Consider the following 57671-nt stretch of genomic DNA (forward strand, 5'->3'; position numbering starts at 1 on the left):
TCTCCGAATCTCGTCGGAGCCAATGAATCATGGTCGCCGGTCGGCGGCGAGCGCCTTTTTCAACAGCCTGCTAGAGCCTTACGCTTCTGGCGAATCAATGCACCGTACTCTTGGGATGTCTTCCGCAGAAGCCCTTCCTCGTCGGCGAGCACGGGGTCTCGATGTCCTTAGCCGGCGTGCAGGACAAGCTTCCGTTAAGCCTTATCGACCGAAAGCTCGCCATCCCTCGCTCGGAACGCCTCTTTGTCGGTCGCCGCCGGATTCGTCATCGTCAGCAAGCACCAGCAACAGCAGCAGTCGTAGCCGTTCGGTGCGACAATCATCGCCCTCGATCTCTCCATTCGTGGCCAGCAACCAGACCGCAAAAGTTGCAACCGCTGCATGCATTCACAAGAGGGGGCGCTGCGTACCGGTCGGATTAGGGCCGACGGCAGTAATTTGATCTGGTCGCACGAGCGCGACCGCGAAGTTGCGCCATTGCGGCCTAAGACGGTGGTCTGATGACTTCCGTTTGCAGGCCAACACCGTCGCGCTGCGGGCTATGGATCAGCTTGTAGCATGACGGGACGGCTGGCGGACGACTTCACGGATCAGGCTGCCATTGACGCCAAAAGCACACCCGAATCGAGGTGCTTGTCGCCTACGACGAACACGTGCGTCACCAATTGCTGGTGGAGGGGAAATCCATGCGCCGACGGCAAGGGATGGCGTCCTGCCCCAGCTCTTTCCCGCCGGGCCGCATGCGGGGGGTCGGAAAGAGCGCGGGCTTTGATCGATTAGAAGAGGTACAAATGATCATCGGCGTCGGTACGGAGCCGGGGACACATCACGAGATCGCAGGTCCGCCCAGTTGCTGCGTCTATAGCCGTGATCGTGGAGCTGCCAGACATCAACCACGGCATCTGCCAGCGGCGGACACCAAGCCGGTAACGAGCACCGGGTCCCGGGTCCCCCTTCCATGTCGACGCCAAATCTCAAGTAAGCCCGGCAGCACAACGCATTAACCTGCAGGCATCTCGATGAGCACCCAAATGCCAGGCTGGACCCCTTATTCGTCTCAGCAGCTCTCCGGCGCACAACCGGACCAGAATGCTTCAATTCGAAGCCTCTGCTGTGCCCTCCCGCCCGCGAAGGGCGATGAGCGAGTAGGCGACCGGCACCACGAACAGGGTGAAGAGCGTTCCGATCGATAGGCCCGTGGCGATCACAAGGCCCATGTTGTAGCGGGAAACCGCGCCGGCGCCGCTTGCCGTGACAAGCGGCAGCACGCCCAGCACCATGGCCGCTGTCGTCATGAGAATGGGCCGCAGCCTGATCGTCGCCGCCTCGATGATGGCCTCCGTGCGGCTCCTGCCCTCGGCGCGCAACTCGTTCGCCACCTCCACCATCAAGATCCCGTGCTTGCTGACGAGACCCATCAGGGTGACGAGCCCGACTTGAGTGTAGATGTTGATACTTGCGCCGCCGATGCCAACGCTGATGAAGATCAGTGCGCCGGCGAGCGACATCGGTACCGATATCAGGATGATGAGGGGATCCAGGAAGCTATTGAACAGCGCGGAAAGCGAAAGATAGATGATGATCAGCGCGAACAGGAACATGGTGACGAAGCCGCCCGATTCCTGCTCGAGCTGGCGGGAGGCGCCTGCAAAGTCGGTCGAGTAGCCCGCTGGAAGGGATTTGGCGAGAGCCTTCAGGGTCGCGAGCGCATCCCCCATGGAAACGCCCGGCATCGCCACGCCGGAAATGGTCGCGGCGTTGATCTGCTGGAAATGGTTGAGCGCCTGCGGAGCGGCTTTATTCTCGAGGTGGGCGACCGTCGCCAGCGGCACCATTGTGTTGTTGCTGGTGCGGATCTGGTAGCTCAGTAGTTGCTCGGCGGTGAGGCGGTCGTTCTGCCGGACCTGCGCGATCACCTTGTAGGAGCGGCCATCCAGGCTGAAATACTCGACGTAATTGCCACCCAGCATGGTCGCGAGCGCGCCACCAAGGTCGCTCATCTTCAGCCCGAGATCGCCGGCCTTGTCGCGGTCGAACACGACGGTGCTCTTCGGCTTGTCGATCTTGAGGTCGTCGTCGAGGAAGATGAACTGCCCGGTCTTGACCACCTCCGCCATGAAGTTCCGAGCAACCTCGTCGAGCTCGCTGAACGAGCCCGTCGTGCCAATGACGAACTGGATCGGCAGGCCGTTGCTGCCCGGCAGCGGCGGCGGCTGGAACGCCACCGAACGCGTGCCCGCGATGCCGTTCAGCAGCTCCTGGAATTCGAACTGAAGTGTACCGGTGGACACAGTACGCTTGTCCCACGGCTTGAGCACCCAGCCGGCGATAGCCTGCGCGGGCGTGTCGATCTGGAAGACAACCCCCGTTTCAGGACGCTTTGCAACGAGGTCGTAGAGCTGTTGCTCGTAGAACTGGCGTTGCTCATGAGTGGCCGAGGGCGCCGAATTGGTCATTGTAAGGATCACCCCTTGATCCTCCTCGGGCGCCAGTTCGCTCTTCGAATTCGCATAGAGCCAGGGAATGCTGGCGAGCAGCAGCAGCGCGAAGACCACCACGACGGCCTTGGTGGCAAAAATGGATTCGAGGCGGCGGCGATAAGCAGCAGTCAGCCACTCCAGCGCGTGATCGATCCTGCGTACCAGGCGCGCCTCCCAATTCGTAGCATCCCGCTCGGTCCGGCGCAGCAGCCAGGCACAGTTCATGGGCGACAGGGTTAGCGCGATGACCGCCGAGACGGTGACCGCCCCGGCCAACGTGAAGGCGAATTCTGTGAACAGAGCGCCCGTGAGACCACCCTGGAAGCCGACCGGAACGTACACCGCGATCAGGACCACCGTCATTGCGATGATAGGGCTACCGAGCGCGCGGGCCGATTGGATCGCCGCCTCGACGGGCGGCGTACCCTGATCGATCAGGCGGTGGACGCTCTCGACGACGATGATGGCGTCATCGACGACGAGCCCGATCGCGAGTACCAGGGCCAGCAGCGTCAGGAGATTGATCGAGAATCCCATCAACAACATGAGTGTGAAGGTGCCGATCAGCGACAGAGGGATCGCGATCACCGGGATCAGTACCGACCGCCACGAGCCGAGGAAGAGGAAGACGACAAGAGTCACGATGACAACCGCCTCGACCAGCGAACGGACGACCTCATCGATCGAGCTGTTCACGAACTCCGTCGAATCATAGAGAATCTCGCTGGTGATGCCGTTCGGCAGGTTCGCGCTGATGTCGGGAAGGACCCTCTTCACCCCCTTAATGACCTCGAGCAGGTTCGCGGTCGGCGCCACCTGGATGCCGAGGTAGACCGCCGTCTTGCCGTTGAACTTGGCCGAGCTGTCATAGTCGTCGTTGCCGAGCGTCACGTTGGCAACGTCCTTCAGTCGGACAATCGCGCCGTTCACATGCTTGATGACGAGGTTGCGGTACTGCTCGAGCGAATGGAGGTTGGTCGTGGCCGAGAGATCAACCTGAACGAGCCGTCCCCGCGTCGAACCGAGGCCGGCGATATAATCGTTCCCGGACATCGCGGTGGAGACGTCGCTCGCCGTCAGGCCATAGGCGCCAAGCTTATCGGCGTCGAGCCAGGCACGCAGGGCAAACTTTTTGCCGCCGATCAACTCTGCCGTCTGGACGCCCGGCACGGCCTGCAGCTTGGGCTGCACGACCCGGGTCAGGTAGTCGGTGATCTGGTTGGGAGCGAGCACATCGCTCGCAAACCCGATGTACATCGCATCGATGGTCTGGCCCACCTTCAGCGTCAGCGTGGGCTGCTGGGTGCCGGCCGGAAGCTGGTTGAGGACGGAATTGACCTTGGCATTGATCTCCGTCATCGCCCTGCCGGAATCGTAGTTCAACCGCAGGTTCACCGTGATGGTGCTGGAGCCGGTGGTGCTGCTGGAATTCATGTAGTCGATGCCGTTGGCCTGGGCGATCGCGTTCTCCAGCGGCGTGGTGATGAAGCCGGTGATGATGTCGGAATCCGCGCCGGCATAGGCTGTTGTCACGGTAACGATCGCGTTCTGGGTACGCGGATACTGCAGGATCGACAACGAGGTCATCGACCGCAGTCCGAGGAACAGGATCAGCGCGCTGACCACAAGGGCCAGCACCGGGCGACGGATGAAGATGTCCGTGAAGCGCATCGTATCGGCTCTTACTGCTCGTGCCGCGTTCACTGGTCGACGATTGTCGGCGCCGCCTCGGTCAGCGGAACGTGGGAATTGTCGATCCTCACCGGGCTGCCATTGCGAAGCTTGATCTGGCCCGCGATCACGACGGTCTCGCCGGGCTTGATGCCGTCGGTCACGGCGATGCGGTCGCCCTTCGCCGGCTTGGTTTTGACGAACATCTGCCGCGCGGCGCCCTGCCCGTCGTGCACATTGTCCACGAGATAGACCAGGTCGCCGTAGGCGTTGTTGACGATCGACGTGAGCGGAACGGTGACGATCTCCTCTGGCTTGCCGACTTCGATCTCCACCTTGGCGAACATGCCGGGGAGGAGCCGCGCCGGGTTGTTTGCAATGGTCGCCCGGACCTGAATGTTGCGGCTGGCGCTATCGACCTTGGCGTTGATCGCCGAGATCTGGCCCCAGAAGCGTTCGCCGGGGAAGGCATCCACGGTCGCGGTGACATCCTGGCCGATGACGATCGAGGCCAGCGCCTGCTGCGGCAGAAAGAAATCGACGTAGATCGGATCGAGGCTCTGCAAGGTTACGATGGTCGTCCCGGCGCTTAAAAACTGGCCGATATCGACGGCTCGAATCCCGAGCCGCCCGGCAAATGGCGCCTTGAGCGTCTTCTGCTCGACGATGGCCTTCTGCTGTTCGACCAGGGCTCTGGCGTTCTTCAGATTGGCCTTGTCACTGTCGAGCGTGGCCTGACTGACGGCGTTGAACTTGATCTGCTCCTCGTCGCGCTTGACCACAATCGCGTAGTTCTCGGCGGTCGCCTGCAGCGATTGCAACTTGGCGACGTCGTCGGTCGCGACCAGCTGCAGCAGCGGCTGGCCTTCCGCCACCTCGTTTCCGGAACTGAACTGGATACTCTGCACGATTCCGGAAGCCTGCAGCGCCAGATCGGCGCCGTTTACGGCGCGGAGGGAACCGACAGAAGAAAGGGCGGATCGCCATGGCTTGGTCGTAGCAACCACCGTAGAGACGGTCTGCAGCGGGTTCGTCATGGCCCCAATCGCCTTCCGGATCATGGTGTCCTTGAAGATCTGGAATCCGTAGAGGCCGCCGAACAGGACGGCCATAACGGCCAGCATGATCGTCATGCGCTTGGTCATCGCACTGCTTCCTGGGTTGAGCGGTTGGGGCCGGCGAAATAACCGGGATTAGCGCGAGGCAAGGCATAGGCGGCCTGGTCGGCCCTGTTCCACCAACCGCCGCCAAGCGACTGGAACAGGGCCGCGGTGTCGGCGAAGCGCGCCGCCTGCGCCTTGATGCGCGATATCCGCGCGTTTAGATAGGATTGCTGAGCCGTGATGATGTTGGCGTAGGGGACTGCGCCGGTCTTGAATTGCTCAATCGACATCGAAAGGCTGTCGGATGCAGCCCTCTCCGCTTCGGCCTGCGCCTTCAGCGTCGCGGCGTCGTACTGGATCGCGCGCAGCGAGTCCGCAACGTTCTGGAACGCGGTGATCACAGTGCTCTTATAGGCCGCCATATCCTGTTCGAAGAGCGCCACGTCGGCCTCCTTGCTATGATAGAGCGTGCCGCCGTCGATCACCTTCTGCGTGATGGTGGAGGTCGCATCCCAGACGATCGTCCCCGGCGAAAACAGCTTGCCCGCTCCGCTTGCACCGTAGCTGCCGGACAGCGTGATCTGCGGCAAAAGGTTCGCGACACCGACACCGACGGTCGCGGTCGCCTGATGCAGCGTCGCCTCGGCCTGACGGATGTCCGGACGCTGGCGGACGAGCTCCGAAGGCAAGGATATTGGAAGCCGTCCAGGCAAACGCAGTTCGGCAAGCATGACATGCTCGCCGCGATCTTCGCTCGGCAGCCGCCCAAGATAGGCCATCAACTGATTGCGCTGCTGCGCGAGCTGCTTCTGAAGCGGGGGCAGCGTCGCCTTGGCCTGCGCAAGCGTCGATTCCTGGGACAGCACATCGGACTTGGAGACCGCGCCGATCTCGAACTGATGCTGGATACGCGCCAGCTGATCCGTCTCTGCCTTGACGATCTCTTCAGTCGCTGAGATCTGGTCCCGCAGCGAGGCGTCGGTGATCGCTGCCGTGATCACGTTTGAGGTGAGCGCCAGGTAGGTCGCCTCCAGCTTGAACGCCTGGTAGTCGGCCTGCGCCTCGAGCGCCTCGACCTGCCGGCGTGTGCCGCCCCAGATATCGAGCGCATAGGAGACGCCGACCGACGTATTGAAGAGCTTGTAGAGCGGCCCCTGCTCGCGTGCTGCCGACCCGGTCCCAGTTACTTGCGGAAACAAGGCCCCCTGTTCGGCAAGCACAGTCTCGCGGGCGACGCGGAGGGCAAATTCGGCAGACTGAATATCGGGATGGTTCCGAACAGCCTCTTCAACGAATGCCGTGAGCTTGCGCGAACGAAAGAGTGTCCACCAGAGGCCTGAGATGTCCTCCCCTGGCGAGAAGGACTGCGAATTGCCGCCGAGCGTTTTGGTGCTGTCCGTCGCGGCCACGTGAGGCTCCCGCGTGTAGCGCTCGACAGCCGGGGCTTCGGGCGCAACGAAGTTCGGTCCGACCGCGCAAGAGGCGAGCAATAAGGCAGGCGCGACGACGCCCGCCAAATAGCGCAAGCATCCGAGCCGAAATGTGACGGGATGCCTGGCAATCACGCTCCTTTCGCCGCGCCGTGCTGCCACCAAAGGTACGTGATTAGCGAAAAACGACATTCTCTCCTGACCAACAATAGAACCGTACGGTTCGGTACCGATATTGCGCCAACCTGTCAACTAACCGTACCGCGAGGTACTATTCTTTGATCGCCGCATCATTCCTCCCACAAGTCCAAATCCGGCTTTGCTCGGAGTGTCACATCCGGCGCCTTGACTGCCGGGCGGCGTCAGCCCCCGCAAACCACAAAGATTGGGAATCAAGAGCAAGACTGGCGCCAAGCCGCCGACTCGCGCACGCTAGCGTTCGGGCTCCGCCGCTTGGTGCGTGCGGGCGTATGGCCTCGCGAGAGCCAAGAGTGCGACAGAATAGAAGTGGACTCGAACCCGGGGCGAATTCCCGCAAAAGCCGGACGGCGTGGATTGCTATTGACCGGGCTCATTGGCGCGGCAGGCCGCGAGGAAGAACGAAACCCTCTCCGCCACATGGCCACGAATCTGCGCCCTAAGCCGTTTGGGATCTTCGCCGAACACCGCCCGCATCACGAGCGGTGCGACGACGAGATCCAGGAAGAACTGGGCCGTCTTGGTCAGGCGTTCCGGAGCGAAGGCGGCGTACGCCTTGCCATGCTTCGAGCCAGTCACGTCCTCCAAGACGCCAGCCGTGTGATGAATGCCGCGTTCGCGCATCATTCGCTCTACCTTGGCCAGATCGGGGAAACGGCGCGCTTCGGTCGCCGCAAGACGAAGGAAATCGACACTATCTGCGGCCAGGACATGCTTGAGTATCTCGCTCCCGAGAACCATCAATCGCTCCTCGGGCGTGTCGCCCGATGGCACCGCGCTTTCGTATCCTTCCCGCACCTTCTGCGCGTTGCGCATCGCGATTGCAGCGAACAGCGCCTCTTTTGTTGAAAAACGTGCATAGATCGTTCCCTTGCTGGCACGAGCAAGGCGCGCAATCTCCCCGACGCTGACCCCGGCCAGTCCACGTGCCAGGAACAGCTCACGCGCGGCATTGAGGATGCGCTCGTCCACCTCGGCAGCCAACTCCTTCGGAGGGCGACCAGCGCGGACCGCCTTCTGCGGAGTCTTGCCCTTCTGTCCCATCTGCATTCATTCGCCTCAGCAGTTCGAAAAAGGGCCTCCTGGAAAATATTACGTTGCCCATAATGCGATTTAGCGTGCGCCATGACGGAAGTAAATAGAACTAGTCGGTACACATATTTTGGACGCCCCTGCGCATCTCCCCTCAACAGTCGAAAGCAATCAGCTTATCCAGCGATTCCCTTGCTGGAAAAGGCTGTCTGTGGTGGATCGGTGCAAATCGGCCAAGTGCGGGATTTCGGCGGCAACACCGCCTCGCCGTCAATCGGAGCGGCCGGCGCTCGACGCGCCTAGTGTTCCTCAAACGTCGCATCAACGATTTGATAGAACGCCATTGGGCTGTTGGCGATTTCCCAGACCGCCAAAATAACATGATAGCCGGTGCGCTTTGGCAGGTCGCACGTATGCACAGTGGGCCCCTTGGGCATCAGGTTGGCGTTCGGATCCCAAAACGGCTGGCCGTGATTCTGGATTGTGCAGAATGGCTTCACTTCGAATTGGCTACGAGCAAGTGGAGAGGACGAATCCCAGCCCACCCGTGTGATGAAGTAGTTCCAACGCCGTGTCAGGTGAGCCGCGCTGTATTCCCACCTGAACTTCTGTTTTGCGCCGGGGCGTAACCGAACTTTTTCCCAGCGCGTCGGGGTCTGCTCATCGAGCAAAGGCACATCGCCGCGTACGCTGCTGCCTGCGATAACGCCGTCCCTTGGCGGCGCCGCGTTCTGCACATCAGTCGGCGCGATCGGGTCTAGCAGTCCTCCCTCCAAGGCGGGGAAGAACTTGCCGTTCTCCATCACGTTTGCCCTCCACAAATTAATTGGACAGTCCTTATTTCTGTGTTCGGCGCAGAGCACGACGCGCGAGGCTGGCTCGATGAGGCGCCCCTGCGCGTGCACGCTTGCAACAGCGAACAACGACACCGCAGCGCACAAGAGCACTCCGGACCAGTGTCGAAATATATACCTCATGGTTATCCTCGAGAATTGTCGGATTGGCCGTTAAAGGAAGACCGTGAAACCTGGGTTGCTATCCGCCGTCAGGCAACAACCTGCCGCGCAGCTGGTTACGGAATAGCGCCTCGCCGAGGCGGCGCTCGTAGCTCCTGCAGCTTCTTCGGCACGCACCTCATGATCGCGGCGACGTCTGGTGGGCCGCGCCTAGCTGTCCTGGCATCCAAAGGTGGCCCGCGATGTCAAGGTATTGTGCAATTGGCGTGCCGTTAGAGAAGTGCTTTGCGCCTTCGAAAATAGCGACAAACCGATACGCTTCGTTCGAGGCCGAGCGCCCTGTGTCGGGCTGCTGCCAACATGTCGCGAAGCCGACGTCGAGCAGGAGAGCACCTATCCATTCGCTCGTGAGGCTTGGCTCAGTTTCTGCATGATAACCGGCGAACTTATTGGATGCCCTTCCGAAGACGTGTTGCTCGGTAGCGGCCTCGAAGAAACCGGAAGTCTCATGCGCAAGGTGTCTATTGCTATCGTTCTAGCGCTCGTCTCATCTCATGCTATTGCGAACGACGATTTAATGACGGCGGCGAGACGAATTTTCAAACCCATCCCCTCGGCTATCCCCGCGGTCAAGGACAATCCTGTCACAGTCGCGAAAGCAGCGCTCGGCAAAATGCTATTTTTCGACCCTCGCCTTTCGGCCAGCGGGATCATTAGCTGCAACACCTGCCACAATCTTGGCACCGGTGGGGTCGATGCCGGCCCAACCTCGGTCGGTCACGCCTGGCAAAAGGGAGTGCGTCGGGCGCCAACCGTGTACAATGCCGTGTTTAATGTCGCTCAATTCTGGGACGGACGCGCGCCGGATCTCAAGGCACAGGCCAAAGGGCCCGTTCAGGCAAGCGTCGAAATGAATGCGACGGCGGATCACGTGTTGAACACGTTGAACTCGATGAAGGACTATGTCGATCTGTTCAGACTGGCGTTCCCGGATGATACACCGCCGGTTACTTTCGACAATTTCGCCAAAGCGCTTGAGGCCTTTGAAGCGACCCTCACGACACCGGCGGCTCCGTTCGATCGGTACTTAAACGGCGATGCCAAGGCTCTGGATGATCAGCAAAAGAACGGATTGAAGCTGTTCATGGACAAAGGATGCGCCTCCTGTCATAACGGAATCAATATTGGGGGACAGGATTTTTTCCCATTTGGTGTCATCGAAAAGCCCGATAACAAACTGCTTCCCGCCGCCGACAAGGGACGGTTCGCAGTCACTAAGGCGCCCAGTGACGAATACGTATTTCGTGTCGCCCCCTTGCGCAACGTTGCCTTGCGGGCGCCCTATTTCCATTCGGGTCAGGTTTGGACTCTCAAGGAAGCCGTAGAAGTTATGAGTGAAGTCCAGCTCGGCGCCAAGCTCAGCGAGAAGGAGCAGAACGATATTGTCGCGTTTCTCAATTCACTGAACGGGCGTCTACCCAAGATCGAGTATCCGACATTGCCAACGCGCACAAAGGAGACGCCTCCACCCTCTTTAAGCAAATAGTGTCGTTCTTATCTGTACACTATGGTCAGGTCGCCCTCTCTACGGTTTGCTTGCGGCGCAGCTGCCGGCTTTAGCAGCGACCATGAGCCCTGAACGCCGCCCAACCTGTCGAAGTGGTCTCTCAGCATCGCGACGGTTCCTACCGCGGCCGGCGGACGCGCTGGATCAAAGGTGAGGAAAAAGAGGCATCGCCGATGGATCGCGAGCTGTAACGGAGATCAGATGACGACGGTCATTAAAAATCTGCTGGTCCGAAAGCAGAAGCTTATTGAGCAACTTGATTCCACCCAAGACGAAGAGCAGCGCGAGAACATTGAGCGTCAGCTCGAGCAGATAGGTACTGCGCTTGATCTTCTCGATCGGCCTCAGCAAACGAACGAATGAGAAACCGAGGCGAAAATCCCCACCACGATCTTGAATGTGTGCTCCTGGCTTTTTAGCAATGTTGGCCCCGGATCGTGGCCGCCTTTCCTTAGCGCTTCGTAATCAATTTTCTCGGTATTACCCAGCGGCCGCCGCCCGGTACTTCTTCAGTCTCTGGTCTGCAGTGAGGCGCTGCAGATCCTGAGCCTCTCTGACGGGGATGATCCCGATTCCGGGCTGCGTCAGGGATTGGGTCGGAACACGCCATACCGACATGCGCCGCGATATGCAAAGCATGATGTGCACGGGCAGGACAGCTTGAAACGCGATCCTCGCGCTACCGGTTTTACATCCTCCCAGACCGCTGCGGCGATCTGTCCAAGAGCCTTGGCATGACAGGATCGGACTGTCGCTTTACGTTGACCGTGCGGCCCCAGGCATCGGCCGAAGCGATACCGATTCGAGCGGCGCGGATCGCCCTATGTCCCGGAAGGAAAACGACTGGCGGGATCCGCAACTGCGCTGCCGACCACGTAGAATTGCTGAGCGAAGAACTTCGGTTTGCCAATTTTTAGAGGAACCCGATTGTGGGGTTGGAGACAACATGTCTGCAAGTTGACAATACGTACGACCAAACGACCCGCGCAGAATATTCTAGGCCGGCACGCCGCTTGCTTTGTTTACGACGTCATCGCTTGTAAGGGCAGCAGGGATGGGTAGGCAACATTAGGAAAAGGCGCGCGGAGATTAGCTGTGTCGCAAACTGACGTAGAGAGATTCGTCGACGATCTAGGGCAAAACGGTCGTCTGCTTGAAAACCTCAAACCGTGCGCCACGGGACTTGCACCGATTGTGGCGATGGGAAACCGCCTCGGCTACAACATCACGCTTGATGAGGTGAAAAGTTGCATCCCATTGCCTAGCCGAGAGGAGTACACAACTCAGAAGTTCGACGCGCTTGCAGGACGAAAGCATGGTTCGAGCGTTGCGACGTCGACGAGCCTTGTACAGAGCACTGCGTTGGCTAGCTCCACGGTCGTACCGATGAACACCGTGCAAGTCCCGGAAATGGCCCCGAGCTTCGCCGCGGTCGTTCTCGTCGTTGTCGTTGTTATTGTGGTCGTAGAGTGACGTAAGTTTTAGCTCTCGCCGCGTTGGCTCGGTTGAAGCCGAGCGCGCAGAGAACATGAAAGCAAACTTCGTCATGGGGAGAACATGCCATCAGTCCTCCAAAATGCGGCGACGGCTCACCAGCACCGTCAGGGCGAACACTGCCGACAGTTTTTCGACCGCCGCACCCCCGAGCAATGGCGCACGTTGTCACACGCCAAGCGCTTCATGGAGCGGCTTGCCGGCGATATGGAGTTCCGCAGCGCGCTTTCGGAGAACGTCGATGCGCCTCGAACGGTAACAGAACGCTACGGCATCGAAGTTGACCCGATGGAAATACTGCCGCTCTGGCGCGCTGACCACCTGAAATACCGCTTCAAGACGGATTCTGCCCCGTGGCCGCTGGCTATGATGTGGGACGAGTATACCCGCGAGATGTTGCGCCATCGGGACTTTCTGCGCAACAGAGGCGAGATGTCGACAATCAACCCGCGCTTTCATGCCTGGCGCGAACGCCAAATCCGGCGCTGCGATGACGAATTGGGCAGATCGGCGCCGTCGTTTACGCACCCCATTATCGCTTTCGAGCTGAGCGAAGGCTGCAGCGTCGGCTGCTGGTTCTGTGGCCTCTCGGCCGACCGCTTCAAAGGCTATTACGAGTATAGCAAAGAACAAGCAGAGCTTTGGCGTGGCGTGGTTGGCGCTACGAGCGAGATGTTTGGTTCGGCAGCCCGTACTGGCTTCTGCTACTGGGCCACAGATCCTATGGATAACCCACACTACGACCGCTTTCTGTTCGACTACTATCAGATCACGGGCGCATTACCGCAAACAACGACGGCCGCGCCGCTCAAAGATGAGACACTCACGAGGCGCGTGCTCGAGCTTTTCAACCTGCACGGTACTACGACGAATCGTTTTTCCGTGTTGAGCACAAGACATCTCAATCAGATTCACACAGCGTTTTCGTCTGAGGAGCTGATGGGTGTCGAACTTATCCTGCAAGGCAAGGAGGCGCCGATCGCAAAGGCTCTCACCGGGCGGGCGCGCGAGCGAAAGGAGAAGCTCAGGGGCGCCAACAGGGATGATGCAATCGCCTTGCTGGAGCGCGACCACACGACGATCGCCTGTGCTTCTGGCTTCCTGGTAAATATGCCCCAGGGACGTTTACGACTGGTGACGCCGGTGCCGGGTAGCGAACGCTGGCCTCTCGGGTACCGAATCGTCGGTGAACGCTTCTTCAGGACGCCTGACGAGTTCCGGGAGGGACTGCAGAGAATGATCGACCAGCATATGCTCGAGAGCCCAGCCCCCGACTTACCGATCCGATTCCGCAGGGACCTGCAATACAAAGCAGGAAACCGCTCCTTCCATCTGCGCTCGCGCAACATGGAACACCACGTGCTCGACGATGTCGCGCCAACTTCCGTTGGCCATCAAATCGCGTACGGCAATTGCACCGCGTCGGAGCTGGTTATGCGGGTCACGACTGACGGAACGAGCGTCCTTGCAGTCGCCGACCTGCTCGATCAGTTATACGCAGCCGGGGTGATCGAAGAGGACCTCGATGACCGCTTGGTGTGGCAGACCAGCGACGACGTGACGAACCGCATCGAAGGGACCAAACACGCGGCCTCCCGCACGGGCGTGGATCGTTTCGCTTCCTATTGAGTACCGCACATCGCCCTGAACGAGCTGCACCATCTTGCCATCTCGCAAGTCGCGGAGCGCGGGTGACAAGCCAACGCAGGTCAGTCAAGCGCAAGGCCGAGGATGTCCAACGATCGGGGGTGATGATCGTGGCCTGGCGTTTCTCCATCAAGAAAACGAACTGACTACCCGCCGGGCTTGATGCTGGTGCTTGTATCCAACCCGTTGGCGAACGCCCAGCTACAAGCCTATTTCGAATGCTTCTCGGCTGGATATTGTACGGACGGGTGTTGGGTGCCGTTTGACATTCGAAGAGACGTTGCGGATCGTTGCCGAGAATCCCGCTCGGGAGGCCTTCGCGCGCGAGCCGGCACCACATGAGCAATTGGCTCGCAGACGAAGTCATTGCGGCGCACCGTTACCGATACTACTCGTGATCCGCCGTAGCTCGTGCCTCTGGATCACCCGGCTCGCGCCAGCCCCCCGGATCAGCCTGCATGGCGGGAAAGCCATGGCGACAGAGCCGACACCAATTTGCTCGTCTATGCTGAGCGGCCGCCTGCGCGTCACTCTGGCGCGATCGTCGCAAGTCCCGCTTCAATGACTGCGATTTCTTGGCTTACTTGCGCGACGACTTGTCTTGGATCGATGCCGCTGACGCTCTTTAGTTGCTTCAGCAACCCCTGCCGATGCGCAAGAAGGCTCTCCAGCGCGCCACGGTCGTTCAGCTTGACATAGCCGTTGACGATCAACTCAACTGAATGCGACATCTATCTCTCAAATAAACGAATACCCTGAATTTGCTAATATATCGGATCCCGCAGCACCACGCAGCATCGCATTGCGGAAACCTTGATTAGTAAGACTAACGAGCAAAGCTCCTTGTCGCCCTACATGAACCGCGCCCATTTTGGTGGCGGTCGCGGACGTGCCGATGTCTCGCGTAACCGGCGCCTTCGCGGCAAGGGGCCGCCGCCTCCAGAAGCGGCGGCCCCGCTCAACGCGAGCGGCCAATGCTGCTAAATAATAGGAAGGCGGCGATTTTTCGTTCGCGCCTTCTATTCTCCCGAAGGCGCTGGCATGAATCTCAATGGAAGCACACTGCGTCTTGGCATGCCTGTTCTCACGCGAAGCGATACGGCGAGCTGCTGTGAACTCGAAAAACGTCTAGCCGTGATGCTCGCCCATCGAACCTTTACTGTTGGGATGCTTGGCCGTCGTGTGCAACAACTTAAGATGAGCACCCAGACGGACGCTCATTTGAATGCGTCGTTGAGGATCGCCGCGATCCTAGCGCCGGCGAGCGCAATCCGCTGGTTCGCGATCCTGTGGGCCCTCGACTGATAAGCCTGCGTGAGCTTGTACGGGCCATCGCCGCCACGGATCGGCGGCGCGTACACCGACTGCTTGGCGATCTCGAAGCTCTCCTGGATCCAATCGTTTTCATCCGTCGAACCGCTATCGACCGTACGAAGAGCCGCCGCGGCGTCGATCGCATCCTGTGGTGGCGCGCTGGTCGGTCCCAAGAGCCCGTCCCAGAACGCGTGGAGCTCTCTGGCGCTTCCACACTTGGTGCACTTGATCTTTACGTCGTTCCCTCCAGCGTCGCCGTCTTGCTCGGCGTGCGTAAAGCGGGAGGTCGCATGCAACGGTTGATGCAGGTCACCGACCAGATGCAGCAGCCAGGAAAGATCGTATGAGCGCACGTCGTCCGGTGCCGTCTTATCCGCAAGCGTGCTCTTGAAGATGGCAACCTCAGTTTGTGCGTTGGGCGATTGCGGGTGCTGCAAGGGGGTACCATCCGTCGAAAACGGCTCGTCAATGAAGTGCCAGTACTTGTGTCGGAAGTGATCTGCATAGCCGATGTTCTGCGAAGCTTCGGGCGTCTGCGGCGCAACATCGCCGTTTCTGTCGCCGTCGTTGTGGTAGTCACTGAGCGATTTGATCTGGTCCGGCCACGTCGCCGCCTTGACGAACGCGATTTGGTCACGCTGGCTTGCCGGCACGCCCTGGATCCAGCCATCGTATTGAGGATTGAGTTTGAGTAGGCGCGTGGCTTCCTGCTTGGCGGCGGGCGTCAGCTGACTCCAGGCCAGCGCAGCTGCCTCCATGTGTCCGAAGTTATTCCAGGCGTTGGCGGGCCCGCCCAAGAGCACTGCACAGCCCAAAGCGATCCAGAAACGTCTCTTCATGGAAATCCTCATTGAAATGGAAATGCAAAAGAACCCGCTGACGTTGCGGATACAAATTCATACACGTCATTTATGTCGTCGAAAAGAAGGAAAGACGGCGCTTGCCACGTAAGAGCCGCTTCGGGGCAACGCGTGGTTCAAACCAAGTGAGGATCGCAATGCCGTGGACGTCTTGCCAGAGCGACGCCTGGTCGCCGTCCTCGTCATCACGCAAGCTCCCATCAGCTCAATCCGCACACACCATCGCAAGTCCCGCGCGGTCCACACCACTGCGAGGTTAAGCCAATGGAGATCTTTCAGACTTGGAGGGCTCGCCGGGACGCGCCACCGTATTAATCCATGACATTGTGGTGAGGCCGACCTTAAGCCAGCATGAAGCTGCACTCAGCAAGGCCTCGAATCCAACAGGAACGAGAGCTTGCGTATCGTGCCTAAAGAAGTCCCGGGCTGTCAGGTAAGGGAAGGCGATGGCTGTCAGGTGACGACGTCGATAGCAGTCGTACCCGCAATATCCTCCTCCCGTTATCACGTCTCGCACATAACCTGGACCTAAGGACCGAGCACATCCGCTGCAGGTTCTGTTGCCGTGCGGGGTCCTGTGATTCACGAGGATGAATTTCATAGCATGGCCCGTAAGTGTGTTCATCCAGCCCGGACTTGTCAGCGATCCCTGTATTCGAAGTCCCGCCGATCTCGGGGCAACCGCAGACCACATGGCATGTCCTGCCGATCTCGATGGGGCTAGGCCGCTCGCAGCCAGGACAGCCATCTATGATCGCCCTCCCGCCGCACCCTGAAACGGTCGACGCACTTCTTGGAACACAGAGCCGTTCGCCAACAGTAGTAGCGGATCAGACCGAACCTTCCACCGCAGATCGCACAGCACCTTGCTGTGCCATGCCCCGAATTATGGGAGCAGTCTTGCATTCTTGCCTCCTATCGGCGTTACGTGGATAGCCTCGCGCCCGGCATTTCCTTCGGCGCAGCACTACGCGCGCAAACCACGCGCGATTTCGGCCGGCGCCAACCTTCCTGCGTGTACGGGACACCGTGCGCCATCGCTTGATTGCGCACCGATTTGACGCAGTAACCGCTCTATTGGAGGGCTTCGCCGATGTTGCTAACTATAAGCGTCGTTCGATCTTGATTAGTGCAATCAGTAGCGGACTTGAGCCTAAATCCTGCACCCCATCGGCAATTTTCGACGAAATTTAGCGAGATCGATCGACAACTTGCATCTGGCCCGCCTTCGCACTCTCAAAGCGCAGCAATCCGACGCCCGGTGGTCTCGAACTGTTCAAATCAGCATGGACACCCGGACCGGCCGATGTGTTGCACTCTGTGGCTGGCTTAGCCTGAGGCCCTCAGCGTTCCTTGCGAAGGCGGACGACACGGCAGATCAAACTTGGTCTTATCTGCGTTTCGTTAAATCAAGGTACAGCAACTGCGCAGTTGCGGGCCAATCACCGCAAAACTACTACACGACACGAATCGGAAGGCGTGACGCGAGGGATATTCACACCCTTCATATCTTCTTGCAGCCGCTGGCCCGCGCCATCGGGCGAGAGAGAGAAAGTATGCCACCCACTTCGCCTGTTTCGTTATGTGCTTGATATCGTGAGGCTCGCACTCATGCTCAGCAGTGAGCATCGCGCGCCGCGAGCGCGCCTTACCGCCCAGAATCGTGGAGCCGCGATATCGTCGCCAAGCCCGATCGCCCGTACTACGTGCTCTCGTCCGCCTTGAGGATTACGTTATCGATCAGCCGCGTCGAGCCGACGTAGGCCGCAGCGCACAGAGCCGCAGGATTAATCAAGGGACTGGAGGCCGGCTCAAGCGTGTCGGCATCGACCAGCTCAAGGTACTGTAGCCGATCGACCTCATCCAAATGCCGCCTGGCGATCGTGATAAGCTTCTCGCATTCGCGCTCACCTGCATGGAATTCGGCCTCCGCCGCGAATAGTCCGCGACTGATCGCAAGAGCCCGCCGGCGCTCGTCTTTATTGAGATAGCGATTGCGGCTACTCATGGCGAGCCTGTCCGGCTCGCGAACGGTTGGCACTGTGACAATCTCGACGGGGAGATTGAGATCAACTGCCATGCGACGGACGACCGAGCATTGCTGGAAATCCTTCTGCCCAAAAAATGCGATATCCGGCCGCACCATGTTGAACAGCTTGCAGACGACTGTCGCGACACCGCGAAAGTGCCCAGGCCTGAAAGATCCGCACAAGGGTTTTGATAGTTCGCCGGGATCGATGAAGGTCTCAAACTGGGCCGGATAGACCTCCCCTGCATCCGGAGCAAAAAGAATGGTCACGCCGGCATCACGGCACAGCTTCTCATCCCGCAGAAAAGCACGCGGATAGGTGCCGAGATCTTCGTTCGGCCCGAACTGGGTGGGATTAACGAAGATGCTTACGACCGTGATGGCGCATTGCGCACGGCTCGCCTCGACCAATGCCAGGTGGCCGTCGTGCAGATAACCCATTGTCGGCACGAAGCCGACCCGTTTGTCACGAGCTTTTGCGAGGGCGGTACGAAGCTCAGCGACCGTCGTAATTGTTTGCATGTTTGAGCTTTACATCAGGTTGGATTGGGGGGGCGTCCAGCTTGAGATCGCCGCGCTCAAGCCGTCGGGAAGCCGATAGGATTCTTGGGGCGTCGGGAACACGCCGTTGCGGACGTCTGCGGCCCAGTGTGACAGCGGCTCCTGCAACAGCCAAAAACCCTCGACATAGGTACGAACGAATTTTGGCCGACGGCCTTCGGTTAGGCCTAGCACGTCATGAAACACAAGTACCTGACCCGAACAACTGGGACCAGCCCCGATTCCAATCGTCGGTATCGCCAGGACCTCGGTCGTTCGGGCGGCGAGCTCCGCCGGGATCCCTTCCAGGACCAGAGCGAAGCATCCGGCCTCCTGCAGACGGTAAGCGTCGTCGAGCAGACGTAAGGCATCATCGGCCTTCCGACCCTGCACCTTGAAACCACCCATAACATTGACGCTCTGCGGCGTCAGGCCGAGATGGCCCATCACCGGAATCTCACAATCCACCAAAGCACGTACGATTTCGGCACGCTTGGCCCCACCCTCAAGCTTCACCGCGTCGGCCCCACGTTGCAGGAAACCTCCAGCGTTGCGGATGGCCTCCTCAGGACCGAGGTGAAAGCTAAGAAAGGGCATGTCGGCTATAAGCAAGGCGTGAGGCCTTGTCCGCGCCACGGCCTCCAGATGATGATTCATCATCGCCATGCTGACCGGCAGTGTGTTGTCGAATCCGAGGCAGACGTTGCCAACGCTGTCCCCGACAAGGATGACATCGACGACGGGGTCGGCAATGCGTGCCGTCACCGCATCGTAAGCGGTGGTCATTACGATACGCCGCCCCTCCGCCTTCCACCGCTGCAGCGCTGGAATAGCGACACGCTCGACGAGTGGTTCCGAAGTATGGCTCATCTTAACTCCGATCCGTCGACTGCCCCACATCCGGCGTCGTCGCTTCCTATGGAAGGCGAAAGAAAGTTGTCAATGGTGGCAAGAAAAAAGGAAAGACATTCCTCTGAATGAGCAGCAGACACACCAAAAATCCAGTGATCGCTCGATCATCGTGCAAAACCTTCCAGGTCGCCACCGACCTACGGACCGATTGCGCGGCACGCGCTTGTCGGTGTACCGGACGGCAGTTCCACTTTCTCGCCTCGACGTCACCAGGGAAATCTCGGCAATACGGCGGCCGTCGATCCCAGGGTATCGGGCACCATGTATTCTGGACCGTCGAGCTTAGCCGACAAGTCACGCGCAGACGCATCATCCGCGCACTTCTTGCGCCCGCGCGTCGCCTCGAGGTGGCGACCGAGCTGACCCATTCGTTGGAGAAATAACGATAGGCGGCCTTCGTGTTAGTCCAATCTTGACAAACCAGCGGGATGCTTTGACCCATGTCGCTCCCGATTTGTTCGAGCAATTGTAGGACCGGCGCCCAAGCCGCTGATCCTTAAACTCGCATCCCGCAACTTCTCAAAGAGCGCAAGTCCCCTTTCAGGATTCCTTCACGTGATTGAAAGCATGGCGCCGCCGCTTTTTGATTTTGGCCCAATCTTTCGACGGTCCGCCTCGATAAGGCCGAACTGCAGACCGCGCAAGATACGGGCTCGCACGCATTTTGCATGTTTGCAGCGCCTCGATATTGGATTTCGAAGGAAATCTGCTCATCCGATCGTGTATATGGCGCGCGGTTGAAATGCGGGTCGACTCGCATGCTAAGGTTGATCAAGTGTAGGTTGCGAAAGTCCATGATGAGCATAGTCAATATTATTGCGATCGTTTGTGTCTTCCCGGTGCCAGCGGCCACGTTGGTATCGTCGGCGCGCGTCTGGTGTTTGGTGGGCGAGGCGCGATAACTTCCGGAATAACGGATGATAGGCAATATCTCGCGCCGCTTGCGCTCGTCCTGTTCCTTTCGGCCAACGTCCTCATAATCTTGTCGTTTGGTCTATCGGGCTCGGATCGCACCTCACCGGCGCTTCTCTCCTCGTATTGGTGGCGGTGCTTACGCTGCAAGGCTATGCGCGGCCCGTTGTAACAAAAATGAAGCTGCACTCTGAAACCGATACGGTAGTAAAACGGATTCTGCCCTATCTTCGTCGTCGCGGTTACGACATCGAAACCGATGTCGATTTTGAAGCCGCAACGACGCATCCCGAGAGATACACGAAGGGATATATCGACCTGCTGGTTACCTGCGGAAAGCCCCGGCCGCTTTTCTTGATCGAAGCGAAGCGATCAACCCGAGCACTCACCGCTGCAGACGCCAAGCAGGCAGTCGATTATGGAAGGGCTCAGAAGGTCCCATTCGTGATCGTGACGAATGGCCAAGACGTTCGGGCATTCAATTCTGAGAATGGAAAGCCAATCAAATGGGATGGAAAACTGATCGGCAAGATTCCAAACAAGGAGCAGCTAAAAATTGTCATCAGCGCTCTGAAAGCCGATCCGAATGCATTGGCAGTGCCGCTGGGCAAGGACAGCAGCTTGCCATTTCGGCCAGGTCTGCCCTTGAAGCAACTAAACGCTTTGTTCGCACGCTGTCACAATGCAATTCGTAAAATCGAAAAGAACGAAGAGCATGCGTTTGATGATTTTTCTAAACTGCTCTTCTTGAAATTGCTGGAGGAAAAAGCGGACGTTGACGATTTCAAACTGCCGTACTCATACCGCTTTCATGTACTGGCCGCGCGGCCTGAATCGGAGTCCGATCAGGTGCGGGACGCCATAGAGAAGATGATCAGACAGATTCGGAAAGAGACATCATATGGAGAAGTCCTAGGAGTACCGATCCATCTGAAGAAGGCCCGAACCTTCCGCTATATCGTCCAACAGCTATCTGGCGTGTCGTTTTGTGACAGCAGTCTCGATTCTAAGGGCGCAGCCTTCGAGTACTTTGTTCGGGCGACCTTGAAGGGCAAAAAGCTGGGGCAGTACTTTACCCCGCGCCCAGTGGTGCGGCTCATGAGCGTTCTTGTTGGACGTGACAAGATTTACAATTCGGTCCGAAGCGGATCATCGACCAAGGTCCTTGACCCTGCGTGCGGCACGGGCGGATTTCTTGTCTATCTCATGCAAGACGCGCTGGCGCGGGCAAGCATTGACCTGTGGAGCAAGAAGCTTACCAAGAAAGCGCATGATAGGATTTGCCTCAAACTGATGCGCGAAACGTTCTTTGGGGCCGATGCAAATGAAGGCGTTGCGTGCGCAGCCAAGATGAATATGATCGTCGCTGGCGATGGTCACACCAACATTCAACCGGAAAACAGTCTTGCGTCGGACTCCGTCATTTGGAACAAGGATAGTCCAAACTGCGATTTGATCATCACGAATCCGCCGTTTGGCGCATCGGAGAGCGACGCTTTCGCAGAAGGCGATTGGACTCAGTACGACATTCATGCCACGACCACGCAGCCTTTGTTTCTTCAAAAGATGATTGCGTGCACTGTCCCCGATGGAGACATTTGCACTGTGATCGATGACGGGCTGCTTAATACAGCCTCTGGTCGAGAACTGCGGCGGCTGATCTTTCAAAAGACCAGAGTCCGCGCGGTGGTCCGATTGCCAGAGGAAACGTTCAAGCCCAACAAAATCAATGTCAGGTCTAGTATCGTGCTGCTTCAGCGCTATGATCATGATGATGTTGACTTGGAAAACAGTTATCCGGTCACCTTTGTTGCCTTGGATGGCCTTGGCTACGTCGGTTCCGGCGAACCGATCCGGGGATTCGATTTTGATGCGCTGCTGTCCTCCATTGAAGCAGGGGCAATGAATACCTCTGCTGGATCACAGCGCAGCTCCAGCGATTGGCACGCATTCGATGTTGACTCTCAGAGGTTCAAGGAAGGCGACGCCTTCCGACTGGACCTGAAGTATTGGGAACCTGATACGTGCAACAAGATCGAAACCCTAGCCAAGTCTGGTGCGGCTTCGATCAAGAGCCTCAATACGATCCAGACCAGGCGAGGCAGAAGTCCGAAAGCAGAGACCTACGTTGACGAAAAGGACGGCTACGCCCTCGTTGTGAAGGCTGGAAGCAACATCACGAAATTTGGCGACCTCTTGCTTGAGGGTGATTACGTCGAAAAAGCGGTTTATGACGAAATGGGAGCCGTCCATTTGCAGAAAGGCGATGTCCTGTTGGCTTCCACCGGGAGCGGCACCCTTGGCAAGGCGTGCGTCTATGACTCCAAATGGCCGGCAATTGCCGACGGCCATGTCACCATTATCCGTGCAGATAAGAGCAAGGTGAACCCGTACTACCTCGCTGATTATCTCAGGGCTGGGGGCGGCGCTATTCAGATTGAACGACTCTATACGGGGGCGACTGGATTGATTGAGTTGCAGCCGGAAGAGGTAGACCAGATTCTGGTTGACCTGCTATCGGGCCTAGATGAACAAAAATCGGTGTCGGACAAGCTGCGTGGAGCCGAAAAGTCGTTCCAAAAGGTCCAGCACGGCGCTGAAATGAACCTGAGCCAAGCAAGGGCACAATTCGCCAAGCCGACCCACCTGTCAGTTATGAAGATCGCCTAGCGACTTTTTTGTGTAGGCCCAACTATTTGGGCAGGCGGCTGTTATTGTGCAAGGCTGGCCCGCTTGTGCCGGCCCCAGTTTTTTGTGGCCAGATGATCGGCGTGACGCAGCTTTTGCCGATGAATTCGGTCAATGAGGCATCCGCGCGCTCCTTCCAGCTGGCTCTGGACGAAAGACGCTCTCTCACACTAGCTCGTTAAATGCCTTCCTTCCAGCTAGCGCCTCAGCAGCATCCCAGATGCCAGCATAGATCTCGTCAAGATCTGAACTCGTCGCACAATACGGCGGCATGACGTAGATCGTATTGCCGAGCGGCCGCAGCAGAAGATTTCGCTTCTTGAAGAAGGCGTGAAGCTTTGGACCCATGTCCGCTAGATAACCCGGATCGCTCGTCTTCAGATCGAGCGCTGTAATCGTGCCGGTCCGACGAACGTCTTCAAAGCGTGCATCTGCCCGGAATGGCTCAATTGCCTGATCTTGCATCGCGGCGATCGCCGCCACGCGCTGGTGGGTGTGGGGATCTTGCCAGAGATCCAGATTAGCTTTTGCTGCTGCGCAGGCCACGGGATTTGCGGTATACGAACTCGAGTGGAAGAACGTGCGCGTCCGATCTTTCGAATAGTGCGCATCGAAAATATCCCCGCGACAGAGTGTTACCGCGAGGGGAAGCGCTCCTCCCGTAATTCCCTTGGAATAACAGACGATATCGGGTGTGATATTGGCCTGCTCGCACGCGAAGAGTGTTCCAGTGCGGCCCCAGCCCGTCATGACCTCATCGGCAATGAACAGGACGTCGGATGCCTCGCAGATGCGCTTCATCTCTCTGAGAACCCAGGCCGGATACATCTGCATTCCACTAGCCCCCAATATCAGAGGCTCGACAATAAAGGCTGCCGGAATTTCGTTTCGACATGCTGACTCAAGGGCGTCGAGCGTGTCCTGCTCATGACCTGTTGCCGGAAACGGGACCGAGGTGACGTCGAACAGCAAGGGCCCGTACGCCGCGTTGAACACGCCCCTAGCCCCAACCGACATCGCGCCAACCGTATCGCCGTGATACGAATGTTGCATCACGATGATGCGTATTCGCTGCTGGCCGACATTATGCCAATAGCCGAGCGCCATTTTTAGCGCGACTTCCACGCTCGTAGAGCCGCTGTCGGAGAAGAAGACATGCTCGAGCCCGCGAGGCGCGAGTTTTAGAAGCTCGGCCGCAACTTCCTCGGCCGGATCGTGGGTATGGCCGGCAAAGATGATCTGGTTGAGCTTGCCTGCCTGTTCCTGAATCGCGCGCACAATATATGGATGACAATGACCATGCGTCACCACCCACCAGGATGAGATTGCATCGATGATGCGGCGACCATCCGCGGTGTGAAGATAGGCGCCCTCGCCCCGAACAATCCTCGTCATCTCGTCTTGAAGGGCGTGTTGCGTGAAGGGATGCCAGATCGGCGACTTATTCTTTGGCATACAACTTGAAACTATCTGCACGAAATGAGGCCTTGAATGCTGCCTCTAGCGTGTCCGCCGTGAGGGGAGAGAGCCATGGCAATCGACCCAACCAACGCACCCGCCCCATCTCGCGAATGATGGTCTGGGTTTCGGCGTTTCTTTCGCCAATGAAGGCCATCCCGAGAATTGGGATCTCACGCTTTCGGAGCGCCTCTACCGACAGCAGCGAATGATTGATGGTACCCAGTTCTGTGCTTGCGCAAAGCACGACCGGAAGCCGCCATCGCTCGAACACATCAATGTAGAGTGTGTCGCCGCTCAGCGGCACCATCAACCCGCCCGCGCCCTCGATAACCAACGGCTGCCCGCCGGTATCTGGCACTTCAAGCGAATCTGGCTCGATGCGCACTCCGTCAAGCTCGGCAGAATAGTGGGGCGATGCTGGCGTTCGAAGGCGGTAGCGCTCTGGCAGGATGCGATCGGCCGACAGGCCGCCCAGCCGCGCCACAGCCTCGGCATCGGTCTCTTCGCCGAGGCCAGCTTGAATCGGCTTCCAATAGATCCCGCCGAGGAGTTTCGCAAGCCCTGCGGCAAACACCGTCTTTCCGATTCCGGTATCTGTACCCGTCACCACGATGCTTGGGCTCATAGAAGTACACCTCTCGTCTCCTCGATCAAGGCATCGAGCATTGCACGCACGTCGTCCTCGCTGACGTTGAGTGTTAGTGAGATTCGCAAGCGGGCTGTACCCACTGGCACGGTTGGCGGCCGGATCCCACGGATATCGAACCCGCGAGCCTGCAGTGCAGAAGCGAGCCGCATCGCACGCGCGTTGTCGCCCACGATGTATGGCACGATTTGCGAATCGGACGGACTTTTCCAACCGCACTCGCTCATCTGCCGGTGCGTGAACCCGACCAGCTCGGTGAGACGCCGCTGATGCTCAGGTTCCTGCTGAATGATCAGAATCGCCTCCTGCACGGCGACCGCCATCAACGGCGAGGGTGCGGTAGCAAAGATAAATGGACGGCAACGATTGACCAGGAAGTCTCGCAGCACGCCAGACGCAGTGACGAGCGCGCCCGCAGCGCCCAGCGCCTTGCCGCAGGTATGAACCACCAGGAGATTTTCTCGTCCCTCATAAGGCGCGGTGAGCCCCCGTCCCTGCTCACCGTAAACACCCGTGGCATGGGCCTCATCGACCATCAGGAACGCATCATGCCGGTCGGCGAGCGCAACCAGCTCTTTGAGCGGCGCAAAATCACCGTCCATGCTGTAGAGACTTTCGACCACGATCCAAATGCGGCCCACCCCGCCGTCTGCCCGCCAGTCACGAATCGTGCGTTCGACCGCCTCCGGGTCGTTATGCGCACTTATACGAAAATTAGCGCGGCTTGCTCGCGCGCCTTCGTGAATGCTCGCGTGTACAAGAGAATCGAGAACGAGGAGATCGCCCTTCTGCGGCACCGTTGTCAGGACCGCGAAATTTGCGACATACCCGCCGCCAAAGAAGAGCGCCGTCTCGGCACCAAAGAACCTGGCAGCTTCAGCTTCCAGACTTTCGTGCTCCTCGCAATTGCCGCGCAGAAGCCGCGAGCCGCCGGCTCCGATCGGCGTGCCGGCCTCGATCGCTGCCAAAACAGCCGCTTTCATGCGCGGCGCGCTCGCGAGCGCCAAATAGTCGTTCGACGTGAAATCGATTCCTTCACGCGGATTGAGGCGGCGCAACCGGTGGTCTTCTTTCAGAGCATGCAACGCTGCGGCATATCCGGCAATTTTTCCCGCGTGGATTGAATTCATTCTCATTTCTCGGGTAACGAAATCACGCAAAATTCGAATGGGCGCGAAGAAAAACGGCCTTAGGTCCGCTTTTCGGCCACTAAACCGGCGTGATCCGATTTTCGCGATCAACCAACACGATGCGAGGTTTGAACGTTTTGGCTTCGGCCTCGTCAAACGAGGCGTAGGCAATGACGCTAATCTTGTCTCCGGGTAACGCCAGTCGCGCGGCCGCACCGTTCAAGTCAATGGCACCCGAGCCGGGGGGCGCTTCGGTCACGAAGGTGGCAAAACATGCGCCGGTTTCGACGTTGTGAATTTCGACGCGTTCGTCGACCAGGAACCCTGCTGCATCCAGCAGTGTACGATCAATTGAAATAGAGCCTTCATAGTGCAGATCCGCTTCGGTCACTGATGCGCAGTGGATCTTGCCCTTCATCAAGGTAATTTGCATTCCGCACCTAAGATTTAAGGAGTTTCGCGAGACAGCTTGCCGCCTTGTTGGTTCAGGCAAGCCCGGATGTGATACCGAGCCTGGTCAGCAAATTTGCGTCGCGGTCGGTTTTTGGATTTTTGGTCGTCAACAGCACGCCCCCGATGAAAATTGAGTTCGCACCGGCCAAAAAGCACAATGCCTGCAATTCGTCGGTCATGTCATGCCGCCCGGCCGACAACCGCACCACGCTCGTTGGCATCATAATCCGGGCAGTGGCGACCAGGCGCACCAGCGCGATAGGATCGGGGCGCTCCGCGGTATGGTTGACCGGAACCCCTTTGACCTCGTTCCAAAGATTGATCGGCACGCTTTCTGGAGGCTTTCGCAGATTAGCCAGCAGGACAAGCATGTCGAGGCGGTCCTCAACGCGCTCGCCCATGCCGATAATGCCGCCGCAGCAGACCTTGATCCCGGCCTCGCGCACGTTTTCAAGCGTATCAATTCGGTCCTGCAACGTGCGAGTCGTGATGATCCTGTCGTAGAATTCAGGCGATGTATCGATGTTGTGATTGTAGAAGTCGAGCCCAGCCTCGGAAAGCTGCGCTGCCTGCCCCAGTGTCAGCATGCCCAGCGTAACGCAGGTTTCCATGCCAAGGTCCTTGACGGCGCTGACCATCTCGCAAACCCGATCCAGATCGCGGTCCTTCGGACTGCGCCAGGCCGCGGCCATGCAGAAGCGGGTCGCACCTGCCTCCTTGGCACGCTGCGCGGTGGCGACCACATCAGCGCGATCCATCAGGCGGGTCGCTTTCACTCCGGCTTCGTAATGTGCGCTTTGCGCGCAATAGCCGCAATCTTCCGGGCAGCCACCCGTCTTGATGCTGAGGAGGCTTGCTGTTTCGAGGTGATTTGGATCAAAATTGCCGCGGTGAACGCTTTGCGCTCGAAACATCAGCTCTGGGAATGGCAGACCATAGAGCGCTTCGGCGTCGGTACGTTTCCACTTTCCGACTTCTTCGAGCTCGCAGCTTCCGTTCCGATCAACTCCAACAGCAACACCCATAGGCCTCAAGTCCGTAATCATAGATAATCGCGTGAATTATCTCTCGTCATCGACATTGGATCGATGCTAATCGATGCGGTATCGGGGCGCACCCATTTTTCCGATAGATAATCTATGAGTGAGAACAGAACGACTGCTGGACGCATCGCGGAGTCAATCGGTGAGCGCATTATCAACGGCGCGCTGCAGCCAGACGCAAAACTCCGGCAGGATCATGTGGCGCGGGAATTCAATTCAAGTCACGTCCCGGTGCGCGAGGCTTTTCGGCAACTCGAGGCGCAGCATCTTGTCGTGAGTGCACCGCGCCGCGGCGTGCGGGTCGCCCCGCTTGATGCCAATTCGGTGAAGGAGATCGCCGAGATGCGTGCAGCGCTCGAAGTGGTCGCGCTGCGCAATGCAGCTCCAAAGCTCTCGTCAGTCCACCTGGCACGCATTGAACTTGCGCTCATTGAAGGAGACAGCGCTCAGACGATTGAGGATTTTGAGATGGCCAACCGGGCCTTTCATTACGCCCTGGTTGCGCCCTGCGCGATGCCCCGCCTGCTCGCCAGCCTCGACGAACTGCAGCTTGCAAATTCTCGGCTGGTATTCGCGATGGCTCGGACGGCTGGCTGGCGTCCACGGTCCAACCAAGATCACCGTCTGATTCTGCAGGCCCTGCGAGCGCGCAACCTCGACCTAGCCTGTAATCTACTCACGCGTCACATTCAGAGCATCGAGCGCCTGGCGCTTTCCGCCTCTTGATCAGGAAAACGCCTTTGTGAGCTCAGTTCAGACTGAGGGGCGCAACAGTGTCAAAAACTGGATCATCAATCAGCGATGCAGCGGCGAAAGCGTTGCAGAGATCTCGATCCCAAGCTAGTTATGCGCCCCATCTTTGATAGGACTCCATGGGGCCATCCATGATTCGTCACATTGTCTTGTTCAGCGCCAAAGATGAGGCCGACATCGATCGTATCATCGAGGGCCTGTCGGTTCTCACGAAAATCCCGCATGCACGCCGGCTCGAGGTCGCTCGCAACCGTAAGAGCGACCAACTCGGCAACGACATCGACGTCGTTGTCTATGGTGAGTTCGAGAACGAGGCGGAACTCGAAGCCTACAAGGCGCATGATCTTTACCAGGAATCAATCAGGCGGGTACGGCCACTGCGCGAGCTGCGGTTCGCGGCAGACTATTGTGTGTCGGCGAATGTGCGGCTCCTCACGCGCCGCGCGGTATCGGCCGGCTGAGGCTAAGCTGATCGTCGGTCTCACGAGCTTGCAAACTTCCGATCGAACGTTGCTCTCCTTTGGCGGGTCATCATCGGAAGCGCGCGGATGCCGCTCACCGGTAGCGTGATAGCCCCATGTACGTCCGCGAACTGCCATGGATTGCCCCTGTCACGGCAATGCGGCGCCTCGCCCGCGGGCCTCATCTTACATTTCTCGATAGCGCAGCAAGCCACGAGCTCCTCGGGCGCTACTCATACCTGACTTGCAACCCGTTCGGCACCTATATCATCGCGGACGGGCAGGCGAGTTGGAACGGCCATCGCATTGACGGTGACCCCTGGGTAGCCCTTCGCACCCTTCTCGCCAAGTATCCGCAAGAGCATCGCCCTGATCTGCCGCCATTTCAGGGCGGAGCGGCCGGGTTCTTATGCTACGATCTGAACAGGACACTGGAGCGATTGCCCGTGCGGGCAAGTTCTGGACACCGCTTGCCTCAATCCATCCTGCATTTCTACGACGTCGTAGTCAGCTACGATCACCGCGACGACAGGTGCTGGATCGTGTCGACGGGATGGCCGGAGCAGGATCCTGCACGCCGGGCCACGCGTGCGCGCTATCGAGCCGATGAGTTTGCAGCTCTCCTTGCCGGCCCATACATGCCGCGGGACTATGCCGATGGCGCAGTCGGACCATGGCAGTCGAACTTCAGTCGCGCGTCCTACATTGCGGCGGTCCAGCGCGTCATTGACCTTATTCTGGCCGGAGATGTCTTTCAGGCTAATATTGCGCAGCGTTTTAGCGCCAGGCTCACGACCTCATTTGATCCTGTTGCCTTCTACTGCCAACTGCGATCATTAAACCCCGCACCATTTGCAGCGCTCCTGCGCTACGGCAATCTCACGATTGCATCGAGCTCGCCGGAGCGCTTTCTGAAGCTCGACGGACGGCGGGTCGAAACGCGCCCCATCAAAGGCACGATCGCGCGTTCAACGGATTTTGGGGAAGATCAGCGTCGCGCGCAACTCTTGGCCGCGTCCGACAAGGACCGTGCCGAGAACATCATGATCGTCGATCTCCTACGAAGCGATGTTTCTCGTGTTTGCACTCCGCATTCAGTCGACGTTCCAGCGCTGTGCAGCCTCGAAACCTATGCCTCGGTGCACCACCTCGTGTCGGTCGTCACGGGAGAGCTTGCGGACGACCAGGACGCGGTCGGCCTTGTTCGCGCCTGTTTTCCAGGCGGCTCCATTACCGGGGCGCCGAAGGTGCGAGCGATGGAAATCATTGCGGAACTCGAGCAAGTCGCGCGAGAGGTCTATTGCGGGGCGATCGGTTTCATTGGCTTCAACGGGCATATGGATACCAATATTGCGATCCGCACCGTCACGATCGACGACGGCTTGGCTGTCTTTCACGCAGGGGGCGGGATAACGGCGATGTCGGATCCAGCGGCCGAATATAGTGAGACTCTCGCCAAGGCACAGCTGATCTTTGACGCATTTCGCGCCAATTCTACCGGTGAACGTTGATTATCATCATCGACAACTACGACTCCTTCGTCTTCAACATTGCGCGCTATTTCCGCCGGCTTGGTGAATCAACCGAAGTGGTCCGAAATGACGCGATCAGCCTCACTGATATTGTTCGTCTCAAGCCGCGCGCGGTGGTCATTTCCCCCGGTCCCTGCACCCCAACAGAGGCGGGAATATCGACTTTAATCGTTCGCGAGTTTTCAGGTCTTGTCCCGATTTTCGGCATCTGCCTTGGACACCAGTGCATCGGGAGCGTTTTCGGCGGACGCGTGGCACGTGCACGTCGCCCCATGCACGGTCGCTCCTCATCCGTTACGCATGACGGCCGCGGCCTATTCGAAGGACTTCCTTCCCCTCTTTGCGTCGGGCGCTACCATTCCCTCGTCGTTGAGATCGATCAATCACGCGCGTCGCGTCTTATGGTAACTGCGCGCTCGGACGAGGGCGAGATCATGGCGCTTGCACATCGCGATCAACCTACCTATGGCGTGCAATTCCACCCTGAATCGATACTGACCCAACAAGGAGATGCTCTGCTGACAAACTTTTTGCAACTGGCAAAGAATTTCCAAGCCTGAGGATGGGCCCTTGTGCCGCACGCCTCTCCCGCAATGAGGCGTCGCGGCATCAGTAGCACTTTAAGTCCGATCGCATTTCTCTGCCCTCCGGCTAGCAAGCAGCCTATTGACCGCGCTTTCAGCAGACCCAAAGGACAGCTACGTCGCCCAGGCACGGCCGGTCATCACACATCCGCGACTGCCGACCAGCGATTGACGCGAATCTCCACTATTTCCTCGCCATCCATGAGACTGCTCGGCAGGAGATGCGGATTTCTGCACGCGGCGAGAAGACGCAGCTTACCTAAATCCCGGCCCGGTCGGGCTATAAAACATCTTGTATCTCACGCGGTGTCAGATTGTAGGCTTCCAAACGCAGCAACCGACCGCCTTCGATCCTTACACTGTCGTGAGAGAGACCTTCGTGGATACGCTGGATGTCATTGGCGTCGGGATCGGTCCCTTCAATCTCAGCCTGGCAGCCCTGATCGAACCTGCCCCGCTACGCGCACTATTCCTGGAGAAGCGCGGGGCATTCTGCTGGCATCCAGGCATGGCGTTGCCGAATAGCCGGTTACAAGTGTCGCCATTCAAGGATTGCGTCACGCTGGTGAACCCCACCAGCCCCTATTCTTTCCTGAACTACCTGGCACGACACGGACGGCTCTACGGCTTCATCAACAAACGCAATGCTTCGACCTCGCGGCGGGAGTTCACTGACTATTACCAGTGGGTCGCGCGACAACTTGGCACGCTCCGCTACAACGAAGAGGTCGTCGATGTCGCGCCCTTCAGGGACGGCTATCGCGTCAATACGAGCACAACGACATACTTGGCGCGCGCCGTCGTGATAGCGGTCGGCGTTGAGCCAACGATCCCCCCGTGCGCCAGACCCTTCATTTGCAACACCGTCTATCACGCCGCTGACTATCTCGACCAGGACTCACCTGGTGCAGACGAGCATGTGCTCGTGGTGGGAGGTGGTCAGAGCGGCGCGGAGATTGTCGAGCACCTCCTCAATCGTCCCAGCGCTCCCCGGATTACCTGGGTCACATCGCGCTCAAACCTGTTTGCCATGGACGATACCAGTTTCGTCAACGAGGCCTATGGGCCGGGCTACAGCCGGCGCTTTCATGCCCTGCCGCTCCAGCACCGCCGCACAATCATCGAGCGTGAAAAGCTAACAAGTGATGGCATTTCTGCCGAATTGTGCAATCGCCTCTACGACATTTTGTACGAAAGGAACGTAGAGGGTACGCCGTCTGACAGCTTCCTTCTCCTGTCCAGCGTCGTTGTGAAAGACATCGCGCCCCTAAACAAGCGCTGGGGAGTCAATCTGACCGATCTCGCCACGCAGCAACATCACAGCATCCTCGTTGATCGCATCGTACTTGCCACGGGCTTTCAACCGCGCACTCCACCCTTTCTACAATCGCTCCTGGGCGGCGCGCACATGGAGGATGGCCTACCCGTGCTCGGCTCGGACTACGCGGTTAGCTTCAATCAGCATATGCCAGGACCGGTATATCTCCAAAATCAGAGCCGTCTGCAGCACGGATTGCAGAGCGCAAACTTATCACTGGTGGCGTATCGCAACAGTCTCATCATCAACAGCCTCCTCGGACGTCCCTTCTATCTGGATCAATCAGGCCAGCAGATCCTCAATGGTTACGAGTCCCCAGACGCTTCGAATCTAAGCACCGTGCCGGATGCAACGCCACTTGCAGAACATATGAGCGCAATCACATGAGTGCGTCCCGATCCTCCATCTTACGAATTGTCGATGTGCCCCCTTCAGCTGCGGACCGGCTATCTTGCAAACTACCCTACCCCGCCTTTGGACCGTTTTTGGTCGCATCCAGCATCATTGCGGCAGCGTACGGCACGAGCTTCACTTTGCCGGAATATATGGAAGCGCTCGGTATGGAGGGCGACGCCGCGGGTACCATTATCTCCAGTGGCATGGTTGCAACGATCGTGTGCTGTTGCCTGGCAGGCCGCGTTGCCCAGCGCATTGGCATTATGCCGACGATAGCTGCCGCATCGTTGGTGATGGCGCTGGCCATGGCGGCCTTCGCTGCTGCAGCGTACGACACGCGAATGGCCTATGCAGGCGGCATGCTCGTCGGTGCGGGATGGTCCGTGCTGTTCATCCTCTCGCCGTTGCAGATTATCCGTCACTTGCGTCCCGCAGCCCGTATAGAACATCTGACGATCCTGTCCGGCGCCCAGATGGCAGGACTTGGACTAGCGGCCCCACTCGGCCACTTTCTGACAGCATGCACCGGCTCAATGGCGATGATGTACGCACTTTTCGCGGTGGCCTGCGCAATTGCAGCCATCTGCGTAGGCGTCGCACGACATGCCATGTTGAGCACCCCCTCGGTACCCATGCCTCACATCGAGGTCACCCTGGTCGAAACGGGCGCCCTGCTTCGACACGCAACAGCCGCACCGATCCTCATGATCGCGGTTGCGGCCTGCATTTTTTCCGGACTATCGACATATCAGAGCGCCTATGCAGCATCACGTCGGCTCAACCCTGATATCTTCTTCCTCGTATTCACCGTTACCAGCGTGGCGCTCCGCTTTTCAGTCGCCCATTTGCTGAACCAAGTGCCCGTACACCGGCTTGCGCTCACGCTCTTTATCGCTACCGGCGCCTCATTGGCGTTGCTCATTATCAATCCTGGCGACACTCTACTGTATATATTGGCCGCCGCAATCTTCGCCACAGGTTACGGGCTCAGCTATTCCGCCCTTATCGGAATGGCCGTCAATCTCGCCGGCGAGCGGGGGCTTTCCGTACCAGTTACCTCACAAATCTTCACCTTAGCCTATTTCCTCGGGTTGTTCGGCTTTCCGTTCCTCGGAGGGCAGTTGATCGGTGGATTTGGCGTTGACGGGATGTTGCTCACGCTATTGGGCGCGACCGCCTTTAACGGGGTGCTGGTAATCGCACTTCGGCCAAAGGCAAGAACCTACTCTCCGTAATCTTCAAAAAAGGAGCTCGCACATGCTGACCGAGGCACAGAAGGCGAAATGGCATCAGGATGGATATCTTCGGCTTGAAGGCTTCTTTGATGCGCCTACGCGCGACAAGATCTCTGACTTCGTGGACGGCGTCGCGCGCTGGGATGTGAGCGTCGACAAGTGGATGATGTGGTTCGAGAAAACGGCCGATAATCGCAAGATCATCTCAAAGGTCGAGAACTTCCTGGACTACCATGGCGCTCTACGCGAGACGCTGCTGGCCGACGGCCGCATTTGCAACGCGATAAACACGCTCCTCGACGAGGACACGCGGATGCTAAAGGAGCTTCTGATCTTCAAGTACCCTGATAGCGGCGGTTATCGCCCTCATCAGGACATATACCATATACCCCACAAGCTCCCCGAGCGGATGGTGCACGCCATAGCAGCCGTTGCCATCGACGATTCGGCTCCGGACAATGGTGGTCTATTCTTCACTCCCGGTCGCCATAAGGAGGGAGTTTTTCCCATGGATGCCGGTGGCGTCATAAACCCGGACGTGGCCGAGAGCTTTGAATGGGAACCAGTGCCGTGGAAGGCAGGCGACGTCTTTATTTTCGACGACTACGCGCCCCACTACTCACTGCCGAACAAGAGCGATCGCTCTCGTCGCACGCTCTATTTGGTGTTCCAACGCGCGTCCACCGGCGGTCCTGATCGCGCCGAATACAATCGGATGAAGCGCGCCTACAACCCGCCAGAAGGCAAGGTCGCCGAACTTGAAAATCTGAAGACGCCTAACGGCATCTTCTATCGCGAGTGATTGCACCCTTAAGGAAAGACCACGTGTACACCAAGCAGATCGATCGCTCCCTCATGCGAACCGAATATGGCGTGCTGGTTTGCCGCCTGCTGGAGCATTTACCGGATGATCTCAGCCCCGAGTTCGGCGCCTCGGTTGTTGAGGTCGCCCCCGGTGGCGCGGTCGATCCGCACGCGCACCACGAACATGAACTGTGGCTCTTGATTTCAGGCCAGGGAGAATTCGAAGCTGACGGGCAGACGCGGTCGGTGAACGAGGTGACATTGTTCTACATGCCTCCACACCAGAAGCACGCTATCCGCAATGTCAGCCAGGAGAGTACTCTTAAGTTCCTCTCCATCTGGTGGGATTGACATGCGCACCTATTTCGTATGTCCCGCTCCCCCCTGTCCTAATGGCAAATTACATCTCGGTCACGTCGGCGGCGTATATTTGCTCGCCGACATCTTCGTGCGCTTTCAGCGCCTGGCCGGCCATCGCGCGCACCATGTCACCGGAGCAGATGAGCACGGTACCTATACACTCGTAAAGGCACGAAAGCTCGGACAACCCGTTGGCGACGTTGCACAAAAGCACATTGACGAGATCCTGCAGGGCCTGCGTGCCATGCACATCACGCCCGATGTCTTCGTTCGCACATCGAGCGAGATACACAAGCAAAACGCCCTCGCGATTTTCCGCGAACTGCAGGAGGCTGGCTATGTCGAGATCCGCAATGGTGTTCAGCTCTATTGCGAGCATTGCGATGAATTTGTCGCGGACTCGCTGGCGGTTGGGAATTGTCCCGCGTGCGGCTCTGCGACCGACAGCAACTTGTGTGAGAACTGCGGCCTGGCAATCCGGCACGACGCTTTATGCAATGCCCGGCACACCACGTGCGGTCACAATCTTGTACTAAGGCCCATTGAGCAGGCCGTGCTCGATACGCCTCGCCTTGCGAAGGCGCTGACCACAGCCATTGGAGAAAGTGCCTGGCCCGAGGTCATTCGGGACAAGGCGCGCGCTTGGCTTGCCAGCGACATGCATGGCTTGCCGATGTCGCGCCACTTCAGTCATGGTGTGGAGTTACTCGAGCCCGAACCTTTGTTCGGCCAAACCCTGCTCACATGGTTTGAGGGCCTGTGGTGCTTTGACACCGGAATTCGCGAGCAATGCGCCAATGATTTTCTAGGCCCAGAAACAACCTTGCACGACCCCAGCACCCGGCTTGTGTTTTTCATGGGCCAGGACAACCGCTTCTACTATACGGTAGGTGTGACCGGCGCGCTGCTCGCGCGCGGCTACCCGATCCCCACCAATCACTCCATCCAGGATTTCTACAAGCTCGAAGGGGAGAAATTTTCCACCAGCCGTAACCATGCGCTTTGGGCCGATGAAGTCGCGCGCGAGGTAGACCCCAATGTGCTTCGCTATGCTCTCGCTCGAATTGCGCGGCCATTCGGCAGGGATGAAAACGAGTTCGACGTCGATCAGCTGATCAGGGCCGCATCACACCTTCAGGTCTGGGAAAAGGCATTGCGCCAGCATGCCAACAACGCACGCACATTGGACAGCAGGCGTCTCAGATCTCGTCTGCAAATCCTCGCTCAGCGTTACGCTGATGCGATCGAGGAGCTCCGATTCTGGGATGCGCTTGATGTCATTGATAGCTACTTCGAGGTAGCCGATTTTGCGCGTGACGACAGCGGCATGTGGAATTCAGCGCAGATCTCGCTGTTCCTGAGCCTTCTGTATCCTGTGGTTCCCGAGCTAACGATCCGATATGGCCGCCATTTCTTTGGTGCAGCATGGCAGCCGTCCTTCGGCAAACCTGCTGCCAAAGCCGGCCTTCCACCAAAGGTCGACTTCCCGCGTGTCAGCACAGCGATACCCGCGAACTTCATCGCAGCTTACAACGAACGTTTTCGACCACAACAGGCTAAGCAGATTAGCGGAATTTGAACGATAAAGCCATGAACTCACCTGTCTCTCACCGCAGCTCTCTGGCTCAGAGCTTTGCGCCTTTTAGCTACTCAACTGCGAAGAGCGCCATCCATTTCGGGTATGGGCTCCCAGATCCGGCGATGTTCTCGGAGCTAGCCTGGCCGGATGCATTGAGCCAAAATACCGGTGTCGCCACCGCCGATCTGCTTCAGTATACGGATGCGGTGGGTTTGCCCAGGCTTCGAGAAAAGCTCGCACAACGCTATAATGTGCAGCAGGACCAGATTATCCTGACCGCTGGTGCTTCACAGGCACTGCAATTGGTCGGCGACGTCTGGCTCGACCCCGGCGATGTTGTCCTGACCGAGGACCCGTCCTACTTGGGTGCACTGCGCATCTTTTCGATCGCGGGGGCAACCATTCTCCAGCTTGAGATGAGCGCCGATGGCGTCGACCTGAACGAGCTTGAACAGATCTTGCGGCATAATACCCGCGTGAAACTTTTCTACACGACGCCAGCATTTCATAACCCGACTGGGCGCCAGATGCCGCGCCCGCACATGGCCCGCCTTGCAGCGACGCTGGCGCAGCATGGCGTGGCGTTGGTCCAGGATCTCGTTTATGCGGAGCTGCCCTATGACGGCGAAGTTGACTGGCTGCCACCGGGCGGCAACGTCATAAATATTCATAGCATTTCCAAGGTCGCCGGGCCGGGGCTGCGGGTAGGCTGGGTGCTTGCTGATTCGGATGTCATCGACAGACTGGCGCGTCTCAAGTGTGACGGCGGCGTCAGTCCTATCGTCAGCAATATCGTCTTATCATTGCTGCAGTCGGACGCACTTGATGCGCACATTGCGCGGTTACGCAAGCATTATGGTGCCAAGCGAGACAGCATGCATGCGCTGCTGCAGCGGAGCCACTTTTGCGATCTAGACTATCTTCTTCCAAGCGGAGGTTTTTCGTTCTGGGTACGGCTAGCTGCAGGAATTGAGGCTGAGACTTTCATTAAGGCTGCGTGCTGCGAGCATGACGTGCACCTTAGACACGGCGGAGATAATGGCCCACAAAGTGGCCATTATGTACGCCTGTGCTTTAGCTATCTCCCGACAAGTCTGATTGAAGAGGGCCTAGCGCGATTGGAGAAGTTGCACGCCAAGCTGTACTGATCATCGTCGCGCACGTCCTTCGAAGATTGACGTTCCGAACTGGCGAGATATACCGTTTTTTCTGGCTAGCGGCGCACGCCGCCTCAATTCACATTCAACTTGAGCGGCACCCGAACTGTCAGTGGGACGACTTTAACGTCTGGCAACGATAACAATCGGTCATGAGCGCGACCCAAGTGACGACCAGCCGTACGAATCGTTGAGGACCAGGCGCACCAGCAAGTCCAGCCAGGCCAAGACGAGGCCGAGGCGGTAGCCGATAGCGGCGAGGATGACATTGTCACACTTGCCTCATAGCGATCGAGATGTCAGCGGCCAAGATGGCCGTCGGTCCTTCACGTGACCATTCTATAGGCTGGCGAAGTGGCACCTGGGCTCACGATTAATTCCGACGAAGAAGCCGCGCACCAGACCGAAGATCACGACAGGACGCGGGTTTTCCGACGAGAAAGCTGCTCATCAACATGTTCGGCCGCGATGAGCAACTGGTGAGATCTCGGCGGCAATCCAATGATGCCGCCGAACCTGTAGCCATCATACGACTTGCTAAGGGCACACCTCAAAGTGCAGCGCGAGCTGGCCCAAGGGCACAGCCCATGCTGGTGACGATGGAGTGATTTGACGCGGAACCGATGTGGCTGAGGATTCCTCTTGCTGAGTACTCGATCTCCGGTAGTTCCCCACGCGTCTTTTCGCTGCGCGCACTACCGTCGATGTCCGAGCGGGATGCCTAACTTTAGCGCCTTCTGACGCAGTGATCCGACGCTTCGCTTTGTAAGCTTTGATATCTTCGTAACGGGTGTTTTCGCCCTCGAGTGTGCGCGTAGTTCTTTCACGTCCGCCTTCGTGTACTCGCGACGGACAACCTTCTTGTATTGCGTCTTGGCCATAACAACTCCGTTGGCGTTCTTACGCACATCTAGCAGGAATGAATTGAAACTGCCAAGCGCGTGTGAGTTGCAACGCGACGTCTCCTCATGTGTCGAATATCCGACAGTTTCGTCCAAGCTTGGAAGCGCGCGGCCCCCAGATGGAAGCTAATCTCGCCCCGCGGCCGCGGCGAATATGTCAGCCGTAGACAAAAATCTGGCGCAACCGATTGATTCCGCACGAGCGCAATGCCAAATGAGCGCTGGCAGGCCTATCTCGAGAGGCTTGCGTTCGGTCCCGATCTCGCGGTGGTCGAGGTCGTCGAAATTAAGAGCAGCAGTTTCAGCCCTGGTGTTTGCGAGATCGGGGTGAATCTTGCTTTAAGTCTTCTCGTCCAGCCAACCAATTTTGCGTTTCAGGAATTCGAAGCCGAGCACCTGAAAGGCGGCCTGCTCCTTGTTGTCCCTGCCATAGCCGTGACCACCGCCAGCCGGCTCGTAGAGATAAGCCTGATAGCCCATCCCCTGGAGCTTGGCGACCATCTTGCGGGCGTGTCCGGGATGGACGCGATCGTCCCGCCGCGTGGTGGCGATCAGAATCGGCGGATAGTCCTGCCCTGGCTTGGCAATATGGTAGGCGGAATAGGACTTGAGCCATTCCCACTCTGCGGGTTTGTCGGGATCGCCAAATTCCGCAATCCAGCTCGCGCCCGCGAGCAGCTTGGTGTAGCGGCGCATATCGATCAGCGGGATGGTGCAGAACAGGGCGCCAAAACGCTCGGGGTACCGCGTTAGCATATTGCTGATAAGAATGCCGCCGTTCGATCCGCCCTCGGCCGCGATGCGCTTTGCCCTCGTGACGCCGCGGCGGACAAGGTCGGCCGCGACGCTTGCGAAATCATCATGGGAGAGCCGCTTGCCGGCTAATCGCCCGGCATCGTGCCACCGCGTGCCGAACTCGCCGCCACCGCGCAAATGTGGCTGCACCGTGGTACCCCCGCGCTCGAGCCACAGCTTTCCAAGCGCGGAATTGTAGTACGGCTTCACCGAGATGCCGAATCCGCCATAACCGCTCATATGGACGGGCGCTTCGCCGGTCTCACCTTTGGGTCCGGTCTGCACATAGGGAATGCGCTCGCCGTCGACCGAGATCGCTTCATGCTGGGTGACCACGAGACCATCAGCGGTAAAGGTCTTAGGCGCCTCCTTCAGCAGGGCTGGACGGGCGACGCCCCGCTCCAAGAGCATCATGAAGGGAGGCGTGAGCGGATCCTGGATCTTGGCCAGAAGGTCACCATTGCCCTCAGATGGATCGCGATCAAGTGGCCAGACATCAACGACGCCGATATCGGGAAGCGAGTCCAGCTGCTCGCGGCTCCAGGTGGTGGGGGATGGCGTGCAGATCTCGAACACCGGCCGGAGTTCGTCGAGGATGGAGAGGACCAGTTTGCCATGGACCCAGAAAAATCCCTGCAGTGCTCGTCGCGGCCTCGCCACAAAAAGGACCACGAAACTGCGCTTCCCGGCAAGAAAGGCGGTCAACGATATGCCGATCAGGGTATCAGCCGGGTAGATCACGCCGGCGATTGTCACAGCCGTGCGAAGCTTCACCGCGAGCCAGTCCTGATGCGCCTGCAGCCAGATATCGGTCGGAAGGTCGAGCTTAACGTGCGCCCCTGCTTCGGTTCCGAGCCATGCGTGGAAATTGAAGAAATCCAGCTGCTCGCTGTACCAGACGCGTTGCTGTTGTCCGGTACGTTCGATCCCACAGCTGACGCCCATGCGATCGGGCGACGTCTCGAAAACCACGGCCGCGCGCTCTATGGGCTCGCCGCGGCGCCACAGTCGCACGGTTCTCGCATAGCCCGATATGGTTGCCATGCCCTCGCCATAGGCGCTGGACAACAGCAACGTATCGGGGTCAACCCAACTGACGCTACTCTTTGCTTCCGCCAGCACAAAACCGTCAGCCACAAAGCTCTTCGTGGCCAGGTCGAATTCGCGCAGCATCACAGCATCGCTGCCGCCCCGCGATAGGGCGATCATGACGCGCGAGCTACCGGACAGCATAGCGGTCCAGCTCATAAGCCAGTCTGCGTTCTCAGTCGCCGCGAGCTGATCGACGTCAAGTAGAGGATCCCATGATGGCTCAGGCTTGCGAAATTCTTCTAAAGTGGTCCGACGCCAGAGGCCCCGTGGATTCTTGACATCTTTCCAAAGGTTGTAGAGATGGTCGCCGTGCCGGCTGACATAAGGAATATTGTCCGGACGGTCGTAGATCGAAGCCAGCGCGTCGCGATCCCGCGCGAATGTCGCGCCTCCAAACACCTGCAGAGTTTTGCCGGTCTGTTGCTCGACAAACTCGAGCGCTTCCGGGCCTTCTATCTCTTCCAACCAGAGAAAGGGATCATCATCAGGGGCTAAAAGCGTTGGCTTTCCACCCCTTGGCGCTGACGGCGTGCGTGTTTTAGACACCGTTCACTCCAATGTTAGCATCAACCGCGCATCCGATACGCCATCGAGCCCGGCATGATATGGTTTCCAGCCTACAACCTGACGCGGCATTAGATTCAAGCTCATTCTGTTGAACTACAATCGCATAGCGATCGTCCGCGGCTCAGGGACTTTGCACGGTCTGAGAAGCTAGATCAGTTGCGCATTTAGGAGAGGACAGCAGGCAATCCTGGTTGTAGGAATTGCCACATCATGTGAGATCGTTGACGGTTAGACTTTCAATCCTGCGTCGTCCTCGCTCGCCCGATTGACTTTGCGCAACAAGTCCGCCCTTCCTGAAGAGGCTTGATGTGGCAGGAATCTATCGGCTCAGAATTTCGCACGTCCTGCGCCCGCTGACTATTCTGATTTCTTCAGCGTCAACTTGACGCTATCTGCGCCAGATTTACTGAAGCAACGGGGGTTGTCCAGAGGGACGTGTCGCCGCACAATGCTCGGCGTCTTCCTCTGACATAATCATCGGGAGCGTTTTACTCGGATGGCGTCGTGCGTTCGATGCAAATCCGGCCTCCTCTGCAACGTATGACCGCCAATCACTTTTCAAAAAGTACCCTCTGTCTCTGTTCAGGCTGATGAACAAGCGCACCTTAGCCGACAGTGATTGCTAAGGCATGCGCGGTTGCCGTCGCGGCGACACTCGCAGAACTCCGAGCGAGCCGACCTCCAGATTTGGCCACTGATTTATTACTGAGCAGCCTTTTCGCTCGCCCAATCCTCGTCGGGCGCAATCCTGCAGGATCCGGTGCAAGAATGCGGAGCATCGGACACTCAGCCATACCCGAGCACCAGGACACGGGGCCTCGGAACGCATCATCGTCAAGCACTCGTGCAAAACCCGGCACAAGGGGTGGCTGGCATCATAGAGACGCCCATCTTACCAACCGTGTCCCGGCGACTACGGCGATGTCAGAACTCCAACAACTGGCGGCATGATTCCAAATAGCATGCCATTAGCGACGCGTGTTCTCGCGACGGGCAAGATCCGCACCCTATGCCGTAGTCGGCACGTCCTTTGCTGAGATGAGAACGAAAGCCCGGCAGCCAAGTCTGCACGCAGCCGACGACGCAAGGAGTTCACGACGAAACTCGCTTAATTGTCACGTTACTCCGCGCCTAGTCAGGCCAACTCTCCCCTTGGCCGCAGTGCTTGGCTTGCGCATACGATCGAGGACCCTTTCATCATGATCGCGATCAGCGAGACATTTGCCGGGGCGAAAGCTACCGGCTGCATCTTCGGCGTTTGCGGACGGGCCACGAAGCTTTGACCGCGTGCCTTTCCGGATTCTTTAGCGCCCCATCGCGTGGGCAAGCCGTAACCGCGAGCGGAGAGACCATGCTTCAGATAAAGCCCACGAGCCACCCGGATTCCCAGGGTCGATTGTCACGATGGGCCGCATTTCTCTACGGCCTACTCGCCTACATGGCTTTCCTTTTCACAATTCTATATGCGGTAGGCTTCGTAAGCGGCCTGGTCGTACCGAAAACGATTGACACCGGGCCTGGCAGCACCTCGCTTACCCAAGCGCTTTCCATCGATGCGCTGTTGATGGCTCTGTTTGCCATCCAACACACCGGCATGGCGCGCAAAACCTTCAAGAATTGGTTGACGCGCTATGTACCGAAATGCATTGAACGGAGCACCTATGTGCTAATGGCGAGCCTGTGCCTGCTGTTGCTATTCTGGCGGTGGCGTCCCATACCGGCAATCGTTTGGCAAGTTACGGACCGCGATGTGTCCGTCATGATTGGGACAGCAGCATTCATTGGCTGGGCGCTGATGTTTACCAGCACGTTCTTGATCGATCATTTCGAATTGTTCGGACTACGGCAAGTCACGGCCAATCTCACGGGCCGCGGCCTACCGGAACCGCAGTTCCGGACTCCGCTGTACTACAATTTTGTACGGCATCCCATCTATCTCGGCTTTATCATCGCGTTCTGGGCCGCGCCCGTCATGACGATCGGGCACCTCTTCTTTGCAACCGGGACCACCGCTTACATCTTTGTCGGAATTTTCTTCGAAGAGCGGGACCTCCTTAAGCTGTTCGGGAACCAGTATCGCCAATACAAAAGACACGTCTCCATGCTCGTCCCCTGGCGCAAATCGGGGTAGGGTCAAAGCCGAAAAAGGGAAGAAGATCATGTCTTCCGGACCGTGCGTCACCAAGTTCCTAGTTTTCCGTAGGATCCAAAGGGCGAAACATCCACCCGCAGCAGCTCTATCTCAGAGAAGGTGCCATTTCTCGGCACCCTGACGTTCGCGGCCTCGTCGCACGCAGCAAAGCCATCGCCGCGCAAGTCCGCCCCAATGAACGAGCTGCAATGGCCATGTGCGCGCGCCCTTTGCAATGAGCCACCTAAGCGGCAGAGGCGGCGCGAAACACTTGAGCCACATCGCGAAAATGTCTGACTGGGGAGCACCCCAATATTTTAGCCGCGCAGCCTGAGGAGCAACTCGGCATGAGATTCAAGGACGTTATCGAACCGCGAGTTCCCAAACGATCCGGACGTGGCCCCCTGGGCTCGTTGGTCGGAGAATATGCATATCTCTAACACGCAGCTTACTCTCATCGATCAAGTTCACAACATACCCAACATCTCCCTGGTCCGAGAAGAGCACGTACATTACGCCTTTATCACTTAAATGGAGGTGCGCTCCTGCGAGAACTGCGGCCATGACTTGGTGGTCTTGATCGAAACACGAGCGCTCCAGATCATCCCTTGCTTCGCGATTCCAATACGGGGCAGCAAAGAGAATGACATCGAATTTCTCACCGGATTGCAGTGCAGAGTAAGTGTCGCTATGGCGTACGTCGGCTTTGCTCCCGTAACCTAGCCGCTCGATGTTTATCTCCGTCGTGCGAACGGCTTGCGGATTTATGTCGAGAGCCACGAGGCGCCCTGCGCCGGCACGAAGCGCAGCAAGCCCTAGCACACCTGATCCGCATCCGAGATCGAGTACCATTGCGTCATGTTCGATGCGCCACTTCGACATTAAGGCGTCCGGACCGTGACTTAAGCGTGGTGACAGAACGCCTGGCAGGATGTGTAGGGGCATGCCGTGCACCTCCACATCGTGTGGGAGTTCGCACAGCCGCAGTTCGGCTAGCATTGCATCGACGTCCGTCATTTGGCTCCGTTCAGATGCGCTCGCCCACGTACTCATTCTAACTCTCCATCTTTGGGTACGGACCTCGCGGGCCATCGGGACCCACCTGCGTATCAGGTCGAGGCTTAGCGATTGCTTCAGCGCGCCGGCAGTCTCCGTACTTGAGAAGTCGTAAAGAAGGACGCGCCGCTCTCCATGGAGGACTTACCAAGGTAGCACGTCCATTCCAGCGCGCTTATTCTCGCCCGGATGACACGGTAGCCTCCAGGAAGACGTCTCTCCCGTCTTGAGCATCTTAAGGCAACGAACGCCACTCCAGTTGCTGATCCGGTCAGCGACTACATGCACGTGGCCATCCTCGACTAACGAGCTTCGACACACAGCCACCTACTCCGTTGTCGCGTTGACCCGTCCGCTAGGTCTCGATGCGTGCGATGCTAGTGAGACTCGAGCCTACAACCTCACGCAGCGTTAGATTCAAGTCGATTCTTTCGAAGTAATGTTGCGCCGCAGTTACAGCAATTCGTGTTGGTGCTGTTATGACGCGCGAGGCCGGGGGCCCCCCTAAGGAAATGAAGCTCGAAATGAAGAACTTGTTGCTTATGACTGCGAGCATCGTCGCACTCAACGCTGCGGCGCCTGCATTCGCCGCGGATCTCGCTGCACAGCCTGTCTACACCAAGGCGCCGCCGCAACCCGCGCCGGTCGCGATCGCGGCCTACGACTGGAGTGGTTTCTATGCTGGCATCAATGGCGGCTGGGGTTCGAGCCATAACTCCTGGGATTTCGCGGGCACCACCCCTGAGGGCTCCCACGATGCAAGCGGCGGCACGGTCGGTGGGCAGATCGGATACCGCTGGCAGATCGGCCAGACAGTGCTTGGCGTCGAAGGCCAAGGCAACTGGGCCGATTTCAACGGCTCCAATGTCAGCGCGGCCTTTCCGACCAACAGCAATCACACAAGGATAGATGCGTTCGGCTTAATCACTGGTCAGATCGGTTATGCCGTCAGCAACGTACTGCTATACGCCAAAGGGGGCGCCGCGGTCGTGGGCAGCAGCTATCAGATCAACTCCGTTTCCCCAGGGACGCAGCTTGGGAGCGCGGACACTACGCGTTGGGGGGGCGCCGTTGGCGCCGGGCTTGAGGTCAACCTGACGCCGAACTGGTCAGCTGGCGTCGAGTACGACCACGTGTTCATGCCGACCAGCGACGTGAACTTCACGGCCGCCGGTGGTGGTGCGCTTGGGAACGATCGCATCCGCCAGGATTTTGATCTCGTGACCGCGCGGGTCAATTACAAGTTTGGCTGGCCCCTGGTTCTCAAGTAACGATCTCCTGATCTTCAATCGCGATCGAGAGCCCCGGCCCTTCGCCGGGGCTCTTTGTCGAGATATTCATCTGCGTGCAACGGTCACCTAAGTATCTTTTGTGCTTTGCGAGAATTCCCGCGTTAACGTAACTCAGGTCGTTCTGACGGCCCACGGATGCGTCGGTGAGGCAGGGCTGAGCGACTCCGACTGCGCAGATCGCCTGCGTGTGATCGATCCGGAAGATTTGAGGTCTAGACCGTAGACTTGTCTCGCCCTCAGTGATCCAGCGTCTCGAACCAATAATCGCGTGTTCCGGCTTTGACTTTGAAATACATCGACACACCAATGCTTTGGCGTTCGGCAATCAAGGCGTTGTAACAAGCAGGCAAGCTTTGTGCTCGGCGAGGCCCTCCTACACCACTCTTCGGCATGATCTGGAACGCGGCGATGATGCGTGCCTCTCAATATACCCCTCAGCACTCGGCTACTACGAGGGGGTACCTTGCTCAATGGCTCGCGAAAACCAGATGAATCTCGCCGCCAATTTTTTCGGCTGCATGTCGATTGGCGTCGCTCAGCGAAATGGCTGACGTCCCGCTCGCGCATTTTGCGCACATAAAGACCGAATTGCCCAAGCATAGGTCGATCGATCCTGCCGATGCCCCTTGTGCTCGATGTGTTGCACCAAGTCGCGCTCAGCAAAAGATCCTCAATAACTCCCGTACTGAGACGTGATGAGACTGGGTTCAGCGGCTAGGACGGCAAGCTTTAATGCGATTTCAGGTCCCAGAGTCCGGCAAGAGGCGTCTCTCTCGCAAAGTGTGCCAATACTGCGTGTTCTGTAACGCGAATACTTTGCATAGAAGTAAATGGGACCAATGCAGAATGCATCTTCCGCTAAGCGATCTTGTCGGGCACGCTAGGTATTCACCAGCAAAGGCACAGCTGATCTGCTGGCACGGCCGATCGAATAGCAGCGACTATCAGCTACATTTGCGACGCAGTAGATGTTCGCGGCGATTCATGGCGACAAGCGCAGCCGATTGAGGCCATACCGCCGTGAGGCCCGCTCCCTTGCAGAATCGCCACGCCCAGGGTGGTCCTGCAGCGTACGCGATACCAGCTACGCGACCATCGGTGTTCCCGCTGCAGTCACCGAAAATTCAATAAGACCAAGACGAAGCGCCTTCACAAGGCCTTGAGTCCGGTTCGCTGTCCCGAGCTTTCGTATTACGTTCTTAAGATGGAAATTCACCGTATTCTCGCTGACACTCAGTATCTTCCCGATTTCCCAGGAAGATTTGCCTTCTGCTACCCATCGCAGGCAATCCTTTTCGCGCTCTGATAAGGTCACTTTTCTATCGCAAGCACTGTCCAAGGGTCTTGCGACCTCCGCAAATGCGACATGAAACTGCCAAGCCAGCGCGTTGAGACGGCTCACACTCCCCAGAGGATCGGTATCATCAAAACTGGATGCGAACGATACCACAGATATACGGCCTGATGGCCCAAACAGCGGCACGCTGACGCCGTGCTTTAGGCCCGCCTCTCTGGCCTCCTCTAGTACGCGTTGTTCACATGCCTGAAGCTGATATTCCTTGACCAGCTGGTCCCATAGAAACGGCCCCGCATACATCGGTGCCCGCCGGACCACCGGATCGACCGTGTAGTACTTGCGTTCCAAATAGCGCTGGCCCCAGTCCGGCGGAACCTTCATGGCTATCAGAGGCGGTGGGTACCCCGGCAGACGAAGCGGCTCAGCGAAGGTGAGTGCTCCGTAAGCGACTTCAGTGAAGCCCTCTTCGCTCGCACAGCTCACAAGCAGATCAAACAACGCTTTGAGAGATTGCGTTTGATTTGCGCATTCGACGAAGCTGAAGAGATTCATATGGCGCCTCACGCGATCGGCAGAAGGCATTGCGCCGTTCGACTGAATTTGTTTCAGACTGAGGTTGGTTGTATTCCCGCGCTGCTCCAGCATACATTGCGGCCGGGCGAATGCCGCGATACCTGCGGAACGAAAGCGACTGTCAGCGCAGGTAAGAGCTGCACACGGCGGCGATACGGGCGAAGTCGGGACGTCCGCGCGTTTCCGCCGGTTTGGACGACGGTATCCACATTGGTCCTCTCTACGCCCCAACGATGGTGAATCGCGCTTGGAAACGCCTGCACCTATGTTACTCACACACCGAATGCCCGCGGTGGTCTCCGTGATCCGCTCGTCAGGCGTCAGCCGGCTGCTCGATAGCCCTTGTGGCAAGATTCTGCGTCCCGATTTTGGGAAATTACGTGAGCAGCAGTGCGCAAGTCCGCCTGATGCCGGGCTCCAGCTGCTTGAACTCAACCTCGACGAGCTGTTGGAGAGCAAAGATAAGCATGGCCGGGTTATATCTGCTGCAAATTCTTGCGGATCGCGGCCGCCAGCGTATAGCTGATCGGCAGTGGACCAGCGTCGGCGAGCCCGGGATCTGCGGAGAGCACGGCGGGCTCGGCTAGAGGCACCGCCTTGGGCAAGAAATCCGATCCGTCTGCAGGTTCTACTGTGAGAACGGTGATCTCGTCGTCGAACTCTTCGCGCACATCCAGCGCCCTCTACCGCAAGAGCCAATCGAGGCAGTTGATTGCGGTCACCGCGCCGGCGCTTGCTAATTTTGGTGAAGGGCCGCACGTGAGTTTGCGAAGAATCGAGGACATGCTTGATGCAGGTGACGCTGTGCATGGGTTTCTCCAGGAACTTTGCAAGGGTCTGGGATGAGAGCAGCAAGTGTCATACCAGTCTCCTCCCCCGCAAAACCCAGTTGCCAAGACAAGAACTTCGAGAAATTGCCAGGCTTTAGTCGAATTGAAGCACTGCGACATGCGTCGGAATTACGACAACGCCGTCTGCACCAGCTGCGACACATCCGTGGATCTGCTCTCCCGATCTAGAAGCAGCATACGATTTCCCTCGCGTTTTAAGAGACCGACCGCCTGAAGCCGCATGATCGCGAGCGACCAACACTTTCACCAATCGTCGCCGATCGATGCGGGCATCGCCGCCCCATTTTAGACCTTCGCCGATATCGATGAGTTCTCGGACCGTCTCCGGACAGTGAGGGATACAGTCGGACAAGACTTGGTTCTCGTGACATGGATCGAATCACTGATTGTTGATCGTGCAATGGACGAAGCGGTTTCGTGCGCATACGCTTACGCCGATGCGGGAGCCGACGCGATCCTCGTTCACTCGCGAAAGAGCACCGCGGACGAGATCCTTGCGCATTTGCGAGCGCCTGGCAGAATCGACTCCCATCTTGATCATTCCAACGAAGTACTATCGAACACCGGTCATACCGCAAGGCGCGCATCTCGACGGTGATCTGGGCCAACCACTCCATGCGAGCTGCACTAGTGGCCACGCGCCGGGTCTGCGGTCGGATCATGGCTAAGGAAGGTATTGCAAGTATTGAGCCCATATTGCGATGCTCGACGAGGTCTTCGACCTAATGGGGTACGACGAACTCGCCTGAGCAGAAGCGCGATATCTCCAAGCTGACGACCAAAAATAATAGATTCGCATGCGCCACTATCCCGATGCATTTTTTGACAGACTGCCGCCGTGCATCGTCCTTTTCATCGCTACCCACCACTGAACTCTCCAACGCAGCACCTATTCGTCCTCTTGGAGATATCATTGAATGGCATGACAGCCCCGGTTCCGCGATCGGCTTACAATTCCGTCTCATCATTCCGCTCGACGGCCAGGCCACCGAAGAAACGCGCCGGATTCACCTGGCAGCTAGAAAACGATCAGGCAGCAGCTCGGATATGTGTTTTTGTTCACTACCGGAGTTTCTTTTGCTACGATCCGACAGAACTCCTACCACCCAGCAACGACCCCATAATTTTAAGGCTGAGCGCTCGTGTCGGCGCATAGGACAGCTTTGGTCAAATTGGGGCCGCACATCGAGCGGGACCGCCGCAAAGGAGGTACTGCACGCGGCGAGGAAATTATCGATCTGACAACAGGAGAGGCCTAGAGTGAACTCGCTCAATCAGTGCATGAGGGCGCGATCGCAGCGACCAATGGCAATCTCAACTGCTATACCGACCCTGCGGGCTCTTCCGAACCGAATTCCTCAATGCCCATTGGTTCCTGTCCCTTGCGGATGCCCTGGAAGAAGTGGAGACTTGGCGCAGATACTACAACGAGGAAGACCCCACGGGGCGATCGGCAATCGGCCGCCGGTTTTGCTGCAAAATCGCGCCGGCGCATCCAGCCCGCCAACGTGATCAGAGCGCAAAAGTCTAGTTCTGGCTGGTCCAAAGTTCGGAGCCGTCTGTAGAAGGCGCCTAGCGCGGTATCGGTTCGTCCCACAGTTGCCGCAGCAAGCCGCAGAAGCGCGGCGGCCGGACTCCCTGAGCGGCGTGTGCGCGCTGAGAGCACTTTCCCAACGGAGATCTTGTTGCTCGGCGCCAAGCAGAGCCAGGACGAAAAGTGCTTTGCTCGACCAAGCAGAGAGGCCTTGCCGCCCTCGGCCAGGACACGCTCCAGCCGGGTTACCAGCGAAAAGCTTCGCCTTGCTCGAAATACGCTTACGCCTCAAAATGGCGACAGATTTGGTGGCGATCAGGAAGTTCGTGATGCGTACGGCCGCGCGATGATGCCCTAACGACGTATCGGACGGCGTCGGAGTTCATTTGTCCCTTTCTCTACTCTGCCCCACGATGGGGCCGCCAGTACAGCTTCCGCCAAACACGGACCGGCGACTCCCCGGTTGTACAATTGCCGCTGCCCGCCTCCTGAGGCAGATCGAGAAGCCGCGCCACCGCTACGTTATGGTGAAACCACGCCGCATTGAAATCATCCGTCAAACGACTGCCCGTGCGATTCTCATTGATGCTGCAATTCGTTAACTCCTGAACCGTCCGGGAAAGGAGCCGCTCGCGGCAAAGTCCGCGACTGGTGAACGGCCGCTTGGCGTCTCGCGCTCTAACAGGGTAGGTGGTAGGTGTGCGCCGTCGCCCTTGCGTCCAACGGCTATCGCGATCTCGACGCAAAAGCCCTCGGGTACCCTGAGGACGGCGCGCGCTGTTTCCACGTCAAATCCACTCATCCCGCGCGCAGCCCAACCGGCGGAGGTTGCCTGGTTGGCAAAGTTTGCCCAGGCCGCGCCGGTGTCAAAGGAATGCGTGCGCGACAGCTGTGGCTCGCTTTTTCCGGGAGGGGTGAAATCGTTCTTTGACAGTACGTAGATGAGCGCAGCCGCGTGTCGCGCCCAACTCTGGTTGAACTCGATCAAGGGACTGAGAAATACTTCGAATTCGGATTGCCCACGCAAGGCATAGAGAAATCGCCATGGTTGAGAATTAAAAGCCGACGGCGCCCATCGAGCGGCCTCGAAGAATGTGTATAAAAGTCTCTCCGAGATCTGATCCTCAGTGAACCCACGCGGCGACCAGCGGTCAACGAATGTCCGGTCTGCAGGATATTCGGAAATGCGGACTTTAGAAGCAGGCTGTCGAATGGTCACTTTCTTCTCCCTGTCATTGTAGTGCCCAGCAAGTCATTGTAGTGCCCAGCAACTCCCGCCTGGTAAAGCATTGGCGATGTCGGCACCTCGACTAGATGCGCGTACTCAAAGCGCGAAAGACCTCCGATTTTCCTTGTCCGCGATGATCACACATGCTGGAGCGCTGCGTCAGTGCAACAATGGCGCAACGATATGCTGCTCGTCCACCCTCGCCAAATCTCGGCCGCGCGTCCCACTCAAGGATCGCATTGAGTCACGCCAGTGCGCTGCGGACTGGCAGGAATTTCGATTTCGAGTTCGCGCGACACCTCGATAATGGTTATGGTCAATTGCCACTTTCGCAATGTGCGCATTGAACGTGCGTGCTCGATTCACGAATAGTGTCCCGAGATCGCGCTGGGACCGGGTTGCCGTGGCGTTTTCTACTAAGAGGGCGCGTCGGCCAGGGTCCTTCGCAAAGGCGGTCCAGCGAGTTTCATTTTGATAATCTTCCCGTGTGATTTCTAGGGATATGCTTCTCAGCCGATACTGACCAAGTTCGGGATCTTCAAAGATCGTCAACCTGCAGGGTACCGACGTATCCCACTCCGATGTCTGCTTTGACCCAAATTTGAACTCATCTCGATGTCATAAGTCCATGGCTGCATTGATGCTGACCTGTTGAGCTTCTCCGCGCCGTTAAGAACATTCCTGGTCCAGCTGTCCAGCTGGTAGAACGAGCGATGCCAGTCCCCTAGCTTGGGCAGCTTTCCGGACCAAAGGACAGGATTTCCTCGGGACGGGAGTGTTCGGCCCAGAGAATCGTCACCTTGAACGTGCGCCCATCTTACCCGAGAATTGTCTCCGTTCGCCGCAGCTCGTATTCAGTTTCGATCTCCTTTGGCCGGCTGAAGTTCGCAATAACCGCAACATTGATGTTCGCCACTTCTGCGCGCTGCCGAGCGGAAAACTTCCGGCTTCATCAGGATCAATCTGGGGGCTGTCATCGGCACTGCTGCATCGAACCTCATGCTTAGCAAACAGCGTGCCACCCGCCAAATGCATGCGCGCCTCAACTGACTAGGAAAGCCCGCGTAGCTGCTGATGTTCCCGTGGAAGGTCGGGTACCATCGTCAGCTTTGTAACGGCACGGTCGTCAATAGAACATAGCCGCCACGGCCAACTCTAAGCAAGATGATGCGGGTATGCCAGCAGCGCAAAAAGGGGCCTCAGGATCAGGCCATCGGACGCTCGCGCACCGGCCTGGGCACCAAGATCCACCTGGCGTCGCGCGGGCTGGGATGTCCCGTCCGCTTCACCCGCGCCACCGGTCAGAAGGCGCACCCCACAGGCTACAGCCCTGCTTGAGGGCAGCCTGCCGAGTTTGTCATCGCCGATACTGCTTACGATGCCGATCACATCCGCGAGGTGGGAGCTAGCAAAGGCGCCAAAGCCGTCATTCCGAACAAACCCATCTCGGCTTGATACGAAAAGACTGCGCGAAACTACCTCGCGAACCGTCACCTTTGCCGCCGCCGCGCTATGGCTACGATAAGTGTAGACACGACCTAGCGGATGGTGTCGGTCCAGTCGGATTTTCCGAACCGGCGTGGCAGCTCCCTCTCTCACATTCCGAAGAGCGCCGCGACTATCGCCGTGACCTTTTCGCACTGCCATCCGCGTTGCGGGATCCTGGCCGCGATGTCGTCTGGAACTCCATGATACTTCGAAAGCTCCTGTCTGCCAGATAGCAAACGCCCACCACGCCCTCTACTTGTTAGCGGCTTCGTAACTCCCGAGGAATTTACAAACTTTCCAGAAGATAGCAATTCCAACCCAGGGCCGTGCCCTAGCCGAATCCGACGACGGCTTGAGCACAGTTTTGCGCATGACTGCTCAGTCTCGGCTAGGTGAACCGATTCAGTGGCCGCTTGAGACCAAGATTTTCTCTCAATGTCTGTCCGGAATATCCGGACCTAAACTTGCCTCGTCGTCGCAATTCAGGAACGACGAGATCAACAAACTCCTTGAGTCCGCCGGGCACGGCCGCCGGCATTACGTTGAATCCATCGGCCGCACGTTGATCAAAAGTATCCACCATCACGTCCACTATTTCGTCTGGTGTTCCAACAACCATGAGATGGCCGCGACTATCAGATATCGACCGGATTAGTTGTCTCCAGGTGAATTTCTGGCGTGCAGCTAGATCGAGGAGGACCTTTTGCCGACTCTTCATGAAATTTGTTTGCGGCAACGTCTCGGGGACTAATGAATCCAGATCCATTGAACGCAGGTCGGTGACAAACCCAAGCACAAGATCGGCGAAACCAATTTGCACGTCAATGTGCGTATAAGATTGTAGTCTTTGGAGCTTCTCAGACGCTTCTTGCCTGGTCCTACCAACAATCGGGATAATGCCGGGCATGACCAGCACCTGATCGTCCTCTCGCCCAAGCGCGCGTGCCTTCTCTTTGAGAGCTGCGTAGTATTTTTTGCCGTTCTCCAAATGAGGTTCGGCGGTGAATACGACCTCGGCGACCTCAGCACCGAACTGTATTCCGGCATCGGATGCGCCCGCCTGAACCAACACGGGATACCCTTGAAGCGGCCGTGCGATATTCAGTGGGCCTCTGACCGAGAAGTGGCGCCCTCGGTGATCAAGCAAATGCAGCTTCGTGGTGTCAGCAAAAATGCCACTTTGCTTGTCGCGAACGAAAGCGTCGTCTTCCCACGAATCCCAAAGTCCCTTCGCAACTTCTACAAATTCTCTCGCTCGAGCATAGCGCGTGCCATAATCTGGAAGTTCCGCCTCGCTGAAATTTGGCGCATCGAACTTGGATCCCGAGGTAACAATGTTCCAGGCCGCACGCCCCCGCGACATGTGGTCGAGTGAGGCGAACATGCGTGCAAGGTGATATGGGTGATTGTACGTTGTCGTCGCTGTCCCCACCAGGCCGATGTTCCGTGTTCTCGATGAAAGAGCCGACAGAAGCGTAATCGGCTCGAATGTGTCGTTTCGGCTTACACGAGCCATGTGTGCGTGATCTTGCTCTAACACGCCAGGGGTATCGGCGAGAAATACGAAGTGAAATGCCGCACCTTCGGCAAGTGCCGTCAGATGAGCATAGTGGTCGATATCAACCCCGCCACTCGCTGGCACCCCCGGATCGAGCCATGCGCCTTCGTGATGTCCCGCCGGGCGGAGGAACAGTCCGAGCGTCATTTCATCATTACTGCGCAGCATGCCGCACCTCCTTTTGAATTGACCGCGCGCCGAGAACCGCCTCAGATCGCCGGCCCAAAGCCCCCTCGGGTACCAGACCGCGGGCGTTCCCAATCGCACGATTGGATTGTCTGATTGTGGATGCCGGCCGCTGCCATCCCACACTGAATGCCAAATGCGGCGCAGTGCCGCCTCTAACTAACGAGCGTGAATGATTGAGTTTACGTGCCGAGACGTGCGCATTGCCACTATTGCCCGAGCCCCTCTTGCTGTCGACGAGCACTATCGGTTCGGTTACGCTGTCGACGAGTTGGTTACATAACTGTTCGTTCGCCTCGTGGTGGCCGGGAGGGCGCGGAATTGAAAGGCTTGATTCTCGTAAGCGTTCAAGCCCGGCGCACTCGGCGGTCGCGCCGGAGTGTTTATCAAGCGCATTTGGGAGAAAGGAGAAGTCGCGGCAGGCGTTTGTACCCTCGATTTCTGCATGGGACGAGCCAGAACAGCGACGAAAGAAGGCAGATTGCGGTTGGTCTTGCATGCCGAGCTCGTTGCACCGTGACGTCTATGCGGGCGTACGCCAGTCGACCGGGTAGATGACATGGCCTGGCATCTTGATCAATTTCCTGACCTTGGTAGTTGACGGGCGTGCAATTTGTTGCATCCGCGACTTATCTGGATCAAGAGGCAACATGGATCCGCCTCATGTGGCAGACGGGTATCTGACGAAGGCATCGCGACTGGTTTCCCGATCTGCCGGAGTTCGCGGACGTGGGACGAGCCGATGGAAGAAGGGCTGGTCGTCCTCACGCCCAACAGTTGGCGATAGGACATAGTAGCGGATGCAGAGGAGACTTATAGTTTGTTGAGAAAGAGACCAATGAAGTCACAGGCATCAAGCGTCATTACCTTGGATTTCTGGTCCTGCTGAAAACCCTTCAATGGAAAGTGGGCCTTACAATGGGCTCTATGTCGAGCGAGATCAGCCGAGCGCTGTCCGCGGCCAGCGATGCGCAGGAGAATAGAAAATAACCTCGGATTCCACGTGCCCCGGAAAATTCGCCCCTCCCGGTAGAGAACCCCACCAATCTGAAGAGGATCGTGCAGGGATGTTCCGTGGCTCGATTTCTTCTGAATTTGAGCGGCGGTCCGCAATTGACACATTGCTCGCACTTCACGCTATCTTTCGTACCCGTCGCGCTTTGGCGAGCTCGTTCCTCCGGGTAGGCTTGGCAGGACGGTTCGCGAAGTCGGGGACTATTTCCATCCCATTTGAGCGCGCGGTTACGCATTGTTATGTTTGGCCCGCCAGAACTCCGAGTGCGAGCGGAAGCTAGGTCAGCGACGTGAACAGCGTCTCGTTCGACCGTATCTGAGACTGGAGCGTCGAAGCTCTCGATGGAAATGTTGCGCTGCGCTTGATCCGGCCGACGTAATGTCATGCGAAGTGTCCTGATTGATCCAAATCAGGATGGCGATGCTAATGAACTCGCTGTCACGCGGTGGCGAGCACGCTACCGACTGGCTGTCCTCGAGCACACTTTTTTCTGCGGACGAGGCGAACGGTCCGTCTTACCATCTTCGCGCTACAGCCGTTGCCTGATCGACAACGCCCGATGTTGGATCGCCGACGAATGCGAGCGCTGCGCATAACGCAGCTAGCCAAGCTATTCGTCACGCAAGCGATTGTCTGATTGCACGAGTGGCACACCGATTGCTGTGCTTGAGAAAGAACGAGTCTCCGCGAAAATGGAGGGTTCTTTCCCGACGCTGTTTATGACGCATAGACCAATATCACGCGTTCAACGCCACACCAGCGAAACTAGCAAGGGTGGCAACCGTCGGTGAGGCGCATACGAAGGACATGAAAGGATCATGGTCATGAGTCTACTCGAACCTCATTCATCACGCGCCCCGTCGTTGACCATTTTGGTTGGTAGGAACCGTCATGGCAACTGGGTTGTCCGCGAACAGAGCGGCATATTCGGCGGCCTGTTCGTGAACCGTACCCAGGCATTAAAATACGCATTGTTCGAAAATGGTAACCATCCAGAAGCCATCGTCGAGCTGTCGAGCGAAATCGAACTCGACATTCGCGGCCCCCGGATCCCGCCTCGAGGCGCGTGATCCGGCACGTCAGAAATATTGTTGGCTGAGCTTTGCTGTTTGTCCAATGGTGCAGATTGTTGCGCATAACGGGCAGCAAGAACCTGGAAGTTGCTCTCTCGCTAAGGACACGCGGATTTGCGTCGAGGCGTGTAAACGTATGCACTTGACCTGACGAATGGTTCTTCGCCGTGGTGCGACCCTACGCAGATTTGTATCCGATGTTGGGCGGAAGGCCGCAAATTTCTCCCAAGCAATCGGCAGCGCGTCAAGCAAGTTTGCATCGGGGTTTTTCCAAGCACCACCGCTCTCGATGCGGACGCGTTTCTTGTACTCATTTCCCGATAACGAGAATCGATGTACAGCTCGTCGGCGGACCCGGAGATTTGTTTTGCGAAACGCCACGCGCTTTAATTCATCGAGCACGGTTCGATGGAAGCGTTCGCAGATGCCATTCGCCTGCGGGCTCCTAGTGTTGGTGCCGGTGCGATCGATGCCCTCGACGGCGGATAGAGCTCGCAGTCGTGATGCTCAGGGTTGCCGCAATACTCCGTGCCACGATCCGACAGCAGCTGAAACAGCACGATGCCGCGCTCCTCGAAGGACGGCAGCACCTGATCGTTGAGAACCTCCGTCGCGGAAGCCACACCCGGCGCACACGGAAGGGCGACAAGCTTCAGTTCTTCAGTTCGTTGGAACCACGCACTTGACCCCAGGTCGGCTGCTCACTCCCCAGCGCGACCATGCCACTTCGACCTCGGACGCGACGCGGTTCTTGCGGCTGGTGGCCTACAGCGCCAGCTCGCCACTCTGGTCATACAGCTCCTTGAACCGGTAGAGGCTGTGCCGACTTATCCCACCATCTTGTAGGCTTGGCTGACATTGCCGCAGTTGAGTCTGTTCTCGTATCATGATGCAGGCCCCTGTGCAGGAGCCGGCAGGGCAGCGCAGGCGCGCCCTATCAGGTGAGCGCCCCCGGTCGCCCACGGGCTCATTGGGACACCTATCCAAACCAAATTGCCACAGATCAGCGTGCCCGCAAACTTTGGCCCGCTTGCTTTCACTCGAACGACAATCTGGCGGGCGGCCGCCATCGTCGGCCTCTGCTAGTCAGCGTCTCGTGTGGACTGACTGTCTAGCCAGACGGCTCAACAACTCAGCGGATCAAGATTAAGTACCTTCTCGTGCCGACGAAATTACGAGTTTAAGATCAGCTCGCGTAAGTCGTGTCGATCAACGAGACTCCTCAACTCTTCGCCCGTTAGCCAAATAAGCCAATCGTCGTCCACAATATCCTCTTCTATCAAATGTA

The 57671-nt window shown here is 58.0% G+C and carries 40 protein-coding genes and 4 pseudogenes (1 of these 44 running past the window's edge); 21 read left to right on the forward strand and 23 right to left on the reverse strand.

Annotated elements, in window-relative coordinates:
- Positions 1-1094: 1094 nt before the first annotated feature.
- The 5 genes from SO140_RS33310 to SO140_RS33330 all read right to left on the reverse strand — a co-directional run bounded on the left by SO140_RS33310 (position 1095) and on the right by SO140_RS33330 (position 8891).
- Positions 1095-4151, reverse strand: a complete 3057-nt coding sequence (locus tag SO140_RS33310; RefSeq protein ID WP_498543645.1) for an efflux RND transporter permease subunit — start codon at positions 4149-4151, stop codon at positions 1095-1097.
- A gap of 29 nt (positions 4152-4180) precedes the next feature.
- Entirely contained in the window at positions 4181-5296 is a 1116-nt protein-coding gene (locus SO140_RS33315) for an efflux RND transporter periplasmic adaptor subunit (protein ID WP_498543646.1), read from the reverse strand.
- Positions 5293-6780, reverse strand: coding sequence for an efflux transporter outer membrane subunit (locus SO140_RS33320; protein ID WP_498543680.1), 1488 nt, complete (start codon positions 6778-6780; stop codon positions 5293-5295). The genes SO140_RS33315 and SO140_RS33320 overlap by 4 nt, the downstream gene beginning before the upstream one ends.
- Before the next feature lie 462 nt (positions 6781-7242).
- Positions 7243-7854, reverse strand: a complete 612-nt coding sequence (locus SO140_RS33325; RefSeq protein ID WP_498543647.1) for a TetR/AcrR family transcriptional regulator — start codon at positions 7852-7854, stop codon at positions 7243-7245.
- Positions 7855-8213: 359 nt separating this feature from the next.
- Positions 8214-8891 (reverse strand): lytic polysaccharide monooxygenase, encoded by a 678-nt coding sequence (locus tag SO140_RS33330; protein ID WP_498543648.1) that lies wholly within the window; start codon positions 8889-8891, stop codon positions 8214-8216.
- 487 nt (positions 8892-9378) lie between these two features.
- On the opposite strand from SO140_RS33330, the gene SO140_RS33335 reads away from it, so the two are divergent.
- The 4 genes from SO140_RS33335 to SO140_RS33350 all read left to right on the forward strand — a co-directional run bounded on the left by SO140_RS33335 (position 9379) and on the right by SO140_RS33350 (position 13560).
- Positions 9379-10416 carry a cytochrome-c peroxidase gene (locus SO140_RS33335; protein ID WP_498543681.1) on the forward strand — a complete coding sequence of 346 codons (1038 nt, stop codon included), beginning with the start codon at positions 9379-9381 and terminating at the stop codon, positions 10414-10416.
- A 222-nt stretch (positions 10417-10638) separates the two neighbouring features.
- Entirely contained in the window at positions 10639-10800 is a 162-nt protein-coding gene (locus SO140_RS33340) for a hypothetical protein (RefSeq protein ID WP_449380716.1), read from the forward strand.
- Between the two features lie 732 nt (positions 10801-11532).
- The gene (locus tag SO140_RS33345; protein ID WP_498543649.1) at positions 11533-11910 is read left to right on the forward strand and encodes a Nif11-like leader peptide family natural product precursor; all 378 of its coding nucleotides are present in this window, start codon (positions 11533-11535) and stop codon (positions 11908-11910) included.
- An 84-nt stretch (positions 11911-11994) separates the two neighbouring features.
- Positions 11995-13560: a radical SAM family RiPP maturation amino acid epimerase gene (locus tag SO140_RS33350; RefSeq protein WP_498543650.1), complete on the forward strand. Its 1566-nt coding sequence runs from the start codon at positions 11995-11997 to the stop codon at positions 13558-13560.
- A 545-nt stretch (positions 13561-14105) separates the two neighbouring features.
- Here the strand turns inward: SO140_RS33350 and SO140_RS33355 are convergent.
- The 5 genes from SO140_RS33355 to SO140_RS33375 form a co-directional block, all read right to left on the reverse strand.
- Complete coding sequence (locus SO140_RS33355) at positions 14106-14291, reverse strand: hypothetical protein (protein WP_498543651.1); 186 nt, start codon at positions 14289-14291, stop codon at positions 14106-14108.
- 504 nt (positions 14292-14795) lie between these two features.
- Entirely contained in the window at positions 14796-15731 is a 936-nt protein-coding gene (locus tag SO140_RS33360) for a S1/P1 nuclease (protein ID WP_498543652.1), read from the reverse strand.
- A gap of 1723 nt (positions 15732-17454) precedes the next feature.
- Positions 17455-18303, reverse strand: a complete 849-nt coding sequence (gene panC / locus SO140_RS33365; RefSeq protein ID WP_498543653.1) for a pantoate--beta-alanine ligase — start codon at positions 18301-18303, stop codon at positions 17455-17457.
- A 9-nt stretch (positions 18304-18312) separates the two neighbouring features.
- Positions 18313-19191: a 3-methyl-2-oxobutanoate hydroxymethyltransferase gene (gene panB / locus SO140_RS33370; protein WP_498543654.1), complete on the reverse strand. Its 879-nt coding sequence runs from the start codon at positions 19189-19191 to the stop codon at positions 18313-18315.
- 46 nt (positions 19192-19237) lie between these two features.
- Positions 19238-19675: a transposase DNA-binding-containing protein gene (locus SO140_RS33375; protein ID WP_498543655.1), complete on the reverse strand. Its 438-nt coding sequence runs from the start codon at positions 19673-19675 to the stop codon at positions 19238-19240.
- A gap of 647 nt (positions 19676-20322) precedes the next feature.
- Here SO140_RS33375 and SO140_RS33380 point away from each other — a divergent pair.
- Complete coding sequence (locus SO140_RS33380) at positions 20323-22815, forward strand: N-6 DNA methylase (RefSeq protein WP_498543656.1); 2493 nt, start codon at positions 20323-20325, stop codon at positions 22813-22815.
- Positions 22816-22998: 183 nt separating this feature from the next.
- Here the strand turns inward: SO140_RS33380 and SO140_RS33385 are convergent, their stop codons facing one another.
- From SO140_RS33385 to bioB, 5 genes are all read right to left on the reverse strand, one after another.
- Entirely contained in the window at positions 22999-24288 is a 1290-nt protein-coding gene (locus SO140_RS33385) for an adenosylmethionine--8-amino-7-oxononanoate transaminase (protein ID WP_498543657.1), read from the reverse strand.
- On the reverse strand, positions 24275-24919 hold the full coding sequence (gene bioD, locus SO140_RS33390) for a dethiobiotin synthase (RefSeq protein ID WP_449382481.1): 645 nt from the start codon (positions 24917-24919) through the stop codon (positions 24275-24277). Before bioD ends, SO140_RS33385 begins: the two co-directional genes overlap by 14 nt.
- Positions 24916-26070, reverse strand: a complete 1155-nt coding sequence (locus SO140_RS33395; protein WP_498543658.1) for an 8-amino-7-oxononanoate synthase — start codon at positions 26068-26070, stop codon at positions 24916-24918. Before SO140_RS33395 ends, bioD begins: the two co-directional genes overlap by 4 nt.
- A 79-nt stretch (positions 26071-26149) precedes the next feature.
- Complete coding sequence (gene panD, locus SO140_RS33400; protein ID WP_498543659.1) at positions 26150-26503, reverse strand: aspartate 1-decarboxylase; 354 nt, start codon at positions 26501-26503, stop codon at positions 26150-26152.
- A 52-nt stretch (positions 26504-26555) separates the two neighbouring features.
- The gene (gene bioB, locus SO140_RS33405) at positions 26556-27548 is read right to left on the reverse strand and encodes a biotin synthase BioB (RefSeq protein ID WP_498543660.1); all 993 of its coding nucleotides are present in this window, start codon (positions 27546-27548) and stop codon (positions 26556-26558) included.
- Between the two features lie 114 nt (positions 27549-27662).
- Here bioB and SO140_RS33410 point away from each other — a divergent pair, with 114 nt between their 5' ends.
- The 10 genes from SO140_RS33410 (at position 27663) to SO140_RS33455 (ending at position 37736) form a co-directional block, all read left to right on the forward strand.
- Positions 27663-28292, forward strand: coding sequence for a GntR family transcriptional regulator (locus SO140_RS33410; RefSeq protein ID WP_498543661.1), 630 nt, complete (start codon positions 27663-27665; stop codon positions 28290-28292).
- A gap of 158 nt (positions 28293-28450) precedes the next feature.
- Positions 28451-28780 carry a Dabb family protein gene (locus SO140_RS33415; protein ID WP_498543662.1) on the forward strand — a complete coding sequence of 110 codons (330 nt, stop codon included), beginning with the start codon at positions 28451-28453 and terminating at the stop codon, positions 28778-28780.
- Between the two features lie 116 nt (positions 28781-28896).
- The gene (pabB, locus tag SO140_RS33420; RefSeq protein WP_498543663.1) at positions 28897-30291 is read left to right on the forward strand and encodes an aminodeoxychorismate synthase component I; all 1395 of its coding nucleotides are present in this window, start codon (positions 28897-28899) and stop codon (positions 30289-30291) included.
- Positions 30288-30872 carry an anthranilate synthase component II gene (locus SO140_RS33425; RefSeq protein WP_498543664.1) on the forward strand — a complete coding sequence of 195 codons (585 nt, stop codon included), beginning with the start codon at positions 30288-30290 and terminating at the stop codon, positions 30870-30872. The genes pabB and SO140_RS33425 overlap by 4 nt, the downstream gene beginning before the upstream one ends.
- Before the next feature lie 403 nt (positions 30873-31275).
- Positions 31276-32601 (forward strand): lysine N(6)-hydroxylase/L-ornithine N(5)-oxygenase family protein, encoded by a 1326-nt coding sequence (locus SO140_RS33430; protein WP_498543665.1) that lies wholly within the window; start codon positions 31276-31278, stop codon positions 32599-32601.
- A 98-nt stretch (positions 32602-32699) separates the two neighbouring features.
- Positions 32700-33845, forward strand: coding sequence for an MFS transporter (locus tag SO140_RS33435; protein ID WP_498543666.1), 1146 nt, complete (start codon positions 32700-32702; stop codon positions 33843-33845).
- 22 nt (positions 33846-33867) lie between these two features.
- The gene (locus tag SO140_RS33440; RefSeq protein WP_498543667.1) at positions 33868-34647 is read left to right on the forward strand and encodes a phytanoyl-CoA dioxygenase family protein; all 780 of its coding nucleotides are present in this window, start codon (positions 33868-33870) and stop codon (positions 34645-34647) included.
- Between the two features lie 23 nt (positions 34648-34670).
- Positions 34671-35000 carry a cupin domain-containing protein gene (locus SO140_RS33445; protein WP_498543668.1) on the forward strand — a complete coding sequence of 110 codons (330 nt, stop codon included), beginning with the start codon at positions 34671-34673 and terminating at the stop codon, positions 34998-35000.
- 1 nt (position 35001) lies between these two features.
- Positions 35002-36588 (forward strand): class I tRNA ligase family protein, encoded by a 1587-nt coding sequence (locus SO140_RS33450; RefSeq protein WP_498543669.1) that lies wholly within the window; start codon positions 35002-35004, stop codon positions 36586-36588.
- A gap of 11 nt (positions 36589-36599) precedes the next feature.
- Entirely contained in the window at positions 36600-37736 is a 1137-nt protein-coding gene (locus SO140_RS33455) for an aminotransferase-like domain-containing protein (protein WP_498543670.1), read from the forward strand.
- A 1250-nt stretch (positions 37737-38986) separates the two neighbouring features.
- Here SO140_RS33455 and SO140_RS33460 read toward each other — a convergent pair.
- Complete coding sequence (locus tag SO140_RS33460; RefSeq protein ID WP_498543671.1) at positions 38987-41080, reverse strand: prolyl oligopeptidase family serine peptidase; 2094 nt, start codon at positions 41078-41080, stop codon at positions 38987-38989.
- Between the two features lie 1372 nt (positions 41081-42452).
- Here SO140_RS33460 and mddA point away from each other — a divergent pair.
- On the forward strand, positions 42453-43232 hold the full coding sequence (gene mddA / locus SO140_RS33465) for a methanethiol S-methyltransferase (RefSeq protein WP_498543672.1): 780 nt from the start codon (positions 42453-42455) through the stop codon (positions 43230-43232).
- 363 nt (positions 43233-43595) lie between these two features.
- Here mddA and SO140_RS33470 read toward each other — a convergent pair whose 3' ends face one another.
- Positions 43596-44249 (reverse strand): methyltransferase, encoded by a 654-nt coding sequence (locus SO140_RS33470; protein WP_498543673.1) that lies wholly within the window; start codon positions 44247-44249, stop codon positions 43596-43598.
- 563 nt (positions 44250-44812) lie between these two features.
- On the opposite strand from SO140_RS33470, the gene SO140_RS33475 reads away from it, so the two are divergent.
- Complete coding sequence (locus SO140_RS33475) at positions 44813-45559, forward strand: outer membrane protein (RefSeq protein ID WP_498543682.1); 747 nt, start codon at positions 44813-44815, stop codon at positions 45557-45559.
- A 1105-nt stretch (positions 45560-46664) separates the two neighbouring features.
- Here SO140_RS33475 and SO140_RS33480 read toward each other — a convergent pair.
- Complete coding sequence (locus SO140_RS33480; RefSeq protein ID WP_498543674.1) at positions 46665-47522, reverse strand: autoinducer binding domain-containing protein; 858 nt, start codon at positions 47520-47522, stop codon at positions 46665-46667.
- A 404-nt stretch (positions 47523-47926) separates the two neighbouring features.
- Positions 47927-48121: a hypothetical protein gene (locus tag SO140_RS33485; RefSeq protein ID WP_498543675.1), complete on the reverse strand. Its 195-nt coding sequence runs from the start codon at positions 48119-48121 to the stop codon at positions 47927-47929.
- A gap of 475 nt (positions 48122-48596) precedes the next feature.
- On the opposite strand from SO140_RS33485, the pseudogene SO140_RS33490 reads away from it, so the two are divergent.
- Together SO140_RS33490 and SO140_RS33495 are read left to right on the forward strand one after the other, a co-directional pair.
- Positions 48597-49050 (forward strand): annotated as a pseudogene (locus tag SO140_RS33490) (isocitrate lyase/phosphoenolpyruvate mutase family protein); the annotation flags it as partial.
- A gap of 587 nt (positions 49051-49637) precedes the next feature.
- A pseudogene (locus tag SO140_RS33495) lies at positions 49638-49813 on the forward strand (integrase core domain-containing protein); the annotation flags it as partial.
- Positions 49814-49853: 40 nt separating this feature from the next.
- Here SO140_RS33495 and SO140_RS33500 read toward each other — a convergent pair.
- Together SO140_RS33500 and SO140_RS33505 are read right to left on the reverse strand one after the other, a co-directional pair.
- Positions 49854-50069, reverse strand: a pseudogene (locus SO140_RS33500) (transposase); the annotation flags it as partial.
- Between the two features lie 364 nt (positions 50070-50433).
- A complete protein-coding gene (locus SO140_RS33505; protein WP_498543676.1) occupies positions 50434-51054 on the reverse strand; it encodes a nitroreductase family protein in 621 nt (206 codons plus the stop codon).
- Between the two features lie 1197 nt (positions 51055-52251).
- Here SO140_RS33505 and SO140_RS33510 point away from each other — a divergent pair.
- Positions 52252-52515 (forward strand): annotated as a pseudogene (locus SO140_RS33510) (IS5/IS1182 family transposase); the annotation flags it as partial.
- Positions 52516-52939: 424 nt separating this feature from the next.
- On the opposite strand, the gene SO140_RS33515 reads toward SO140_RS33510, so the two are convergent.
- Positions 52940-54277 (reverse strand): LLM class flavin-dependent oxidoreductase, encoded by a 1338-nt coding sequence (locus SO140_RS33515; RefSeq protein ID WP_498543677.1) that lies wholly within the window; start codon positions 54275-54277, stop codon positions 52940-52942.
- Between the two features lie 1857 nt (positions 54278-56134).
- Between SO140_RS33515 and SO140_RS33520 the strand changes: the two genes are divergently transcribed.
- Positions 56135-56380: a hypothetical protein gene (locus tag SO140_RS33520; RefSeq protein WP_498543678.1), complete on the forward strand. Its 246-nt coding sequence runs from the start codon at positions 56135-56137 to the stop codon at positions 56378-56380.
- Positions 56381-57555: 1175 nt separating this feature from the next.
- Here SO140_RS33520 and SO140_RS33525 read toward each other — a convergent pair.
- A protein-coding gene (locus SO140_RS33525) for a hypothetical protein (protein ID WP_498543679.1) crosses the window boundary here: on the reverse strand, positions 57556-57671 show its final stretch. 589 nt of this gene lie beyond the right edge of the window; 116 of the gene's 705 nt are visible here — the last part of the coding sequence; the start codon falls outside the window, past its right edge; the stop codon is at positions 57556-57558.

The sequence above is a fragment of the Bradyrhizobium sp. UFLA05-108 genome (assembly GCF_059803455.1).

Bases quoted from the DNA above. Each gene is read 5' to 3' on its own strand.
- bioD (WP_449382481.1), bottom strand. From the start codon at position 24,919: ATGAGCCCAAGCATCGTGGTGACGGGTACAGATACCGGAATCGGAAAG.
- SO140_RS33480 (WP_498543674.1), bottom strand. From the start codon at position 47,522: ATGCTGGAGCAGCGCGGGAATACAACCAACCTCAGTCTGAAACAAATT.
- SO140_RS33360 (WP_498543652.1), bottom strand. From the start codon at position 15,731: ATGAAGAGACGTTTCTGGATCGCTTTGGGCTGTGCAGTGCTCTTGGGC.
- SO140_RS33415 (WP_498543662.1), top strand. From the start codon at position 28,451: ATGATTCGTCACATTGTCTTGTTCAGCGCCAAAGATGAGGCCGACATC.
- panD (WP_498543659.1), bottom strand. From the start codon at position 26,503: ATGCAAATTACCTTGATGAAGGGCAAGATCCACTGCGCATCAGTGACC.
- SO140_RS33335 (WP_498543681.1), top strand. From the start codon at position 9,379: ATGCGCAAGGTGTCTATTGCTATCGTTCTAGCGCTCGTCTCATCTCAT.
- SO140_RS33375 (WP_498543655.1), bottom strand. From the start codon at position 19,675: ATGGGTCAAAGCATCCCGCTGGTTTGTCAAGATTGGACTAACACGAAG.
- SO140_RS33440 (WP_498543667.1), top strand. From the start codon at position 33,868: ATGCTGACCGAGGCACAGAAGGCGAAATGGCATCAGGATGGATATCTT.
- SO140_RS33380 (WP_498543656.1), top strand. From the start codon at position 20,323: ATGAAGCTGCACTCTGAAACCGATACGGTAGTAAAACGGATTCTGCCC.
- SO140_RS33385 (WP_498543657.1), bottom strand. From the start codon at position 24,288: ATGCCAAAGAATAAGTCGCCGATCTGGCATCCCTTCACGCAACACGCC.
- SO140_RS33340 (WP_449380716.1), top strand. From the start codon at position 10,639: ATGACGACGGTCATTAAAAATCTGCTGGTCCGAAAGCAGAAGCTTATT.
- SO140_RS33515 (WP_498543677.1), bottom strand. From the start codon at position 54,277: ATGCTGCGCAGTAATGATGAAATGACGCTCGGACTGTTCCTCCGCCCG.
- SO140_RS33395 (WP_498543658.1), bottom strand. From the start codon at position 26,070: ATGAATTCAATCCACGCGGGAAAAATTGCCGGATATGCCGCAGCGTTG.
- mddA (WP_498543672.1), top strand. From the start codon at position 42,453: ATGCTTCAGATAAAGCCCACGAGCCACCCGGATTCCCAGGGTCGATTG.
- SO140_RS33470 (WP_498543673.1), bottom strand. From the start codon at position 44,249: ATGACGGACGTCGATGCAATGCTAGCCGAACTGCGGCTGTGCGAACTC.
- panC (WP_498543653.1), bottom strand. From the start codon at position 18,303: ATGCAAACAATTACGACGGTCGCTGAGCTTCGTACCGCCCTCGCAAAA.
- SO140_RS33410 (WP_498543661.1), top strand. From the start codon at position 27,663: ATGAGTGAGAACAGAACGACTGCTGGACGCATCGCGGAGTCAATCGGT.
- SO140_RS33315 (WP_498543646.1), bottom strand. From the start codon at position 5,296: ATGACCAAGCGCATGACGATCATGCTGGCCGTTATGGCCGTCCTGTTC.
- SO140_RS33310 (WP_498543645.1), bottom strand. From the start codon at position 4,151: ATGCGCTTCACGGACATCTTCATCCGTCGCCCGGTGCTGGCCCTTGTG.
- SO140_RS33520 (WP_498543678.1), top strand. From the start codon at position 56,135: ATGAGTCTACTCGAACCTCATTCATCACGCGCCCCGTCGTTGACCATT.
- SO140_RS33475 (WP_498543682.1), top strand. From the start codon at position 44,813: ATGAAGAACTTGTTGCTTATGACTGCGAGCATCGTCGCACTCAACGCT.
- SO140_RS33330 (WP_498543648.1), bottom strand. From the start codon at position 8,891: ATGAGGTATATATTTCGACACTGGTCCGGAGTGCTCTTGTGCGCTGCG.
- SO140_RS33455 (WP_498543670.1), top strand. From the start codon at position 36,600: ATGAACTCACCTGTCTCTCACCGCAGCTCTCTGGCTCAGAGCTTTGCG.
- SO140_RS33450 (WP_498543669.1), top strand. From the start codon at position 35,002: ATGCGCACCTATTTCGTATGTCCCGCTCCCCCCTGTCCTAATGGCAAA.
- panB (WP_498543654.1), bottom strand. From the start codon at position 19,191: ATGAGCCATACTTCGGAACCACTCGTCGAGCGTGTCGCTATTCCAGCG.
- bioB (WP_498543660.1), bottom strand. From the start codon at position 27,548: ATGGGTGTTGCTGTTGGAGTTGATCGGAACGGAAGCTGCGAGCTCGAA.
- pabB (WP_498543663.1), top strand. From the start codon at position 28,897: ATGTACGTCCGCGAACTGCCATGGATTGCCCCTGTCACGGCAATGCGG.
- SO140_RS33350 (WP_498543650.1), top strand. From the start codon at position 11,995: ATGCCATCAGTCCTCCAAAATGCGGCGACGGCTCACCAGCACCGTCAG.